This window comes from Pseudomonas sp. FSO-7 (assembly GCF_059579345.1).
In genome coordinates, this window is sequence record NZ_CM184193.1 from 4,190,517 (window position 1) to 4,247,387 (window position 56,871).

General features: G+C 60.9%; 54 protein-coding genes and 1 pseudogene (2 of these 55 running past the window's edge). 34 read left to right on the forward strand and 21 right to left on the reverse strand.

Going from position 1 to position 56,871, the window contains the following annotated elements:
- The 6 genes from AC515T_RS18080 to AC515T_RS18105 form a co-directional block, all read right to left on the reverse strand.
- Positions 1–272: the 5' portion of an autotransporter outer membrane beta-barrel domain-containing protein gene (locus tag AC515T_RS18080; protein WP_496529459.1), read on the reverse strand. The gene continues 2,017 nt to the left of window position 1, outside the view; the window shows 272 of its 2,289 coding nt (coding positions 1–272); the start codon lies at positions 270–272; its stop codon lies off the left edge, out of view.
- Positions 273–536: 264 nt separating this feature from the next.
- A complete protein-coding gene (locus tag AC515T_RS18085; RefSeq protein ID WP_496529460.1) occupies positions 537–2,570 on the reverse strand; it encodes a hypothetical protein in 2,034 nt (677 codons plus the stop codon).
- Between the two features lie 172 nt (positions 2,571–2,742).
- A complete protein-coding gene (locus AC515T_RS18090) occupies positions 2,743–3,534 on the reverse strand; it encodes a hypothetical protein (protein ID WP_496529461.1) in 792 nt (263 codons plus the stop codon).
- A 336-nt stretch (positions 3,535–3,870) separates the two neighbouring features.
- Positions 3,871–5,052, reverse strand: coding sequence for a pyridoxal phosphate-dependent aminotransferase (locus AC515T_RS18095; protein WP_496529462.1), 1,182 nt, complete (start codon positions 5,050–5,052; stop codon positions 3,871–3,873).
- A gap of 144 nt (positions 5,053–5,196) precedes the next feature.
- Positions 5,197–6,333: a glycerate kinase gene (locus AC515T_RS18100; RefSeq protein ID WP_496529463.1), complete on the reverse strand. Its 1,137-nt coding sequence runs from the start codon at positions 6,331–6,333 to the stop codon at positions 5,197–5,199.
- Positions 6,334–6,672: 339 nt separating this feature from the next.
- Positions 6,673–7,797: a sugar diacid recognition domain-containing protein gene (locus tag AC515T_RS18105; protein WP_496529464.1), complete on the reverse strand. Its 1,125-nt coding sequence runs from the start codon at positions 7,795–7,797 to the stop codon at positions 6,673–6,675.
- 194 nt (positions 7,798–7,991) lie between these two features.
- Here AC515T_RS18105 and AC515T_RS18110 point away from each other — a divergent pair, with 194 nt between their 5' ends.
- From AC515T_RS18110 to rarD, 3 genes are all read left to right on the forward strand, one after another.
- Positions 7,992–9,302: an MFS transporter gene (locus AC515T_RS18110; RefSeq protein ID WP_496529465.1), complete on the forward strand. Its 1,311-nt coding sequence runs from the start codon at positions 7,992–7,994 to the stop codon at positions 9,300–9,302.
- 194 nt (positions 9,303–9,496) lie between these two features.
- Positions 9,497–10,510 carry an aldo/keto reductase gene (locus tag AC515T_RS18115; protein ID WP_496529466.1) on the forward strand — a complete coding sequence of 338 codons (1,014 nt, stop codon included), beginning with the start codon at positions 9,497–9,499 and terminating at the stop codon, positions 10,508–10,510.
- Between the two features lie 161 nt (positions 10,511–10,671).
- On the forward strand, positions 10,672–11,556 hold the full coding sequence (rarD, locus tag AC515T_RS18120; protein WP_496529467.1) for an EamA family transporter RarD: 885 nt from the start codon (positions 10,672–10,674) through the stop codon (positions 11,554–11,556).
- Positions 11,557–11,734: 178 nt separating this feature from the next.
- Here rarD and hppD read toward each other — a convergent pair whose 3' ends face one another.
- Both hppD and AC515T_RS18130 read right to left on the reverse strand, forming a co-directional pair.
- Positions 11,735–12,811 carry a 4-hydroxyphenylpyruvate dioxygenase gene (gene hppD / locus AC515T_RS18125; RefSeq protein ID WP_496529468.1) on the reverse strand — a complete coding sequence of 359 codons (1,077 nt, stop codon included), beginning with the start codon at positions 12,809–12,811 and terminating at the stop codon, positions 11,735–11,737.
- Between the two features lie 251 nt (positions 12,812–13,062).
- On the reverse strand, positions 13,063–14,007 hold the full coding sequence (locus AC515T_RS18130) for a DMT family transporter (protein WP_496529469.1): 945 nt from the start codon (positions 14,005–14,007) through the stop codon (positions 13,063–13,065).
- 210 nt (positions 14,008–14,217) lie between these two features.
- Here AC515T_RS18130 and AC515T_RS18135 point away from each other — a divergent pair, with 210 nt between their 5' ends.
- The 3 genes from AC515T_RS18135 (at position 14,218) to AC515T_RS18145 (ending at position 17,535) form a co-directional block, all read left to right on the forward strand.
- Complete coding sequence (locus tag AC515T_RS18135) at positions 14,218–15,081, forward strand: LysR family transcriptional regulator (RefSeq protein ID WP_496529470.1); 864 nt, start codon at positions 14,218–14,220, stop codon at positions 15,079–15,081.
- Positions 15,082–15,400: 319 nt separating this feature from the next.
- A complete protein-coding gene (locus AC515T_RS18140) occupies positions 15,401–16,945 on the forward strand; it encodes an EAL domain-containing protein (RefSeq protein ID WP_496529471.1) in 1,545 nt (514 codons plus the stop codon).
- Between the two features lie 224 nt (positions 16,946–17,169).
- Positions 17,170–17,535 (forward strand): histone-like nucleoid-structuring protein, MvaT/MvaU family, encoded by a 366-nt coding sequence (locus AC515T_RS18145; RefSeq protein ID WP_305481798.1) that lies wholly within the window; start codon positions 17,170–17,172, stop codon positions 17,533–17,535.
- A 96-nt stretch (positions 17,536–17,631) separates the two neighbouring features.
- Here the strand turns inward: AC515T_RS18145 and AC515T_RS18150 are convergent, their stop codons facing one another.
- On the reverse strand, positions 17,632–18,168 hold the full coding sequence (locus AC515T_RS18150; RefSeq protein WP_496529472.1) for a DUF4946 domain-containing protein: 537 nt from the start codon (positions 18,166–18,168) through the stop codon (positions 17,632–17,634).
- A gap of 195 nt (positions 18,169–18,363) precedes the next feature.
- Between AC515T_RS18150 and gloA the strand changes: the two genes are divergently transcribed.
- Entirely contained in the window at positions 18,364–18,885 is a 522-nt protein-coding gene (gloA, locus tag AC515T_RS18155) for a lactoylglutathione lyase (protein ID WP_496529473.1), read from the forward strand.
- Between the two features lie 180 nt (positions 18,886–19,065).
- Here the strand turns inward: gloA and ahpF are convergent, their stop codons facing one another.
- The 5 genes from ahpF to galU form a co-directional block, all read right to left on the reverse strand.
- Positions 19,066–20,628, reverse strand: coding sequence for an alkyl hydroperoxide reductase subunit F (ahpF, locus tag AC515T_RS18160; RefSeq protein WP_496533159.1), 1,563 nt, complete (start codon positions 20,626–20,628; stop codon positions 19,066–19,068).
- Positions 20,629–20,750: 122 nt separating this feature from the next.
- The gene (gene ahpC / locus AC515T_RS18165; RefSeq protein ID WP_003202998.1) at positions 20,751–21,314 is read right to left on the reverse strand and encodes an alkyl hydroperoxide reductase subunit C; all 564 of its coding nucleotides are present in this window, start codon (positions 21,312–21,314) and stop codon (positions 20,751–20,753) included.
- 179 nt (positions 21,315–21,493) lie between these two features.
- Positions 21,494–22,852 carry a glutathione-disulfide reductase gene (gorA, locus tag AC515T_RS18170; RefSeq protein WP_496529474.1) on the reverse strand — a complete coding sequence of 453 codons (1,359 nt, stop codon included), beginning with the start codon at positions 22,850–22,852 and terminating at the stop codon, positions 21,494–21,496.
- Positions 22,853–23,243: 391 nt separating this feature from the next.
- Entirely contained in the window at positions 23,244–24,611 is a 1,368-nt protein-coding gene (gene ltrA, locus AC515T_RS18175) for a group II intron reverse transcriptase/maturase (protein WP_496529475.1), read from the reverse strand.
- A 437-nt stretch (positions 24,612–25,048) separates the two neighbouring features.
- The gene (gene galU, locus AC515T_RS18180) at positions 25,049–25,888 is read right to left on the reverse strand and encodes a UTP--glucose-1-phosphate uridylyltransferase GalU (RefSeq protein WP_003182953.1); all 840 of its coding nucleotides are present in this window, start codon (positions 25,886–25,888) and stop codon (positions 25,049–25,051) included.
- 234 nt (positions 25,889–26,122) lie between these two features.
- On the opposite strand from galU, the gene AC515T_RS18185 reads away from it, so the two are divergent.
- Complete coding sequence (locus tag AC515T_RS18185; RefSeq protein ID WP_496529476.1) at positions 26,123–26,335, forward strand: hypothetical protein; 213 nt, start codon at positions 26,123–26,125, stop codon at positions 26,333–26,335.
- Between the two features lie 115 nt (positions 26,336–26,450).
- The gene (locus AC515T_RS18190; protein ID WP_496529477.1) at positions 26,451–26,732 is read left to right on the forward strand and encodes a hypothetical protein; all 282 of its coding nucleotides are present in this window, start codon (positions 26,451–26,453) and stop codon (positions 26,730–26,732) included.
- Between the two features lie 163 nt (positions 26,733–26,895).
- Here AC515T_RS18190 and AC515T_RS18195 read toward each other — a convergent pair whose 3' ends face one another.
- Together AC515T_RS18195 and AC515T_RS18200 are read right to left on the reverse strand one after the other, a co-directional pair.
- Positions 26,896–27,126, reverse strand: coding sequence for a hypothetical protein (locus AC515T_RS18195; RefSeq protein WP_496529478.1), 231 nt, complete (start codon positions 27,124–27,126; stop codon positions 26,896–26,898).
- Positions 27,127–27,234: 108 nt separating this feature from the next.
- Positions 27,235–27,588, reverse strand: coding sequence for a hypothetical protein (locus AC515T_RS18200; RefSeq protein WP_109755197.1), 354 nt, complete (start codon positions 27,586–27,588; stop codon positions 27,235–27,237).
- Between the two features lie 202 nt (positions 27,589–27,790).
- Between AC515T_RS18200 and AC515T_RS18205 the strand changes: the two genes are divergently transcribed.
- The 5 genes from AC515T_RS18205 (at position 27,791) to ada (ending at position 31,119) form a co-directional block, all read left to right on the forward strand.
- Positions 27,791–28,093 carry a DUF1883 domain-containing protein gene (locus AC515T_RS18205; RefSeq protein ID WP_496529479.1) on the forward strand — a complete coding sequence of 101 codons (303 nt, stop codon included), beginning with the start codon at positions 27,791–27,793 and terminating at the stop codon, positions 28,091–28,093.
- 28 nt (positions 28,094–28,121) lie between these two features.
- Positions 28,122–28,292 (forward strand): hypothetical protein, encoded by a 171-nt coding sequence (locus tag AC515T_RS18210; protein ID WP_496529480.1) that lies wholly within the window; start codon positions 28,122–28,124, stop codon positions 28,290–28,292.
- Between the two features lie 278 nt (positions 28,293–28,570).
- Positions 28,571–29,290, forward strand: coding sequence for a 2OG-Fe(II) oxygenase (locus tag AC515T_RS18215; RefSeq protein WP_496529481.1), 720 nt, complete (start codon positions 28,571–28,573; stop codon positions 29,288–29,290).
- The gene (gene alkB / locus AC515T_RS18220; RefSeq protein WP_496529482.1) at positions 29,277–29,957 is read left to right on the forward strand and encodes a DNA oxidative demethylase AlkB; all 681 of its coding nucleotides are present in this window, start codon (positions 29,277–29,279) and stop codon (positions 29,955–29,957) included. Before AC515T_RS18215 ends, alkB begins: the two co-directional genes overlap by 14 nt.
- An 88-nt stretch (positions 29,958–30,045) precedes the next feature.
- Positions 30,046–31,119 (forward strand): bifunctional DNA-binding transcriptional regulator/O6-methylguanine-DNA methyltransferase Ada, encoded by a 1,074-nt coding sequence (ada, locus tag AC515T_RS18225; RefSeq protein ID WP_496529483.1) that lies wholly within the window; start codon positions 30,046–30,048, stop codon positions 31,117–31,119.
- Here ada and AC515T_RS18230 read toward each other — a convergent pair.
- Positions 31,083–31,571, reverse strand: coding sequence for a GyrI-like domain-containing protein (locus AC515T_RS18230; protein ID WP_496529484.1), 489 nt, complete (start codon positions 31,569–31,571; stop codon positions 31,083–31,085). The two genes, ada and AC515T_RS18230, sit on opposite strands and share 37 nt — an antisense overlap.
- 148 nt (positions 31,572–31,719) lie before the next feature.
- Between AC515T_RS18230 and AC515T_RS18235 the strand changes: the two genes are divergently transcribed.
- The 8 genes from AC515T_RS18235 (at position 31,720) to AC515T_RS18270 (ending at position 38,311) form a co-directional block, all read left to right on the forward strand.
- Positions 31,720–32,793, forward strand: coding sequence for an NAD(P)H-dependent flavin oxidoreductase (locus AC515T_RS18235; RefSeq protein ID WP_496529485.1), 1,074 nt, complete (start codon positions 31,720–31,722; stop codon positions 32,791–32,793).
- A gap of 362 nt (positions 32,794–33,155) precedes the next feature.
- Positions 33,156–33,908, forward strand: a complete 753-nt coding sequence (modA, locus tag AC515T_RS18240) for a molybdate ABC transporter substrate-binding protein (protein ID WP_496529486.1) — start codon at positions 33,156–33,158, stop codon at positions 33,906–33,908.
- Complete coding sequence (gene modB, locus AC515T_RS18245) at positions 33,909–34,589, forward strand: molybdate ABC transporter permease subunit (protein WP_003203023.1); 681 nt, start codon at positions 33,909–33,911, stop codon at positions 34,587–34,589.
- A gap of 3 nt (positions 34,590–34,592) precedes the next feature.
- Positions 34,593–35,672: a molybdenum ABC transporter ATP-binding protein gene (gene modC / locus AC515T_RS18250; protein WP_496529487.1), complete on the forward strand. Its 1,080-nt coding sequence runs from the start codon at positions 34,593–34,595 to the stop codon at positions 35,670–35,672.
- A gap of 210 nt (positions 35,673–35,882) precedes the next feature.
- Positions 35,883–36,938 carry a DNA topoisomerase IB gene (locus AC515T_RS18255; protein ID WP_496529488.1) on the forward strand — a complete coding sequence of 352 codons (1,056 nt, stop codon included), beginning with the start codon at positions 35,883–35,885 and terminating at the stop codon, positions 36,936–36,938.
- Positions 36,939–37,053: 115 nt separating this feature from the next.
- Positions 37,054–37,617 (forward strand): ATP-dependent Clp protease proteolytic subunit, encoded by a 564-nt coding sequence (locus AC515T_RS18260; RefSeq protein WP_496529489.1) that lies wholly within the window; start codon positions 37,054–37,056, stop codon positions 37,615–37,617.
- A 220-nt stretch (positions 37,618–37,837) separates the two neighbouring features.
- Complete coding sequence (locus AC515T_RS18265) at positions 37,838–38,020, forward strand: con-10 family general stress protein (RefSeq protein ID WP_122566259.1); 183 nt, start codon at positions 37,838–37,840, stop codon at positions 38,018–38,020.
- Positions 38,021–38,083: 63 nt separating this feature from the next.
- A complete protein-coding gene (locus AC515T_RS18270) occupies positions 38,084–38,311 on the forward strand; it encodes a hypothetical protein (protein ID WP_496529490.1) in 228 nt (75 codons plus the stop codon).
- A gap of 226 nt (positions 38,312–38,537) precedes the next feature.
- Here AC515T_RS18270 and AC515T_RS18275 read toward each other — a convergent pair whose 3' ends face one another.
- Both AC515T_RS18275 and AC515T_RS18280 read right to left on the reverse strand, forming a co-directional pair.
- Entirely contained in the window at positions 38,538–39,293 is a 756-nt protein-coding gene (locus tag AC515T_RS18275; RefSeq protein ID WP_496529491.1) for an OBAP family protein, read from the reverse strand.
- A gap of 108 nt (positions 39,294–39,401) precedes the next feature.
- On the reverse strand, positions 39,402–39,935 hold the full coding sequence (locus AC515T_RS18280) for a DUF3087 family protein (RefSeq protein ID WP_496529492.1): 534 nt from the start codon (positions 39,933–39,935) through the stop codon (positions 39,402–39,404).
- A gap of 217 nt (positions 39,936–40,152) precedes the next feature.
- On the opposite strand from AC515T_RS18280, the gene ppnN reads away from it, so the two are divergent.
- Entirely contained in the window at positions 40,153–41,526 is a 1,374-nt protein-coding gene (gene ppnN / locus AC515T_RS18285) for a nucleotide 5'-monophosphate nucleosidase PpnN (protein WP_122566255.1), read from the forward strand.
- A 393-nt stretch (positions 41,527–41,919) separates the two neighbouring features.
- Here ppnN and AC515T_RS18290 read toward each other — a convergent pair whose 3' ends face one another.
- Together AC515T_RS18290 and AC515T_RS18295 are read right to left on the reverse strand one after the other, a co-directional pair.
- Positions 41,920–42,579: an HAD family hydrolase gene (locus AC515T_RS18290; protein ID WP_496529493.1), complete on the reverse strand. Its 660-nt coding sequence runs from the start codon at positions 42,577–42,579 to the stop codon at positions 41,920–41,922.
- A 169-nt stretch (positions 42,580–42,748) separates the two neighbouring features.
- Positions 42,749–44,095 carry an MATE family efflux transporter gene (locus AC515T_RS18295; RefSeq protein WP_496529494.1) on the reverse strand — a complete coding sequence of 449 codons (1,347 nt, stop codon included), beginning with the start codon at positions 44,093–44,095 and terminating at the stop codon, positions 42,749–42,751.
- Positions 44,096–44,765: 670 nt separating this feature from the next.
- Here AC515T_RS18295 and AC515T_RS18300 point away from each other — a divergent pair.
- The 11 genes and pseudogenes from AC515T_RS18300 to AC515T_RS18350 all read left to right on the forward strand — a co-directional run.
- A pseudogene (locus tag AC515T_RS18300) lies at positions 44,766–45,713 on the forward strand (methyl-accepting chemotaxis protein); the annotation flags it as partial.
- Positions 45,714–45,724: 11 nt separating this feature from the next.
- Complete coding sequence (locus AC515T_RS18305; protein WP_003203044.1) at positions 45,725–46,093, forward strand: response regulator; 369 nt, start codon at positions 45,725–45,727, stop codon at positions 46,091–46,093.
- 15 nt (positions 46,094–46,108) lie between these two features.
- Positions 46,109–46,393 (forward strand): STAS domain-containing protein, encoded by a 285-nt coding sequence (locus AC515T_RS18310; RefSeq protein WP_496529495.1) that lies wholly within the window; start codon positions 46,109–46,111, stop codon positions 46,391–46,393.
- A gap of 36 nt (positions 46,394–46,429) precedes the next feature.
- The gene (locus AC515T_RS18315; RefSeq protein ID WP_496529496.1) at positions 46,430–48,532 is read left to right on the forward strand and encodes a chemotaxis protein CheA; all 2,103 of its coding nucleotides are present in this window, start codon (positions 46,430–46,432) and stop codon (positions 48,530–48,532) included.
- Between the two features lie 33 nt (positions 48,533–48,565).
- Entirely contained in the window at positions 48,566–50,224 is a 1,659-nt protein-coding gene (locus tag AC515T_RS18320) for a methyl-accepting chemotaxis protein (protein WP_496529497.1), read from the forward strand.
- 39 nt (positions 50,225–50,263) lie between these two features.
- Positions 50,264–50,800, forward strand: a complete 537-nt coding sequence (locus tag AC515T_RS18325; RefSeq protein ID WP_496529498.1) for a chemotaxis protein CheW — start codon at positions 50,264–50,266, stop codon at positions 50,798–50,800.
- Positions 50,797–51,633 (forward strand): CheR family methyltransferase, encoded by an 837-nt coding sequence (locus AC515T_RS18330; protein WP_496529499.1) that lies wholly within the window; start codon positions 50,797–50,799, stop codon positions 51,631–51,633. Before AC515T_RS18325 ends, AC515T_RS18330 begins: the two co-directional genes overlap by 4 nt.
- Positions 51,630–52,127, forward strand: a complete 498-nt coding sequence (gene cheD / locus AC515T_RS18335; protein WP_496529500.1) for a chemoreceptor glutamine deamidase CheD — start codon at positions 51,630–51,632, stop codon at positions 52,125–52,127. Before AC515T_RS18330 ends, cheD begins: the two co-directional genes overlap by 4 nt.
- 2 nt (positions 52,128–52,129) lie before the next feature.
- Positions 52,130–53,203 (forward strand): protein-glutamate methylesterase/protein-glutamine glutaminase, encoded by a 1,074-nt coding sequence (locus tag AC515T_RS18340; RefSeq protein WP_496529501.1) that lies wholly within the window; start codon positions 52,130–52,132, stop codon positions 53,201–53,203.
- Positions 53,204–53,964: 761 nt separating this feature from the next.
- Complete coding sequence (locus AC515T_RS18345) at positions 53,965–55,713, forward strand: ABC transporter permease (RefSeq protein ID WP_496529502.1); 1,749 nt, start codon at positions 53,965–53,967, stop codon at positions 55,711–55,713.
- Between the two features lie 10 nt (positions 55,714–55,723).
- Positions 55,724–56,871: the 5' portion of an ABC transporter ATP-binding protein gene (locus AC515T_RS18350; protein ID WP_496529503.1), read on the forward strand. Its footprint extends 157 nt past the window's final position; 1,148 of the gene's 1,305 nt are visible here — the first part of the coding sequence; its start codon is at positions 55,724–55,726; its stop codon lies beyond the right edge, outside the window.

Below are 56,871 nucleotides of genomic sequence, written 5' to 3' on the forward strand. Positions count from 1 at the left end.
GTACTACCGGCGACCGTCGTGTTGGAAAGGTTAACGGTTGAACCCTGCCTGCCAATAATTCGGTCGGTAGTGGCGCCGTTGGCGTTCACTGTGGATTGCGAGGCAACGATATCGAGCGTTTGCGCGCCATCGACATTCAGTTCGGCGTCCTGCGAAAGCGACCATGTTTCCACCGCATGACCGTCCACGATGGTCTGACTTTGGCCGACCAATACAGCGGCAAGCGTTGGCTCAGCCAGCAACAGCGATAAAGACAGCGATGAACTGCTCAACCATCCCGCCGTCCCCGGCCTCATTCCAACGTACTTAATTGATCGCATAATAGAACTACCCACAGTTGTCATCCCATCTAGAAATGACGAAGTTGATTTAGCGAGCGACGAACCCCTCACCCAGACGGCGGGTAAACTACAGTTCTATGTCACAGACTGATGTAGGATAAGTCCGATTATCCGGCAGGATTTCTCTTCGCTTTACCAAGCGTTCATGCCGGGAAAGCCGATGCTTTCCCGACACCCAAACACGAGGACCATCTATCAAGTCAGCGTTCCCTCACAGTATTTATGACTGGTATTAAGCAGGGAGACTTCATTAAGAAATTCCTGCGAAGGCGTTAGGACGCCGCCAATGGTGACCTCATACCAGATCTTGATATAGCCATTGGGTAGCCCAGAGGCATAAGGAGGCTGGATGGGTTTGAGTTTTGTTAAATAAGGCTCTATGTTCTTGACGAACACCCCCCCGGTTTCCGTACCCGAAATACTGTACGTACCGATGTACTCCGTACCATCGATGGGAAGAAGACCCGCCGCGTCAGTGGTGCCAACCGACCTCAGGGTAACGACCGTACCGGTGGGCATATGAGTCGGATCAATATCCACCGTAACAGGCAACTCCCAATTAGGTCTTACGCAGGAAGCACACGAAACAAAATTGCCTGAACCCGCCAACCTGACTCTCGGAGGGGGCAAGTCAACCCGAACTGCATCGATCTGAACTTCAGTAGGCCGCGATCTCATTCGGTTACGGCCACCGTCTTCTTCAATGGTCCAATAGGCAATTTTTTGACCTACCCCAACACCATCGATGAACGAAGCCGACATATCAAACGTTAATGAGGTTGGAACCGTCCCGGCAATCAACTGCTGACTGTGAACTTCCACCCCATTGAACCATAACTTGGCAAGTTCATCGCCAATTGGCACCCAGGTATTAGACGCATCAATCATCGGGGTGCTAATGGTCGCCGGTTTTCCACGGTCATCTGCAGTAATATGGTTTAGCGTGCCGGAACCATTCACCGCTACCACCGTGACCTTCAACATGTTCGGGTTCTCCAAGTTCGGAAAATCCGGGTTTTCAGGACCACGGTAGGTAAAGTCAAGGGCTGACTCTGTATCAGCGGAGGGAACCAAGCCCTCAACACCTCGTGAGAAATCATACTCGGCAAAGACAGGTAGCTCTACGGTAGAGTTCCCCCAAAGTGCGATCAACATGTTTTTTCTGACGACAAATTGAAGTCGTTTATTAGGCGTTTCCACGCCTAATGACTGTGCCGGCAAATTAAATGACGTATTGCCATTCGCATTCCGAATCCGCGGAAGAATTTGATCCGTGTCCTGGCCATTGGTGGTGTAGGGCACCTCTATGTAAACCGGACTCTCCAAGTCTTCCAGATCGATAACATCCGGCAGTACCCCTTTTGGAATAACAGGATCGTGAAGCTGAGGTCGCGGACGGCGACGAACATCGAAACGACTAGGGAGTGAGATTTCACTTTCATTTCCGACCACGTCATATAACACATACCAAATATAGTATTGGCCATCCAACTGAGGGAGATCAGCCGTCGGGATGGACACCTCACCGGGCGACGTCAGGTCTTGCGTATAAATAGGTGTCCCGGTGCCATAATTCGGCCCTGCGTAGACATCAACACGGTCGTCTTCGCGATGGAAGTCATAGGTCGTATTGACGGTAAGTTCAAGTGCCGTATTATTAGCAAGCCAATCATCGTCAATGATTTCACCAACGGCCAAATTCACAAACTCTGCCGCCTCCGGTTTTAGCCTGATACCTGAGGGTTTGTCATGCTCAGGCGCGAACCGATCAATTTCAGCAATAGTCCATGGCAACAGCGGGTCCGAATTACCATTCGGCCCCCAGATAATTTCCAGTTCGTATTCGTAGGTCGTTGACCCTTTAGTCGTGTCATCATCCAAAAGCCCAGCGGTGGGTATCGGAATATCAAGTAGCGGAGGGCGACCAACAACGGGACCGAAGGCGTCCTCGTCAATCAGGGTCATTGTTCCTCCCTTATGTTGATACACCCTCCATTCATCCCGAGCATCCGGGACTGGAATTTCAGCGGTTTTGAATCGTAAAAACATCGTTCCTGAGTCCAGCACCGTTTTGGGAATCAAGTCGTCTACGATCTGATCGACAATGACGGGAGTTTCCACCAGGAGGCCTGGGCCAAAAGTCGATGTGCGCAATGCCGACCGAGAACGGTCTGCAACTTGCCGCAGCGTCAAGACCTCACCATTTACATTTACACTTTTGCTGGTCATCTCGTTTTCTCCATGACATAAAATTGATCAAGTCATGCGAACACAGATAGATTTCACGCATCGACTCAACCACCTAATTTGAATTTGGCGGATCTGTCCAATCGTACCGATGAACCTCTTAAAGCATTTACCCTGCGTCTAACTGACTCTCCCCGTCACCCAACTACATCCCTCAGGCAAATCCCCCGCATGGCATTGTCTCCCCGGGAATCATCCGGTCTATTTTGACTAGGCCTTTCTTCGACTTGCCTTTAGGAACGCCATTTCGATAAATCGTATATTGGGCAACTCCAGAATCGTTATTCACCATGGGCTTCACATAAGGTACAAACGGGATTTCCATAACAAACCCATTCAGCGCCTCGCTATCACTTATCGTCTTACGAAATTCATAAACGGATGTGAGTGCGGGGGGGCTCCCATTCAAACTACCAAATCCCTGCCATTCAAGAACACATTCATCCTGCCCGCTGAAAATGGATTGAGGCGCTATTGCCACCCTGACCTTCTCCCAGATCGGAACTGGCGAAGTGCAATTGAGATAGCCCCAAAGATTGCTGTCAGGGAAAGTAGGCTCCGCCAAAGATGCCGCCGGTGTATGATCGATGGTGAGCTTGCGTACTGGAGAGGGGTCTTCATTACCATCATGTTTAATCAATAGGTAACGAATATATGCAACCCCATCTACACTCATATCTTGGGGTGTTATTGGAAATGTAAATTCCGGCCGGTCATCGGCAGGCGTATACCTGTTTCGGTATATCTCTCTTTCGTTAGGCTGCGCCCAAAATACAAAAAGATCGGTATATTCCCCGGGCTGATCAGGAAAATCCGCCCAGCGCGGTATTCTTCCGGTCGTTCCGTTAGTCAGCTGCTCTAACGGTATCCTGCCCTCTGGATCCTGATCACTCACTCCATCTATTCGCAAGGGTTGGGCGGTGATTTGCTCGTTAGGCTGTGACATCACGTATTCACTCCGGAAAAAGTGCTTGTGAGCACACGTTTACCTAGAGAAGTCCTCAATTCAATTAGGCACCGAACACCTACGGCTGCCTACTGTCATATCTGACAGGTCTGAATACCGTTTATCGGATTTGACGGAACGACACGTGCGCAGACACCTGCGCAATCGCCGGATGATTTGAACGAGAAGTTTATGGGAGCCGTAGTAAGCAATGGGTGGCGCGGGGCACTTGATGCTGATTCATGCTGCTTAGTCATGACGGACGTTTTTTCAACTGGAGTTGTCCGCCATGGTTGATCGTGAGAGCCAACGGGTTGGAGCCGTTTCAACCAGGCCTCAAGTACATCGAATCAGTTCTGCCGCATACAAGGCAATCCGCCGGCACGCCTCCGCCAGTTTCACCTGATCGACCACCAACCCGATCCGTATATGCCCCGCCGCGCTTGGTCCGAACGCCTCGCCAGCCAGCACCGACACACCGTAGTCATCCAACAGCCGCTCGGCAAACGCCTGGGCGTCGAGGCCGGTCTGGCGCACGTCGACCATCACGAACATGCCGCCATCAGGCCGCACCGGCTTGAGGCCCGGGCAATCATCGAGCATGGTGCAGACCAGGTCCCGGCGCTGGCGATATTCCTCATGCATCTGCGCCACTTCCAGCAAATCTCGCTCCAAAGCCACTTGGGCGGCGCGCTGGACGAAGTCCGGCAGGCCGAACAGCATGCACAACGACAGGTTCGCCAGATGCTCGGTGAGGGATTCGGGGCCAACCACCCAGCCGACGCGCCAACCGGTCATGGCGTGGGATTTGGACAGGCTGTTGATCGTCGCGGTGCGCTCGGCCATGCCCGGCAGGCTGGCCGGGCTGATGTGTTCGCCTTCGTAGACCAGGTCGCTGTAGACCTCGTCACTGATCAGCCACAGGTCATGTTCGATGCACAGCCGCGCCAATGCTTGCCAGGTGGGCATCGGCAGGCTGGCGCCGGACGGGTTGTTCGGGCTGTTGAGCAGCATCGCCCGGGTACACGGGGTCACAAGGCGGGCAACGTCCGCCGGGTCGACCCGAAAACCGTTTTCCGGGCGGACCGCCACCGGCACCACTTTTGCCCCGCAGGCACCGAACACCGCTTCGTAGGTGACATACATCGGCTCGGTGACGATGACTTCATCGCCGGGGTTGAGTAGGCATTGCGCGACCGCATACACCGCGCACTGCGCACCCGGCAGCACAATGACCTGTTCGGCTCCCACCGCCTGGCCGCAGCGCCGGCGATGACGCCGGGCAATGCTGGCCCGCAAGGTGGGCAGGCCTCGGATATCCGAATAATGGGTGTCGCCGGCCCGCAGGCTGCTCACGGCGGCGTCGACGATGGCGCGCGGCGTATCGAAATCCGGGTCGCCCACTGACAGCAACACCACATCCATGCCCTGTTCGCGCATGGCCAGCGCCCGGTCGTGAATTTGCCAGGCGGCGGCACCTTCGCCGGTGATGCGTTGGGTCAAGACTGAGAAGCGCATGTATCTCTCCTGATTGCGCGATATCCAGCCTCAACCCTATCTCAAATTCAACCGTGTGGGAGCAAAGCTTGCTCGCGATATTGGCGACTCGATTCCTGGGGGCCGCAGCGCTTGTATCGCGGGCAAGCCTTGTTCCCAAAGGATTTACCGCGCTGCCACCCGCCAAAGCCGGGCGATGTCCCGGGCACGCTCGCTCAGCAGGCGCGGGGCGTCGGCGCAGGCTTCTTGCAGGGTCATCGGCCCGCTGGCCAGGGCGAAGGCCGCGTCGATGCCGTGCTCATACAGTGCCTGGTAACCCTCCCCCAGCGTGCCGGCAATGACCACTACCGGTACGCCATGCTGGCGGGCGATGCGGGCCACGCCGAAGGGGGTCTTGCCACGCAGGGTCTGGGCGTCGAAACGGCCTTCGCCGGTGATCACCAGGTCGGCGCCGCTGACCGCCTCGGCCAGCCCGGTCAATTGGGCGACGACGTCCACGCCGGTACGAAACTGTGCCCCCAAAAACGCCTTGGCCGCGAACCCCAGGCCACCGGCGGCACCGCTGCCCGGTTCGTCGCGCACATCCTTGTGCAATGCCCGGGCGCACTGTTCGGCGAAATGCCCCAGGGCCCGGTCCAGCGCCTGCACCTGATGGGCCGAGGCGCCCTTCTGCGGACCGAAGACCACGGAAGCGCCGTGGGGCCCGCACAGTGGGTTGTCGACGTCGGCGGCGATCTCGAAACTGACGTGGGCCAGGCGTGGGTCCAGATCGCTCAGGTCGATGCGCGCCAGGTTCGCCAAGGCCAGGCCGCCGGGTGGCAGGGGCTGGCCCTGGTCATCCAGCAAGGCCACGCCCAGCGCCTGCATCGCTCCAGCACCGGCATCATTGGTGGCGCTACCGCCAATTGCCAGGATCACCCGGCCGGCGCCTTCATCCAGGGCGGCGCGAATCAACTCGCCGGTGCCGTAGGTGCTGCTGGCACAGGCATCCCGTTGCCCCGGCGGTACCAGTTGCAAGCCACTGGCCTCGGCCATCTCGATGATCGCGGTGCGGCTTTCGGCCAACCAGCCCCAACGTGCCTCGACACTCACACCCAGGGGCCCGCGAACCCGAGTGTGACGCCATTGACCGTTGCAAGCTGCCAGCACCGACTCCACCGTCCCCTCCCCGCCGTCGGCCATCGGACACTTGATCAACTGCGCATCCGGCCAGACCTGGGCCAGCCCCTGGGCGATGGCATCGGCGACGCCCTGGGCGCTGAGGCTGTCCTTGAACGAGTCGGGGGCGATGATTATTTTCATATTATTCTCCGGTTCCGATGCACAGCATGCTGCCAGTTGACCGCAGCGGTGACGCCGGTCCGCCGCACAAAAGACACCGGGCATTATTGTTCAAATTCACAAATAGCGGTTTGTCAGGGGGCATTGTCGTTGGCAGTGAGGGCCTCATCGCGAGCAGTCTTGCTCCCACCGTTACGCTGCTCACTCAAGAAGAACGCTGCACCCCGTGGCGAGGGAGCTTGCTCCCGCTGGGCTGCGAAGCGGCCCTTTCTGTGAGCGCTTCGCACTCAAGCGGGAGCAAGCTCCCTCGCCACAGGTTTGTCGACAACCTTAAGTGAGCGGCATTTCCCGCAGTAGGGGTTATAGGGATATATCGGCGGTCTGGGGTAGCAGTTGCACCCCCAGGTACAACGCCAACATCCCATCCAACCGCAACGGGTCCACACCGCTGAGTTCGGCGATGCGTTCCATGCGGTAGCGCAGGCTGTTGCGGTGGATGCCCAGGGCGTCGGCGCAGGCCTGGCTCTGGCCGTCGTGTTCGCACCAGCTGCGCAGGGTGGCGAGCAACTGGCCGTTGCTGTCCTTGGCGATGACCTTGCGCAGCGGGGTCAGCAATTCGTCCAGGGCATCGTCGCTGCGATGGCGCCAGAGCAGCACCGGCAAGCGATAACGGCTGAGGGCCAGCAAGCGCGATTGCGGCAACACATCACGTCCGTAGGCCAGCAGGTCCGCCACCCGCCGATAGCAACGCCGCAAGCCCGCCAACCCTTCAGCCTGGCCGCCCACCGCGATCCGCAGGATGTTCCAGCCCAACCCATCGAGCTTGCCCAGCAACCGCTCGTTCTCCACCGAGGCGGTGACCGGCCGGCACCAGAGCAAGGAGGATTTGGACGAGGTCAGGCACCAACTGTCCGGGTAGCGCGACATCAGCCAGGCACTCAAGGTCTCGACGGTTTGTCCGGGCCCATGCTCCAGCCCCAGTTCGAACAGATACGGCACCCGCGACAGTTGTGGCTTGAGGCCCATTTGCCGGGCTTCGTCCAACAGTCGCGGCGAATCCCCCGCATCACCCAACAGCAGCGCCAGCAAGTCATCGCAACGCTGGCGACGCCATTGCTGTTCGGCCTGCTGGTTGCGCTGGCCCACCAGCATCTCGGCGGTCATGCGCACCAGTTCGGCGTAGGTGCGCAAGTGCGCAGGCTCGCCGGTGATGCCCAGGACGCCGATCAGCCGTTGGTCGAGCATCAGCGGCAGGTTGATCCCCGGCTGCACGCCCTTGAGGTGCATCGCGGTGTGCTCGTCGATTTCCACCACCCGACCGTTGGCCAGGACCAGTTGCGCGCCCTCGTGACGGGTATTGACCCGCTCGCGCTCGCCGCTGCCAAGGATCAGTCCCTGGTTGTCCATGACATTGACGTTGTATGGCAGGATCGCCATCGCCCGGTCGACGATGTCCTGCGCCAGGTCGTGATCGAGTTCGAACATGGGCGGTGTTCCTTGCAGGCGGCGTGGATTGTTGTTTGAGGATAATGCGCCAACGGGATTGGTCAGGCGCACAGGGTCTGCCGCCAAACCCTGTGCTCCGGCACAAAGACACGGGCCCTTGGGCTGGCCGAGACTCAAGGGGCGGTCAACGTTACCCCTTGGCTTGCAAAAATCATAATAAAGAGAGACCCGCCATGTCCCAGAGCGCAACAGCCCTCCTGGCTACCCCCGACGAAAAAAATACCGTCTACAAGCGCATCACCCTGCGCTTGATCCCGTTCATTTTCATCTGCTACCTGTTCAACTACCTGGACCGGGTCAACGTTGGCTTCGCCAAGTTGCAGATGCTCGACGCCTTGAAATTCAGCGAAACCGTGTACGGCCTCGGTGCCGGGATCTTCTTCATCGGCTACGTGCTGTGCGGCGTGCCAAGCAACCTGGCCCTGACCAAATTCGGCCCTCGGCGCTGGATCGCGCTGATGATGATCACCTGGGGCACCCTCTCGACCTGCCTGCTGTTCGTCACCACCCCCACCGAGTTCTATACCTTGCGGCTGTTTACCGGCGCCGCTGAAGCCGGGTTCTTTCCGGGCGTGGTGCTGTACCTTTCGCAATGGTTCCCGACGTTCCGCCGCGGCCGGATCATGGCGTTGTTCATGTCGGCCATTCCTGTGTCCGGCCTGCTGGGCAGCCCGTTTTCCGGGTGGATCCTCAACCACTTCGCGGCGGGCCAGGGCGGCCTGGCGGGTTGGCAGTGGATGTTCCTGCTGCAAGGCATCCCGACGGTAATTCTCGGGGCGCTGGCGTTCTTCCTGCTCAGCGACACCTTCGCCAACGCCAAATGGCTGACCGCTCAGGAACGCGCCGTGCTCACCGCCGACCACGCCGAAGACCTGGTCAACAAGCCAAAAACCACCACCGACTCGCTGCTGGCGGTGTTCAAGAACCCAGCGATCTGGGCCTTCGGCCTGGTGTACTTCTGCATCCAGAGCGGCGTCTACGCGATCAACTTCTGGCTGCCGTCGATCATCAAGAGCCTGGGCTTCAGCGATAACCTGGTGATCGGCTGGCTGAGTGCGATCCCTTATCTGCTGGCAGCGGTGTTCATGTTGCTGGTGGGCCGTTCGGCGGACTTGCACAAGGAGCGTCGCTGGCACCTTGTCGTACCGATGCTGATGGGCGCCGTCGGGCTGCTGATCGCCGTCAACTTCGCCACCACCCCGGCCATCGCCATCATCGGCCTCTCCATCGCCACCATGGGCGCCCTCACCGGCCTGCCGATGTTCTGGCCGGTGCCCACCGCACTGCTCAGCGCCGGTGCGGCGGCCGGCGGGTTGGCGCTGATCAACTCCATGGGCCAGATGGCCGGTTTCCTCAGCCCGTACCTGGTGGGCTGGGTCAAGGACGCCACCGGCTCCACCGACGCGGCGCTGTACCTGCTGGCCGGCGTGATTGTGTGTGGCAGCCTGCTGGCGTTGCGCATGACCCGCACGCTACGAGCCTGACGCCCTTTTACCCTGTGGGAGCGAGCTTGTTCGCGATAGCGGTGAACCCGTCAAGGTAGAGGTTGGCTGATGTGACGCCATCGCGAGCAAGCCCGCTCCCACAGTGGATTGGGGGGTGTTTGAGAATTGTGTTTGATCCAGGCGGGGGTTCTGGGGTTTGATTGAGCCTTTCCCATGGATAAAAGGATCTTGTCATGAGCTACCACACGCTAGGCCATTCCGGGTTGCAAGTCTCGACGTTGACCCTGGGCACGATGATGTTCGGCGAACAGACCAGCACCGAGGATTCGCTGCGGATCATCGACAAGGCCTGGGACCAGGGCATCAATTTCATCGACACCGCGGACGTCTACACCAACGGTCGTTCCGAGGAAATCGTCGGCGAGGCGATCGCCCGCCACCGCCACGAATGGGTGCTGGCCACCAAGGTCGGCTTCGGCCCGCCGGACGGCGTGCCCAACCGCAGCGGCCTGAGCCGCAAGCACCTGTTCAATGGCATCGAGGCCAGCCTGACGCGCCTGGGCACCGATTACCTGGACATCTACTACCTGCACCGCGAAGACCACAACACCCCGCTGCACGTTACCGTGTCGGCCATCGGCGACTTGATTCGCCAGGGCAAGATCCGCTATTGGGGCCTGTCGAACTACCGTGGCTGGCGCATCGCCGAAGTGATCCGGATCGCCGACAGCCTGGGCATCGACCGACCGGTGATCAGCCAACCGCTGTACAACATCGTCAACCGCCAGGCGGAAACCGAGCAGATCACCGCGGCGCAGAACTACGGCCTCGGCGTCGTGCCGTTCAGCCCCCTCGCCCGCGGCGTGCTCAGCGGCAAGTACGCGCCGGATGTGGCGCCGGACGCCAACAGCCGCGCCGGTCGCCAGGACAAACGCATCCTGGAAACCGAATGGCGGATCGAGTCCCTGCGCATCGCCCAGCAGATCCTGCAGTACACCCAGGGCCGGGGCGTGGGCATCGTCGAGTTCGCCATCGCCTGGGTGCTGAACAACAGCGCCGTGACCTCGGCCATCGTCGGGCCGCGCACCGAGGAACAGTGGGATTCGTACACCAAGGCACAGGCGGTGAAGATCAGCGCGGAAGATGAAGCCTTCATCGATTCGCTGGTGACGCCGGGGCATGCTTCGACGCCGGGGTTCAATGATGTGAGTCATTTCGTGCCGGGACGAGTGCCGCGTACGTCTTAACATTCACAGACATCGTGGCGAGGGAGCTTGCTCCCGCTGGGTCGCGCAGCGGCCCTCAGAAAAAAGCGGCCGCTGCGCAGCCGAGCGGGAGCAAGCTCCCTCGCCACAGGTGTACAACTTTCCCGCACCTGTGTTGCAGTCCCAATCAATAAGAGGCCTCAGTGTCCAAAGGCATCGTTCTATCGGTCTCGGCCTCCGCGCTGTTCGCCGTCATGTACTACTACACCTCGTTGCTCGCCCCCCTGAGCGGCGTGGAGATCTTCGGTTGGCGCATGCTGCTGACGATGCCATGCATGACCGCCTTCCTGCTGGTGACGCGGGATTGGAACCTGGTCACGGCGCTGATCCAACGCCTGGTCGCCACGCCACGGCTCTTGATCGCGGCGATCGTCTCTTCGGCCCTGATGGGCGCGCAACTGTGGCTGTTCATGTGGGCGCCGCTCAATGGCTACAGCCTGGACGTCTCGCTGGGGTACTTCCTGTTGCCGCTGTCGATGGTCCTGACCGGGCGCATGGTCTACGGCGAACGCCTGTCCTACCTGCAGAAAGTCGCCGTGTTCTTCGCCACCCTCGGCGTGTTCAACGAGTTGTACCAGGTGGGTGGTTTTTCCTGGGCAACTTTGCTGGTGGTGATCGGCTATCCGATCTATTTCATCCTGCGCAAACGCATCAAGACCGACAACCTCGGCGGGCTCTGGCTGGACATGACCCTGATGCTGCCCGTGGCGCTGTGGTTCGTGCAAAGCGGTGAACAGGGTTTCAACGTGTTCGACCAATACCCGCGGCTGACATGGCTGATCCCGTTGCTCGGGTTGATCAGCGTCAGCGCGTTGGTGTCCTACATCGTCGCCAGCCGGCTGCTGCCGTTCAGCCTGTTCGGCTTGTTGAGCTATGTCGAACCCGTGTTGCTGCTGGGCGTTGCGCTGCTGTTGGGCGAGAGCATCAAGGCCAGTGAATGGCTGACCTACATCCCCATCTGGATGGCTGTAGCGGTGTTGGTGTTCGAAGGCTTCAAGCACCTGGTGCGGCAGCGGCGCCGGAATTAAGCCCATCACCGGCCCCTGTGGGAGCGAGCTTGCTCGCGATGACGGCGGCACATTCAACATGGATGTAAGCTGAACCACCGCTATCGCGAGCAAGCTCGCTCCCACAAAGGGTTCTGTATTGGCAATAAAAAAGCCCGCCCGGGATCTCTGCCGGGCGGGCTTTTTCATCGGTCAGGCTTTACTCGGTCGCCAACACGCCACGACGCACCTGGTCGCGCTCGATGGATTCGAACAGCGCCTTGAAGTTGCCTTCACCGAAGCCATCGTCGCCCTTGCGCTGGATGAATTCGAAGAACACCGGCCCCATCAGGGTTTCCGAGAAGATCTGCAGCAGCAGGCGCTTGTCATCCGGGTTGGACGAGCCGTCCAGCAGAATGCCCCGCGATTGCAGTTCATCCACCGGTTCGCCGTGGTTCGGCAAGCGGCCTTCGAGCATTTCGTAGTAGGTGTCCGGCGGCGCGGTCATGAAACGCATGCCAATGCTTTTCAAGTGGTCCCAGGTCTTGACCAGGTCATCGGTGAGGAAGGCCACGTGCTGGATGCCTTCGCCGTTGAACTGCATCAGGAACTCTTCGATCTGCCCGGCGCCCTTGGACGACTCTTCGTTCAACGGGATGCGGATCATGCCATCCGGGGCGGTCATGGCCTTGGAGGTCAGGCCGGTGTATTCGCCCTTGATGTCGAAATAACGGATCTCGCGGAAGTTGAACAGCTTCTCGTAGAAGCCGGCCCAGTAGGCCATGCGCCCGCGATACACGTTATGGGTCAGGTGGTCGATGATTTTCAGGCCCGCGCCCACTGGATTGCGGTCCACGCCCTCGAGGAACACGAAGTCGATGTCATAGATCGAGCTGCCTTCGCCAAAACGGTCGATCAAGTACAACGGCGCACCGCCGATGCCCTTGATGGCCGGCAGGTTCAGCTCCATCGGGCCGGTCTCGATGTGGATCGGCTGGGCGCCGAGTTCCAGGGCGCGCTTGTAGGCCAGTTGCGAATCCTTGACCCGGAACGCCATGCCGCACACCGACGGGCCGTGCTCGGCGGCAAAGTACGAGGCCACGCTGTGGGGTTCGTTGTTGAGGATCAGGTTGATCGCGCCCTGGCGATACAGGTGCACGTCCTTGGAGCGGTGGGTGGCCACTTTGGTGAAGCCCATGATCTCGAAGATCGGCTCCAGGGTGTTGGGGGTCGGGGATGCGAATTCAATGAATTCGAAGCCCATCAGGCCCATGGGGTTTTCGTATAGATCTGCCATGTCGGCGCCTCATCATTCTGGTCAATTAACAAAAAAACGTTAGTTGCAGTCAATGCTGGGGACACGGGGCGGCGCGCAGGAAATGCCACGAACGCTGCGGGCGAGGAAATCGCCGTAGATCAGTTGAAACCCAAGTATCTTCATTGTCGACCCAAGGCTCTTGCGGGCGAGGCTTCTGCTGCCAGAAGACGTTATTCTTATATGCGTAAATCGATTCTACACAGCGTAACCGGATTTGTCCGCCTTCTGTATCAAATCGCCTTACCCTTCGACCGCGCAAGGGGTTTGTTGCACAGGAAAATGCCCACCAGGATCACGCCCCCGCCGACGCACATCAAGGCCGTGAGCCGTTCGTCCAGCAGCAGCGCCCCCAGCAGCACCGCCGTCAGCGGGTTGAGCGCGATGAAGACGCCGGACCGGGTCGCGCCGATCCGGCGAATGCCGTCATACCAGGCGATATAGGCCAGGGCCGAGCCCAGCACGCCGAGGTAGAGCAGGCTCAGCCATTGCGCCATGTCCAGTGCGCGCAAGGCCTCGAACCGAATCTCACCCGCCGCCGCGCAAGTCAGCCACAGCATCAGCGTGCCCAGCAGAATCGACCAGGTCACGGTCTGCAAGGGGCCGAGGCTGTCATTGAGTGTTTTCGAAAACAGCGAATAGATCCCCCAGCCCAGCACGCAGCCAAAAATCAACAGGTCGCCGATCCAGCCCTGCGCCACGCCTTGCAACAAGGACGGATCACGACTGACGATCACCAACCCCGCCCCACCGATGCACAGCACGATGCCCGCCACTTTCAGGCGGTTCAGCCGCTCCTTGAACAACCACCAGGACGCCAGCCCGATCACCGCCGGATTCAAAGCCACGATCAGCGAGGCCCGCGACGCATTGATGTATTGCAAACCATAGAAGAAGCACAGGTTGTAGAAAAAGATGCCGAAGAACCCCAGCGCCGCCAATTGCAGCCCCTGCCTCACAGTGGGCCTGGCCAGCGGGATTCCGGCCAGGGCGAGAAACGCCAGCAGCGCGATACTCGCCAGCAGGAACCGCAGGCTGGCGGCAAACATCGGCGCCAGGGCATCGGCAAGGATCCGGCCGGCCACGAAGGTCCCGCCCCAGATCATGGTGACCATGGCGAGCTTCAGGTAGACCGGCAGGTCCGACGGGATTGGGACGGTTTGTTCGAGGGTTTTCATGGTTTCACCCCATTGAAATAGAACGAATACCCGTGGCGAGGGAGCTTGCTCCCGCTGGGCTGCGAAGCGGCCCTTTCTTTGAGCGCTTCGCACTCAAGCGGGAGCAAGCTCCCTCGCCACAGAAAAGCACCCTTGCACCACAGTCCGTGTGCGCTTGAGATACTGTATTGTTCACCTCATGCTTGATCATCGTAAAATGAGCAATTCCTCATGACCCTCACCCAACTCGAAATCTTCTCCCTGGTCGCCGAGCTGCGTGGTTTTACCGCCGCGGCCACGCGCTTGGGCATTGGCCAGTCAGCGGTGTCCCACGCCATCAAATCCCTGGAGCAAGAGCTGGGCGTGGAATTGCTCAGGCGCCATCAGTCGGCGGTGGAGCTCAGCGACATTGGCCAGCAGTTGCTGCTGCGGGCCCGGGCCATGCTCGGGCTGGCCAACACCTTGCGCCAGGAAGCCGCCGACGCCCGGGGCATGCGCCGAGGCACCTTGCGCATCGGCTCGTTCGGGCCAACGTCATCGATGAAACTGCTGCCCGAGATCCTGCGGCGCTATCGAGCCCTGCATCCCGGGATCGAAGTGCACATCGACGAAGGGCCCGACAGGCAGGTCATCCAATGGCTGGACGAACGGCGGATCGACGTCGGTTTCGTGGTGCTGCCCGAGGAGCGTTTCGATACGTTCGCATTGCTGGAAGATCAGATGGTGGCCCTGCTGCCCGCCTCGCATCCCCTCGCCGCCCAGGCCAGCCTGAGCCTCAAGGACCTGTGCAACGACCCCTTCGTGCACACGGAGGCGGGATCGTCGGAGCTGGTCACGCGCCTGTTCAATGCCGCCCGGCTGACACCGAACGTGCGTTTTCGTTGTTCGCAGTTGCTCAGCACCCTGGATGTGGTCAGGCGCGGCGAAGCGGTGAGCGTGGTGTCCGAAGGTTCGTTGCCGGACGACGAAAACCCCGGTTACGTTGCCCGGCCCTTGTCGCCGCGAGTGCCGCGTCAGATCGGCCTGGCGGTATTGGACAGCCGCCAGGCCTCGCCCGCCACCCTGGCGTTCATCGAGCTGGCCCGTCAATCATGAGCCCAGCACTGAACCTGTGGGGTTCACAGACTCCAAGGCCACCGCCCATACATGTGGGAGCCGAGCTTGCTCGCGATGGCGGCGAGTCAGCTTGCATCAAGGTTGAATGTCACGACGTCATCGCGAGCAAGCTCGCTCCCACAGGTAATCTGCAGCGTTCACAGAATCCAAGGCCACCTCTAATAAATGTGGGAGCGAGCTTGCTCGCGATGGCGGTGGGTCAGCTTGCATCAATTGCGGGCAAGGCAAGCGCCCGACAAGCCATCTATCATGGTCGGCATCCGACGTTTCCCCCATCCCTTTTCCCCAGGTTGTGCCGATGCCCTTGACCGCCACCCGCTCGCACACCCGGCCCCGCCGCTACCTGGTCACCCTGCTTTGCGCCCTGGTGCCGATACTGTCAGGGCTGGCCATCTTGTACATGCAGGCGGAGCGGACGCTGGCGCAACACACCCGGCAGACCGCCGAGGAGTCGGTCAGGCAGATCGAACTGATGCTCGACAATACCGCGTTGGCGGCCCGTGAACTATTGCCCCTGGCCGGCCAGCCCTGCGAAGCGGTGAAGCTGGCCCTGCGCGAACAAGTGACGCGCCGGCCCTTTGTCCGTTCGACCAACCTGATCTGGGACAACAACCTCTATTGCAGCTCGCTGTTCGGAGCTTTCGAGGAACGCGTCAACCCGAGCGACTATCACCAAGGCACCCTGTGGCTCATGGACGGCAACCCGGTCACGCCGGATACCGCGTTGCTGATCTACCGGCTCAATGAGGGCCAACAAGGCGCCTTGGCCACCCTTGACGGGTATCACCTGGCCAACGTTCTGCGCCTGATCGGCCGCCAGACCCGACTGCGCCTGCAAGTCGGGCCGAATTGGCTGGCGGCGGACGGCAAGGTCCGGCCAGCGCCCCTGCCCGGGTCGCCGGTGGCACCGACCGAACTGGGCTCAGCGCGCTACGCCTTCAATGTAGAAGCCGGATTCGACGAGGGTGAAACCTGGCGCTACATGGCCAGGGAATATCCGCCGCTGTTCAGCTTGCTGATCTTCTTCGGCGTGGTGGCCGGAACACTTGGACACTGGCTGCAGAAGCGCGCCTCGTCCCCCAGCCGTGAATTGCAACGGGCGCTGGAAGCCGGCGAGTTCGTGCCCTACCTGCAACCAGTCGTGCACAGCGACAGCAAACGCTGGGCCGGCGTCGAGGTGCTGATGCGCTGGAATCATCCCAAGGAAGGTTTGGTCCGCCCGGATCTGTTCATTCCATTCGCCGAACACAGCGGCGTGATCGTGCCGATGACCCGCGCGCTGATGCAGCAAACCATGCACCTGCTGGTGCCGCTTGCGCCTCGACTCGAAGCGCCGTTTCATGTCGGCATCAACATCACCGCCCGCCACTGCCAGGATCTGGCGCTGGTGGACGACTGCCGAGAGTTTCTCGACGCCTTCGCGCCGGGGGCGATTACCCTGGTGTTGGAGTTGACCGAACGCGAGCTGGTCGAACCAACGCCCGTGACCCGGCAACTGTTCGACCAACTACGGGAACTGGGCGTCAAGATCGCCCTCGACGATTTCGGCACCGGTCATTCCAGCCTGGCGTACTTGCGTCAGTTCAACGTGGACTTCCTGAAGATCGACCAGAGTTTTGTCGCGATGATCGGTGCCGACGCCCTGTCGCGCCACCTTCTCGATAGCATCATCGAACTGTCGGGCAAGTTGGGCCTGGACATGGTTGCCGAGGGCGTCGAAACCGTCGAACAAAGCGACTACCTGAGCGCCCATGGGGTGAACTTTCTACAGGGTTATCTATTTGGCCGACCGATTAGCGGGCAGGCATTCGTTGAGACCTTGACCGGTACTAATGGCAGTTAACCGCCGCCGTTCTATTGACGATGACTCGCCAATTGATAAAAACGTTTGCTGTTGTTACATAACGAAAAAGTTACGATTTACACTGTCCAGATTAACTACTACAATTTTTCTACCTGTGCCACATAACAGGAGAGAGTCATTAACACCGAGTCGCTTCAAGGCGCTTGGCTTATAGCTTTGTTTGCGGTTGGTATCAGCCAAATATTTTGATTGGAGTAATCATTTTGTCCAGACTCGCTGAATTTCGTGCAGCCGAAAAGGCCCTTCAAGAACAGCTTAAGCAGCTGGAATCGCTGAAGAACGATGCCGGGCTCAAGAAGGAAATCGAATTCGAGGAAAAGCTCCAGGGACTGATGAAAACCTACGGCAAAAGCCTGCGCGACATCGTCGCGATCCTCGACCCGAACCCGTCCAAGGCAAGCCTGCAATCGACCAAGCCCACCAAGACCCGCCGTGCGCGCGTGGTGAAGGTTTACCAGAACCCGCACACCGGCGAGTTGATCGAGACCAAGGGCGGCAATCACCGCGGCCTGAAAGCCTGGAAAGAACAGTACGGTGCAGTGACCGTCGATTCCTGGCTTCGTGGTTGACAGCCTCCGTGATGTAAAAAAGCCCTGAACACATTCAGGGCTTTTTTATGGGCTAGACTTTAGAACTAAACCCATTGGCGTATTACGCTGAAGGCGTCATAGTTTCAAACTGTTTCGCACCGACTGTATTTCATCCTGGCTTTCAACAAACACCTGCGCCTGCCCTGCATAGGACAGCACATAAGCCTTGCCCTCATTTAGTGCCGCCACGAGTGCCTGAGACAATACATGTCGTCCGTTTTGCGTGATCGTGCAAGTGGTTTCCAATGCAGTTACGCCGCCCAACATCGAGGCGTGGACCTTAGTGCATACACTTTGGTAACCACCTTGGAAAAAATCCTTCTGGATTGACTTGCGCATTTCCAGCAACACGCCTTGCAAGTTGACCTGGTGATCGGGTTCGACGGGGGTGGTGGTCAGTTCCATGACCATCACGGCATTGCCCGCCGGATCACTCTTGGTTGCCCGTTGGCGCAGGGTTCCGGGTGCCGCCGAGGCCGATGCGTCCGCCGGCAGCGGTTCGACAACCCAGCCTTGAGGCCATGTCACCTGCGGTTCGGCCGCCTGGACACCACCGACACTCGCAACACTGGCAAACAGCAGGACAAACAGCGAAAGGAACGGTCGAATCATTGCGTGGCCACTCAAGGACGAATCGTGAAGTCTGAAGCCCGAGGCAGAACCAGGCAATAGCCACGCGCAGTTTGGCGACGCCGCGCCCCTTGCGTATCATGGGCGTACCTGCAAGGAAGCCGTCTGACGCAAGCCCAGGAACCGTCGCAACCCCACTTGCGACGCCGTTTGCCCCACTTATTTTCCGGAGGGCCCATGAGCCTGCACGAACTCAATACTTTCCCTGGCGTCACCGCCCAACCCGATACCGCCACGGCCAAGTTCGTCTTCAACCACACCATGCTGCGGGTCAAGGACATCACTAAGTCCCTGGATTTCTACACCCGCGTGCTGGGTTTCTCGCTGGTGGAAAAACGCGACTTCCCGGAAGCCGAATTCAGCCTGTATTTCCTGGCGCTGGTGGACAAGAACCAGATCCCGGCGGACGCGGCGGCGCGGACCGAATGGATGAAGTCGATCCCTGGCATCCTGGAACTGACCCACAACCACGGCACCGAAAGCGACCCGGCGTTCGCCTACCATAACGGCAACACCGACCCACGCGGCTTCGGCCACATCTGCATCTCGGTACCGGACATCGTCGCAGCCTGCGAGCGCTTCGAAGCACTGGGCTGCGATTTCCAGAAGCGCCTGAGCGACGGCCGCATGAAAAGCCTGGCCTTCATCAAGGACCCGGACGGTTACTGGGTCGAAATCATCCAGCCCGCGCCGCTCTAACATTCACCACGGCCTTCTGTGGGAGCGAGCTTGCTCGCGATAGCGGTCTGTCTGGCACATCAATATTGAATGTGCTGCAGCTATCGCGAGCAAGCTCGCTCCCACAGGGTCGTGCGTGATCCAAAATAAAACCCCATGAGCCATTGGCTCATGGGGTTTTGTGTTTTCCGCTATCGACTATCAGGCCGGCGCGGAGGTGCGGATCAGGTGGTCGAAGGCGCTCAGCGAAGCCTTGGCGCCCTCGCCCACGGCGATCACGATCTGCTTGTACGGCACGGTGGTCACATCACCGGCGGCGAACACGCCTGGGATCGAGGTTTCACCCCGGGCATCGACGATAATCTCGCCCCGCGGCGACAGCTCGACGGTGCCTTTGAGCCAATCGGTGTTGGGCAACAGGCCGATCTGCACGAAGATCCCTTCCAGCTCCACGTCCCGCACTTCACCGCTCGGACGGTCCTTGTAGCGCAAGCCATTGACCTTCTGGCCATCCCCCGTCACTTCGGTGGTCTGGGCGTTGGTGATCACCGTCACGTTCGGCAGGCTGTGCAGTTTGCGCTGCAACACAGCGTCGGCACGTAACTGCACATCGAACTCCAGCAACGTGACGTGGGCCACGATACCGGCCAGGTCGATCGCCGCCTCGACGCCGGAGTTACCGCCACCAATCACCGCCACGCGCTTGCCTTTGAACAGCGGGCCGTCGCAGTGCGGGCAGTACGCCACGCCCTTGTTGCGATATTGCTGCTCGCCCGGCACGTTCATTTCGCGCCAGCGGGCACCGGTCGCCAGGATCACGGTCTTGGCCTTGAGGCTCGCACCGCTGGCGAACTTGATTTCATGCAGGCTGCCGTCCTTGCCCGGCAGCAAGGCGTCGGCACGTTGCAGGTTCATGATGTCCACGTCGTACTGCTTGACGTGTTCTTCCAGGGCAACGGCCAGTTTCGGCCCTTCGGTTTCCTGGACCGAGATGAAGTTCTCGATGGCCATGGTGTCGAGCACCTGGCCGCCGAAACGTTCGGCCGCCACACCGGTGCGGATGCCTTTACGGGCTGCGTAGATCGCCGCTGAAGCGCCAGCCGGGCCACCGCCAACCACCAGCACATCAAAGGCATCCTTGGCGCTGATTTTCTCGGCCTGGCGCTCGATACCGCTGGTGTCGATCTTGGCGAGAATCTCTTCCAGGCCCATGCGGCCCTGGCCGAAGTTCACACCGTTCAGGTAGATGCTGGGCACGGCCATGATCTGGCGTTCATCGACTTCGGCCTGGAACAGCGCGCCGTCGATGGCGACGTGGCGAATGTTCGGGTTCAGCACCGCCATCAGGTTCAGCGCCTGGACCACGTCCGGGCAGTTCTGGCACGACAGCGAGAAATACGTCTCGAAGTTGAACTCACCCTTCAGGGAGCGGATCTGTTCGATCACTTCGACACTGGCCTTCGAAGGGTGGCCGCCGACTTGCAGCAAAGCCAACACCAGCGAAGTGAATTCGTGGCCCATGGGAATGCCGGCAAAACGCAGGCTGATATCGGCGCCCGGGCGGTTCAACGAAAACGAAGGCTTGCGCGCATCGGTACCGTTGTCGAGCAAAGTAATCTGGTGGGAAAGACTGGCAACTTCTTGGAGTAACGCGAGCATTTCCTGGGATTTCGCACCGTCGTCGAGGGAGGCGACGATCTCGATCGGCTGGGTGACCCGTTCCAGGTATGACTTCAACTGAGCTTTAAGATTGGCGTCCAACATACGGGCGATTTCCATGTTTGAATTTCAGAAAAAACAACGCCCGAGCGAATCTCGCCCGGGCGTTTTTGGGGCGAAGCGGCTTACTTGGTTAAGAGCGGATCGCCCTCGGATGACTCACAGACTTAGATCTTGCCGACCAGGTCCAGGGACGGAGCCAGGGTGGCCTCGCCTTCTTTCCACTTGGCTGGGCAGACTTCGCCCGGGTGAGCGGCAACGTACTGAGCGGCCTTGATCTTGCGCAGCAGCTCGGAAGCGTCACGGCCTACGCCGCCGTCGTTGATTTCAACGATCTTGATCTGGCCTTCTGGGTTGATCACGAAAGTGCCGCGGTCAGCCAGGCCGACTTCTTCGATCAGCACGTCGAAGTTGCGGGAGATGACGTGGGTCGGGTCGCCGATCATGGTGTACTGGATCTTGCCGATGGCTGGCGAAGTGTTGTGCCAGGCCGCGTGGGCAAAGTGAGTGTCGGTGGAAACGCTGTAGATCTCGACACCCAGCTTCTGGAATTCAGCGTAGTTGTCAGCCAGGTCTTCCAGCTCGGTTGGGCAAACGAAGGTGAAGTCAGCCGGGTAGAAGAACACGACAGACCATTTGCCTTTCAGGTTGGCGTCCGATACTTCGACGAATTCGCCGTTTTTGAAGGCGGTAGCGTTGAACGGTTTAACTTGGCTGTTGATGATAGGCATCGATGTTTCTCCATCAGGGTTGAGAAGTTGATGGAGGGAATCTTAGCCACTCATTCCCAAGCTGGCTCATTGGCAAACCTGATGTGAATGATTGGTTTTGGCTATCAGCCGCTAAATAGATAGAAGAAAACTTAATATAGACGGCGAGCAGGCTCGCTCGCCATCTATCCGCCGGGTGATCAGGAGGCGACAGGCGTACGCATCGTCACGAATTCCTCGGCGGCGGTCGGGTGCACGCCGATGGTCTCGTCGAAGTCGCGCTTGGTGGCGCCGGCCTTGAGAGCGATGGCCAAGCCTTGGACGATTTCACCGGCATCCGGTCCGACCATGTGGCAACCCAGGACCTTGTCGGTCTGGGCATCCACCACCAGCTTCATCAGCGTGCGCTCCTGGCAGTCGGTCAAGCTCAACTTCATCGGCCGGAAGCGGCTTTCGAAAATCTCGACCTTATGCCCCTCTTCCCTGGCCTGTTCTTCGGTCAGGCCCACCGTGCCGATGTTCGGCAGGCTGAACACGGCGGTGGGGATCATCCGGTAATCCACCAGTCGATACTGCTCGGGCTTGAACAGACGCCGCGCCACCGCCATGCCTTCGGCCAGGGCAACGGGGGTGAGCTGGACGCGACCGATCACATCGCCAATGGCCAGGATCGACGGTTCCGTGGTTTCGTATTTTTCGTTGACCTTGACGAAACCCTTCTCGTCCACCGTGACAGCGGTGTGCTCCAGGCCGAGATTGTCGAGCATCGGCCGCCGGCCGGTGGCGTAGAACACACAATCGGTGATCAACGTTTTGCCATCCTTGAGCTCGACCCTCAGGCTGCCATCGTCCAGCTTTTCGATGGATTTGATGTCAGCGTTGAATTGCAGGTCCAGGCCGCGGCGGGTCAGTTCTTCGGCCAGGTGCTTGCGCACCGCACCGTCGAAGCCGCGCAGGAACAGGTCACCGCGATACAGCAACGACGTCTGCGCGCCCATGCCGTGGAAAATCCCGGCGAACTCCACCGCAATGTAGCCACCGCCCACCACGATGACACGCTTGGGCAGGTCCTTGAGAAAGAACGCCTCGTTGGAGCTGATGGCGTGCTCGCGCCCCGGAATGTCCGGGATCACCGGCCAGCCGCCGGTGGCGATCAGGATATGCCTGGCGGTGTGACGCTGGCCGTTGATCTCCACCTCATGGGGGCCGGTCAGCCTGGCGTGACCTTCGTGCAACACGACGCCGCTGTTGACCAGCAGGTTGCGGTAGATGCCGTTGAGGCGATTGATCTCCTGGTCCTTGTTGGCGATCAGCGTGGCCCAGTCGAAATTCGCCTCGCCCGCTGTCCAGCCATAGGCCGACGCCTGCTCGAAGTCCTCGGCGTAATGCGCGCCGTAGACCAGCAGTTTTTTCGGCACGCAGCCCACGTTGACGCAAGTCCCGCCCAGGTAGCGGCTTTCCGCCACGGCCACCTTGGCCCCGAAACCGGCGGCGAACCGCGCAGCCCGCACACCACCGGAACCGGCGCCAATCACATACAAGTCAAAATCGTAGGCCATTTTCTATCTCCTTCGGCAGGTCATCAGCATACCTGCTGTTTTCACCTGAGGCAGCGTTACGATGGTTATGGGGGCGGAAAACGGAAAAGCCAGCTGGACCGGCTCATGTCGATCGGTCAAGCCCAAAACCTGTGGAGCGGTGAGCACAAAATTTATGCCTGTTGAAGATACTGTGTGGGAGCGAGCTTGCTCGCGATAGCGTCGGCACATTCAGCATCGATGCAAGCTGCCCCACCGCCATCGCGAGCAAGCTCGCTCCCACAGGGGGGATTGCTTGAGTGATCTGCGAGCAACTTTTCCACAATCGGCATAGGGGACGGCCTTCATAGGCCGTTCCCCTGCCACACCACCCGGCATGCGGGTCCGCACCGGGCGGTTCGAGAGATTGAGGTCAGGAGAGACGCGGTAAACCCAAGCTGTCGAACCAGGCGATACTCAGCACACGGTTCAGCTCATACCGGCTGTTGCTCCACCAACGGCGAGCATTCCCCGCGATCTTCCTCGCGACTTCCACACTCGCCCCCAGTGCCCGCAACGCCCGGTAGGTCGTCGTTCCGCGCTTCCATTGCTTGAGCTGGATTGCTCGTAATCGGTGCCGTATCCATTCGTCCAGCTCGCGCCAGACGGCTGGGGTTTGCGACAGTCCGAAATAAGCTTTCCAACCCAGAATGTAAGGGCGCAGATCATCGACGATCTGCTGCAAACTACGGCCACATGAGCGTCGGGTGTGCCAGCGTATTCGCTGCTTGAACTGCTTTTGCGCTTTAAATGAGACGGCTCGCTTGGCTTCGCCCTGAGAGGCCCAGAAGGCGTATCCCAGAAACTTGCGACCAAACGCACTCGTCACCGCACTCTTGCTCTCGTTGACGCTCAAGTGCAGCTTTTCATACAGACACTTGAGCAAGGACATCACTCGCTGCCCGGCCTTCTGACTGCGAACGTACACATTCGCATCATCGGCATAGCGCACAAAACTATGACCTCGGCGTTCAAGCTCTCGATCCACTTCGTCCAGCAGCACGTTCGCCAGCAACGGCGACAGCGGGCCGCCTTGCGGCGTCCCCAGGCGGCTTTTCTCGACCACGCCATTGATCAGCGTTCCCGCATCCAGATACGCACGGATCAGGCGAATGACCGCCTGATCTGCTATCCGTTTGCGTAAGCGATCCATCAAGATGTCGTGGTCGACCCGGTCGAAGAACTTCTCCAGATCAACATCCACTACCACCTTGAGCCCCGCAGACACATGGCGCTGAGCCGCCAGGATGGCGTCCTGCGCACTGCGCCCCGGACGAAAGCCGTAGCTGTGTTCACTGAAGGTTGGATCGAGCAGTGGTTGCAGGACTTGCAGCAGCGCTTGTTGAATCAACCGGTCGGTGACCGTTGGAATGCCTAACTCGCGTTCACCGCCGTCAGGCTTGGGAATGACCACGCGCCGTACCGGACTGGGCCGGTAGACGCCTGAAAGAAGCTGTTCGCAGATCACAGGCCATCGGGACTGCAAAAGTTTGGCGGTCTGTTCAATGTCCAAACCGTCGACTCCAGCAGCTCCTTTGTTGGCCCTGACTCGTCTCCAAGCCCGTTTCAGGTTCGCTCTCGCAAAGGCCCGTTCCAGCAGCCCTTGCCCTGCGTTGTAGGATTCATCTTGCGGGCAATTGACCTCGTCGCTGATGGAGGCACTCACGGCTTCACCGCTCGCGTCCCTCCCATCCGCCCCGCGTTTGGCAGGCATCTGACTTCCGGTCTTTCGCATCAACATGGCCTATGACGCTTTCTCTCGTTCGGCCCTTCGTCAAAAAAAGAAAAAAAGACTACTACGGCCTCTGCTGACTTCTCGCTCCGGTTTGCACCGTCGCCCTTTCAGGCATAAGGCGAGATCTCCCCAGGTAAGAACGCAATCCTTCACCGCACAGCCGCCGGATCTACGCAGCCGCCCTTTGACCACAAGAGTTTCGCGGTTTTTGGCCCGCTCACCCTGGTCGGCTTCGCCTTATATCCGGTTCTTGTTCATCGGCTCACGGCTTCGCTCCACGCTTCCTCCCCACACTCGGTCGCCCTCATGCAGTTGCGCTTCACTTCATTCGCTGTGGTCAGCTTACGGCGGGACTTTCACCCACAAGATTGCGCCCATGCTGGGCGCACCAAAAAAAACGCCCCGAACCAGTCGGGGCGTTTTTCAAGGCGTGGCGCAGGCTATCAGTAAGCCTTGCCGGTCTTGTAGAAGTTCTCGAAGCAGAAGTTGGTCGCGTCGATGTAGCCTTCGGCGCCACCGCAGTCGAAACGCTTGCCCTTGAACTTATAGGCCATGACGCAGCCGTTCTGGGCCTGTTTCATCAGGGCGTCGGTGATCTGGATTTCGCCGCCCTTGCCTGGCTCGGTCTGTTCGATCAGGTCGAAGATGTCCGGGGTCAGGATGTAGCGACCGATGATCGCCAGGTTCGACGGTGCGTCTTCAGGCTTTGGTTTTTCAACCATGCTGTGAACGCGGTAGATGTCGTCGCGGATCATTTCGCCGGCAATCACGCCGTACTTGTTGGTTTCCTGCGGATCGACTTCCTGGATCGCCACGATGGAGCAGCGGAACTGCTTGTACAGCTTGACCATCTGGGTCAGGACGCCGTCGCCTTCGAGGTTGACGCACAGGTCATCCGCCAGGACCACGGCGAACGGTTCGTCACCGATCAGTGGGCGACCGGTCAGGATCGCGTGGCCCAGACCTTTCATTTCGGTCTGGCGGGTGTAGGAGAACGAGCACTCATCCAGCAGTTTGCGGATGCCGACCAGGTACTTTTCCTTGTCGGTGCCTTTGATCTGGTTTTCCAGCTCGTAGCTGATGTCGAAATGGTCTTCCAGCGCGCGCTTACCACGGCCAGTCACGATGGAGATTTCAGTCAAGCCCGCATCGAGGGCTTCTTCGACGCCGTACTGGATCAGTGGCTTGTTCACCACCGGCAGCATTTCTTTGGGCATGGCTTTAGTCGCTGGCAGGAAGCGAGTACCGTAACCGGCTGCTGGGAACAAGCATTTCTTGATCATATAAGTCCTTGAAAAGGCGGTGTGTACGAGTTTCGGCGCAGTCTAATCAGGCGACGGGCACCTTACAATGCCCGCACTGGCCAACCGGTGCCATCATAGAGAAATAAAAAACGGCGGATAGTTCAATCGCCTTTCGTTTCGATGGCTGCAACGGTCCACTGTACGCCAGTGAGCACTGTTTGCGAGCATTTGACGTATCATAGCGTCCTTGATCACGCCAATTGAGGCAGTTAGATGTCGGCAAGAAACGCAAACGGTTATTCGGCCAGCCAGGGCAAGGACGGCCAGTGGTGGATTATCAACTACCACGGCGAGCAGGTCGCCGGTCCTTTGCCCAGCAAGGCCATGGCGGTAGAAGTGGCTGCGGTATTCCAGGACGAACGCGCCGCCCCGGCGACGAAAGAACGCGAAACCGCCCCTGCACGCAGCCCCCGCCGCAAGAAGTAAACAGACAAGCCCCAAGTAAATGACGCCCGGCATCGAACGGGGCTTTGTTTATCTGTACCGGAATGGCCATTCGCTATATTCTCGCGCCTGCCCCTCCCTTCTTGATGACGACTCCATGAAAACACTGCTGGCGCTGTTTGCCGTCCTGGCCTTGGCGGGCTGTGCCTCTGCCGAAAAGACCACCCTGAACAATGGCGAACAAGGCCTGAGCATCGACTGCTCCGGCGAAGCCAATGACTGGGCCACTTGTTATGAAAAGGCTGATGCTTCCTGTGCCGGCACCGGCTACCGCATCGTCGGCACCGATGGCACACCGCAGGCCAAGGAAAGCGAAAAGACCCTGGGTGTCGACATCGGCAACTACACCAGCCGCAGTGTCGTGGTGGTGTGCAAATAAGAACTAGTGTCCTGTTTCGCAAATACGTTTCTTTTTTGGCGAGTGGCTGTTGTCGTCAGGCAAGGCGCCGCGACGAGTCATAGCCCGCTATGGCGAGGAGCGGCAACGCAGCATGACGACAACAGACGCCGTCAAAAAGGAACAGTATTTGTGATACAGGACACTAGATGTGGATCTCGGCGAACTTGATGCCCAGGCCGCGTATGGTCTCGATCAGTTCGTCGAGGCTGCCGAAGGACTCGACTTCGTCCTGCCCATCCACCAGGAAAAAACTGCGTCCGGCGCTTTTCTTGAAGAACACGATCCATTCGCCCGGGCTCGCCGGGTTCTGAATCACGTGGGTGGCACAGATAAGACCTTCTGCATGGCGCTCGCGCACCTGCTCGCGTTTCATCGACTGACTCCAAAAATGACAATGCCGCCAACGTTGACCGTGGCGGCATTTTTGTCGAGGGCAGCAGTTTATCCGATGCCGGGCCCGCTCGTCAGGCGCTGACTGCGATCAGCCGGAGATGCAGGCGTTGGCCGCATCCTGCACATCACCCGGACGCACCGGTACGTTGGACATGCTTTCATGCAGCTTGATGCTGCTGCCACTGGAGCGCTCGTCAATGTCGAACACCGCCGCCGGCAGGGTCGACAGTTTGCCCGGGACGATCAGTCGCACACCACCATTCTTGTGCGGCTCCACTTGCAATGGACCACGGCTGCTGGCCAGTTTGTCGGAAACACACTTGGCATATTCGTGGGGTTTCTTTCCGGAAATGACGCTCATGGTGGGCGGCGTCTGGTTGATGTCCGATACCGATGCACATCCACTCATGGCCAATGCCAACACCCACACGCTGCGCTTCATATGTTTCCTCCAATAAAGATCCTCCGACAGTGCAAACACCGTTTTGCTCCGGTGCCGCACCGCTTTTTTTTCCCGCTACCTGCGATAAATGAACAAAGCCTGGAGCGCGGGCCGGATATTAACACTCGGGGCTGATAAACTGCGCCTCATTGCCCCTTGCTATCGTTTTGATTTTGTAGAAAAAGCCCTTCTGGAGGCGCCCATGAAATTCATTCACCAGCGCGAGCACCTGAACGAAGACGACATTGTCGTCATCGAATGCTCCCAAATGTGCAACATTCGTTTGATGAACGACGCCAACTTCCGCAGCTTCAAGAACGGCGGTCGGCACACGTATCACGGTGGCGCGTTCGACACGTTCCCGGCCAGGATCACGGCGCCGAGCACCGGTTTCTGGAACATCACCATCGACACCGTCAACCGCCGTGCAATCAGCGTCGCGCGCAAGCCGACCCTGACCCACAAGATCAAAATCATCCGGCGTTCCAGCTCGAAACTGAGCTGAGCCTCGCCCTTTCAAGAAAGGCAAAATCGTGGACCAGACGACCAAATACGTCATCAAGTACAAGCTCAACGGCGAACGCCGCTTCGAATTCGCGCAACTGGAAAACGGCACCGAGAAAGAAGCCAAGGCCGCGTTGCAGAAACTGCATGGCGAAACCGACGATGTGATCAGCGAAATCGGTGTCAGCAAAGCGCTGTAACGGCTCACCCCGATTGATTTCAGCTGATGGCCCCATGGCCGGTGAACGCCATGCTCTTGTGGCGAGGGAGCTCGCTCCCGCTCGGCTGCGCAGCAGTCGTAAAACCTGCTGGCGCGGTCTGCCTGTAAAGAATACGTCAGTGAGTTTGGGTCGGCTTCGCCGCCCAGCGGGAGCAAGCTCCCTCGCCACAGGGAATGGCTGCGCACAGCAAGAACCGGAGTGCCCGACGCCGCAGCGCCGCGCAGACTGAACAGTCCTTTCCACCAAGGATTGCTATCGTGCCCCCTACGCCTACCCTGCCCCAACACCTCGCCGACCTTGACTGGCCCGCCTTGGAACAGAGCCTCGACCAGGACGGCTGTGCAATCATTCGCAACCTGCTGCCGCCAGCGCAATGCCGGCTGCTCGGTGATTTGTACGCCGATAGCGGACTTTTTCGTTCCCGAGTGATCATGGCCCGCCACGGATCCGGGCGCGGCGAGTATCAGTATTTTCGCTATCCGCTGCCGGACCTCATCCAACAGCTGCGTCAGGCGTTGTATCCGATGCTGGTGCCGCTGGCGAACCGCTGGAATGAATGCATGGACCTGGAGGTGCGGTACCCCCATGAACACGCCGACTTCATCCAGCGCTGTCACGCTGCCGGACAATCGCGTCCTACGCCGCTGTTGCTGCAATACGGGCCGCAGGACTACAACTGTCTGCATCAGGATCTGTACGGCGAGCAGGTGTTCCCGTTACAGGTCGCGATCCTGTTGTCGGAACCGGGCCGGGACTTTACCGGCGGCGAGTTTGTCCTCACCGAACAGCGCCCGCGCATGCAGTCGCGGCCCCAGGTCATTGATCTGAAACAGGGCGACGCCGTGGTATTTGCCGTGCACCAACGGCCGGTCAAAGGCGTTCGCGGTTATTATCGGGTGAACATGCGCCATGGCGTCAGCCGCGTGCACAGCGGCAGACGACACACCTTGGGAATCATTTTTCATGATGCGCAGTAATGACACCCCGATCACCTTGGACCTGTTCGCCGACCAAGCGCCCAACACGCCCGGCCAGGTCGAACAGATTGGCCAACAATCCTTCGTGCTGCGTGGCTTCGCCCTGCCCTGGCTCGAGCGCTTGCTGCCGGCGCTGGAGAGCGTCCTGCAGGCTGCGCCGTTCCGGCAGATGGTCACGCCCGGCGGCTTTACCATGTCGGTGGCCTTGAGCAGTTGCGGCGCGCTGGGCTGGACCACCGACCGCAGCGGCTATCGCTACACCGCCCATGACCCGCAAACCGGCCAGCCCTGGCCCGAGATGCCGGCGGTGTTTCGCGAACTGGCCCAGGCCGCCGCCCGGCAGGCACAGTTCGAGCATTTCGAGCCCGACAGCTGCCTGATCAACCGCTACGTGCCCGGCGCCCGGATGTCGCTGCATCAGGACAAGAACGAACGCTCCCTCGCTGCCCCCATCGTCTCGATGTCCCTGGGCTTGCCGGCGGTGTTCCAGTTCGGCGGCTTCGAGCGCAGCGACAAAAGCCTGCGCATCCCGTTGTTTCATGGCGACATCGTGGTCTGGGGCGGCGTGGACCGGTTGCGTTACCACGGCGTGCTGCCGCTCAAGGAAGGACAACACCCGCGCCTGGGCGCCCAGCGGATCAACCTGACGTTTCGCACTGCCGGGTGAAGGGGCAGAATTCAACCGCAAGACCCGGAGTGTTGCCATCTCATAGGCTCGCTACTGTAGCCAAAACGGGCCAATGGACATAACGACCATGAACAGCACTTCGAACAATCTCGCCCCTGAACTGGATCCGCGCTGGGCCGCTGTGCTCGCCCGGGATCCACGCGCCGATGGGCAATTCGTCTATGGCGTGAAAACCACCGGCATTTACTGCCACCCCAGCAGCCTGTCGCGCCTGCCCAACCCACGTAACGTCGAATTCTTCGACACGCCGGAACAGGCCCAGGCCGCCGGCTACCGGCCCAGCAAGCGCGTGGCCCGGGACCAGACCCAGATCGCCGCCCAACAAGCGGCACGGGTCGCGGCGGCCTGCCGGCAGATCGAAGCCGCCGAGGAACTGCCAGGTCTTAATGAACTGGCAGCCAGCGCCGGCTTGAGTCCCTTCCACTTTCATCGGGTCTTCAAGGCCGTCACCGGCCTGACTCCCAAGGGTTACGCCGCCGCCCACCGCTCACGCAAGGTACGCGAACGCTTGGCCGATGGCGGCACGATCACCGAAGCGCTGTACGACGCCGGTTTCAATTCCAACAGCCGTTTCTATGAGGCGGCCGACAAAGTGTTGGGCATGAAGCCCGCCGACTACCGCGCCGCCGGGCAGAACACCGACATCCGTTTCGCCGTCGGCCAATGCTCCCTCGGGGCGATTCTGGTGGCGCAAAGCGAGCGTGGCGTGTGCGCGATCCTGCTGGGAGACGACCCGGATGCGCTGGTGCGCGACCTGCAGGACAAATTCCGCCGGGCCAATCTCATCGGTGCCGACCACGAGTTCGAGCAACTGATCGCCCAGGTGGTGGGCTTCATCGAAGCGCCGGCCCTGGGCCTGGATCTGCCCTTGGACCTGCGCGGCACCGCCTTCCAGGAGCGGGTCTGGCAAGCGTTGCGGGACATTCCCGCCGGCAGTACCGCCAGCTATGCCGAGATCGCCCAGCGCATCGGCATGCCCAAGGCCGTGCGCGCCGTGGCCCAGGCCTGCGGCGCCAACAGCCTGGCGGTGGCGATCCCTTGCCACCGGGTGGTGCGCAGCGACGGCAACCTGTCGGGCTATCGCTGGGGGGTGGAGCGCAAGCGTCAGTTGCTGGCGCTGGAGCGCTCGTCCGGGGACTGAACGCCGATGTAGATCGCCACGGATTCGGGGGCGCTGTAGACCTCGAAATCGGTGGTGAAGCGGCGCAGTGTCTGCGGGTTATCCGCGAAGTACGCCCAGATCAGGCCCCAGGCCTGGATCACGCAATCAGGCATCTTCCCCTTGGCCGAAAACACCAGGTATTCCCCGCCCTCGATTTCCACGGCGGGGTAGCCTGCGCTGGTCTCATCCACCTGCACCCCGGCCGTCACGTCGAAGTGGCCGGTGGCGTCGGACTCGTAGTTGGAATACACCCCGAAGACGAACGACTCCGACTGCCTGGCCGGAATCGTGTCGAACAGCTCTTCGCTGAAGAACCGTTGCCACATCGGGCCGATCCTGGCCGTGTCGGGCTGCTGCTCGTCGGAGTTGCGGGTGCGCACCTGCAAACCGGCCACGGTGAAGGGGGCAACAGTCTTGAGTTTCACGTCCATGGGTCAGGCTCCTTGATGTATGAAGCCGCATGGTAACCCTCCTCCCGTCGGGATCAAGCGGTTGGCGCTCGATTGAAAAACTCGACTGGCCCTCGCCGGCCCACACCTGCTAAAAACGCTGTTTCCTTCTGCCGTCGGAGACCCGCACATGAGCCAGTGGCCAGACACCCGTATTCTTGACCTGCTCGGTATCGAGCTGCCCATCATCCAGGGGCCGCTGGCCGGGGTGACCGGGCCGGCCATGGTGGTGGCGACCTGCAATGCCGGCGGGCTGGGTTCGATGCCGGCGGCGATGCTCGATGTCGAGCAGTTGCGCCAGGCGCTGACGACCATCCGCGAACAGACCGACAAGCCGTTCAATGTGAATTTCTTCTGTCACCAGCCGCCGGCCTTCGACAAACAGCGGGCCGAGGCCTGGAAGCAACGGCTCAAGCCGTACTACCAGGAACTGGGCGTCGACTTCGACGCGCCGACCCCGGTGTCCAACCGCACGCCCTTCGATGATGCTGCCTGTCGGGTGCTGGAGGAGATGCGGCCCAAGGTCGTCAGTTTCCACTTCGGCCTGCCGGAGAAATCCCTGCTGGACCGGGTGAAGGCCACCGGGGCGAAAATCCTTTCGTCGGCCACCACCGTCGAGGAAGCCATCTGGCTCGAACAGCACGGTTGCGACGCGATTATCGCCATGGGCTATGAAGCCGGTGGGCATCGCGGGATGTTCCTCAGCGACGACCTCGATACCCAGGTCGGCCTGTTTCCCCTGTTGCCGCAGGTGGTGGATGCGGTGAAAGTGCCGGTGATCGCCGCCGGTGGCATTGGCGATGCGCGGGGAATCGTTGCGGCGTTCGCTTTGGGTGCCTCGGCGGTGCAACTGGGCAGCGCCTACCTGTTCACCCCCGAGGCGAAGGTCAGTGCGTCCCATCACCGGGCTTTGCGCACGGCCAAGGAAAGCCAGACCGCTGTCACCAACCTGTTCACCGGTCGCCCGGCCCGGGGCATCGTCAACCGGGTGATGCGCGAAGTGGGTCCGATGAGCCCGCTGGCGCCGGCCTTTCCCTTGGCGGGCGGTGCGTTGATGCCGCTGCGCGCCAAGGGCGAAGCGGACTTCAGCAACCTCTGGGCCGGCCAGGCCTTCCCCCTGGGTCGGGAGCTGTCGACAGCCGAGTTGACCCGGCGGTTGGCTGAAGAAGCGCAGGCTCAGCTCAATCGCCTGGGTCGAGCCTGATGGGCATCATCGGTCGTTAGCACGCCATCGCGAGCAAGCTCGCTCCCACAGGGGGATTGCTGGCAACCACGACATTGGGTGACGCCACTGTACCTGTGGGAGCGGGCTTGCTCGCGAAAGCGCTGGGTCAGTCGACAGGAATGTTGAATGTACCGCCGTCTTCGCGAGCAAGCCCGCTCCCACAGGGGTTCTGGTGTGGTAGCAAGATGTAGGTTCGCCACGGATCCAGTGTGGGAGCGAGCTTGCTCGCGATGGGGCCAGCCCTTGCACCCTCACTCCCCAGGCAAAATGCCGCGTTCCGTTTGTCGGCCATTCGCTATATATTCCAGTATATAGCGAACCTGTCCTACGGAGCCTCATCCATGCGCCTTACCCGCTTCGCGCCGTTGCTGCTGATCCCGTTCCTGACGATGGGCGCCGTCCAGGCCGCCGAGGTGCAGGTGGCGGTCGCCGCCAATTTCACCGCGCCGATCCAGGCCATTGCCGCCGATTTCGAAAAAGACACCGGGCATAAACTGGTGGCGGCGTACGGTGCCACCGGGCAGTTCTACACACAGATCAAGAACGGCGCGCCCTTCGAGGTGTTCCTCGCCGCCGACGACACCACCCCGGCCAGGCTCGAAAGCGAAGGCGACACCGTCAAGGGCTCGCGTTTCACCTACGCCGTTGGCACCCTGGCGCTGTGGTCGGCCAAAGCCGGTTATGTCGACAACCAGGGCCAAGTCCTCAAGCGCAACGACTTCCAACACCTGTCCATCGCCAACCCGAAAGCCGCCCCTTATGGCCTGGCCGCGACCCAGGTGCTGGACAAGCTGGGTTTGACCGCCCAAGTCAAAAGCAAACTCGTCGAAGGCCAGAACATCACCCAGGCCTACCAATTCGTCTCCACCGGTAACGCTGAACTGGGCTTCGTCGCCTTGTCCCAGGTGTACAAGGACGGCAAGGTGACGGGCGGCTCGGCGTGGATCGTCCCGGCCGAATTGCACGATCCGATCAAACAGGACGCGGTGATCCTCACCAAGGGTCGGGACAACCCCGCCGCCGTGGCCCTGGTGGATTACCTCAAGGGGCCGAAAGCCGCCGCCATCATCCAAGCCTACGGTTACCAACGCTAAATGCCCCTGACCAGCGCCGACTATGCCGCCATCTGGCTGACCCTGAAACTGGCGTCCCTGACCACGGTGATCCTGCTGCTCATCGGCACGCCCATCGCGTTGTGGCTGTCGCGCACCCGCTCCTGGCTGCGCGGGCCGGTAGGAGCGGTGGTGGCGCTGCCCTTGGTGCTGCCGCCCACGGTGATCGGCTTTTACCTGTTGCTGGCGTTGGGGCCGAACGGCTGGATCGGTCAGCTCACCCAAGCCCTCGGGTTAGGCACCCTCACCTTCAGCTTCACTGGGCTGGTGATCGGCTCGGTGATCTATTCCATGCCGTTTGTGGTTCAGCCGTTGCAGAACGCCTTTGCCGCCATCGGCAGTCGCCCCTTGGAAGTCGCCGCCACCCTGCGGGCCGGGCCCTGGGACACGTTTTTCAGCGTCATCCTGCCCCTGGCCCGCCCCGGCTTCATCACCGCGGCAATTCTTGGCTTCGCCCACACCGTCGGCGAATTCGGCGTGGTGCTGATGATCGGCGGTAACATCCCGGAGAAAACCCGGGTGGTGTCGGTGCAGATCTACGACCATGTCGAAGCCCTGGAATATGCCCAGGCCCACTGGCTGGCGGCGGCGATGCTGGTGTTTTCATTCCTGGTGTTGCTGGCGCTGTACTCCAGCCGCCGAACCCGTGCCGGTTGGAGCTGATCGATGATTCACGTGCGTTTTCAGCTCGATCACGGGGCTTTTTCCCTGAACCTGGATGTGCAACTGCCGGGCCGTGGCGTGACGGCCCTGTATGGCCCTTCCGGCTCCGGCAAAACCACTTGCCTGCGCTGCATTGCCGGGTTGGAACGGCCGATCCAGGGTTTTATCGAGGTCAATGGCCAAGTGTGGCAGGACAGTGAGCACGCTGTGTTCGTGCCGCCCCACAAGCGGCCGGTGGGGTATGTGTTCCAGGAGGCGAGCCTGTTCGCCCATCTGTCGGTACGGGCCAACCTGGCGTTCGGCCTCAAGCGCATTGCACCGGCACAGCGGCGGGTGGACATCGACCAGGCCACCGATCTGCTGGGCATCGGGCACTTGCTCGATCGCCAGCCCCGCAACCTCTCCGGCGGCGAACGCCAACGGGTGGGCATCGCCCGTGCCTTGCTCACCAGCCCGCGGCTACTGCTGATGGATGAGCCGCTGGCGGCCCTCGATAGCCGGCGCAAAAACGAGATCCTGCCTTACCTGCAACGGCTCCACGATGAGCTGGACATCCCGGTGCTGTATGTCAGCCATTCCCAGGACGAAGTGGCGCGCCTGGCCGATCACATCGTGCTGCTCGACGCTGGCCGCGCGCAGGCCAGCGGCCCCATCGGCGAAACCCTGGCCCGGCTCGACCTGCCGTTGGCCCTGGGGGATGACGCCGGGGTGGTGATCGAGGGCAAGGTCAGCGGCTATGACCCGGCGTATCAATTGCTGACCCTGAACCTGCCCGACAGCCAACTGAACGTACGCGTGGCCCATACATCACTGGCCCTCGGCCAGCCGCTGCGCTTCAAGGTCCAGGCCCGGGACGTCAGCCTCAGCCTGACGAACGATGCCCAGACCAGCATCCTCAACCGTCTGCCGGTCACCGTGGTCAGCGAACAGGCCGCCGACAACGCCGCCCATGTGCTGGTCCGCCTGGAAGCCGCCGGCACCCCGCTGCTGGCGCGCATCACCCGCTATTCCCGGGACCAGTTGAACCTGCAACCGGGGCAGGTGTTGTGGGCGCAGATCAAGGCGGTGGCGGTGTTGGCGTAGGATTTGAGCCGCTCAGATGGCCCTATGTGGGAGCGAGCTTGCTCGCGATAGCGGTGAGTCAGCGTGCATCAATGCTGAATGTGCCGGCGTCATCGCGAGCAAGCTCGCTCCCACAGGTTCGGTGGTGCAACCTCAGAATCTTGGCACGACCGCAACGGGCTGCGGTCAATGAATTCACAGGCCACCGGATTCGTTGCCAAGGACTCTTTCATGCCCGACACCCTGACACCGGATGCACTGCCGGCCGATCTGCATTACGTCGATGACACGGCCCCTGGCATCACCCGTAAAAAGCTGCGGGGCACGTTCTGTTATTTCGACCCGCAGGGCCAGCGCATCACCGACGTGGCCGAGATCCAGCGCATCAATGCCCTGGCGGTGCCGCCGGCCTACACCGATGTCTGGATCTGCACCGACCCCCGAGGTCATCTCCAGGCCACCGGCCGCGATGCCCGCGGGCGCAAGCAGTACCGTTACCATGCGCGTTGGCGTGAGGTGCGCGATGCGGACAAGTATTCGCGGATGCTGGAGTTCGGACGTGCCCTGCCGCGCCTGCGCAAACGCCTGGAAGAAATCCTCGCCAAACCCGGCTTCAGCCGTGACAAAGTCATGGCCACGGTCATCACCCTGCTGGACCTGACCCTGATCCGCGTCGGCAACCCCGAATACGCCCGGGCCAATCGCTCCTACGGCCTGACGACCCTGCGCAACAAACACGTCGAGATCAACGGCAGCGCCATCGCCTTCCAGTTCCGCGGCAAAAGCGGCGTCGAGCACCAGATCACCGTGAAGGACCGGCGCCTGGCGCGGATCATCAAGCGCTGCCAGGAGATTCCCGGGCAGAACCTGTTCCAGTATCTGGACGAACACGGCGAGCGCCACTCCATCAGTTCTTCGGACATCAACGCTTACCTCAAGACCCTGACCGGCGCCGACTTCACCGCCAAGGACTACCGCACCTGGGCCGGCAGCGCAGCCGCTCTGGCCGGGCTGCGGGCGCTGCGTTGGGAAACCGAGACCGAAGCCAAGAGGCACGTCACCGAGATGGTCAAGCAGGTCTCCCGACAACTGGGCAACACACCGACCGTCTGTCGTAAATGCTACATCCACCCGGCAGTGGTGGAAGGCTTCCTGCTCGGCGCCCTGAAGGCATTGCCCAAACCCCGGGCCCGTAAAGGCCTCAGCGAAGAAGAAGCCGGACTGACGCTATTCTTGCAGCGTATGACACGAGCTGCCGAGGCGTGCGAACAGGCGCAATCGGGTTGACGCGATTCACCCGCAGCGAGCCATGAAGGCGGAACATCCGCAAACCACCGGACTCCCAACTTTACGGCACGACCACTGCGTAGGCTTAAAAGGGTGAAATCGACAGGAGCTTCAGATGTCCGAACACATTGTCCATTTTCATTGCCAGATCGATCAGGGCACCACGGAACGCTTTCGCGACAACTGCCTGGAGGCCATCGAGAAAGGCGCCGACTCGCTGATGCTCAACCTCTCCACCGTCGGCGGTAGCACCAACTTCGGTTTTACGCTGTATACCTTCATCAAGTCGCTTCCGGTGCCGGTGCGTGCGGTCAATGCCGGCAACATCGAGTCGATGGGCATCATCATGTTCCTGGCTGCCAGCGACCGCACCACCACCCCGCATTCGCGTTTCCTGATTCATCCAATGAACTGGTATTTCGGCCAGAAATCCGTGGACCATTCACGCTTGCGTGAGTACCTGTCCAGCCTGGACAACGACGTGGCGCGGTACGTGGAGATCTACGTCAAGGAAACCGCCGGTGCCGCGACCCAATTGGATATCTTCAAATGCCTGTGCGCCGAGGAACGGGTGATTCCGGCAGAAAACTCCCTGGCATTTGGCATTGCCCATCGGGTCGAACAAGTCGTGTTCCCTGTGGAAGCCAAGCATTGGAAAGTCAGCGGCGGTGAAGAGTAAGCAATGGCATTAATAAATAAAATGCTTATGGGCTCCGCAATAAACCCAAACAATCCTGTACAACTTTCAAGCGAAGCGGCTGTATAACTTTTTTCCGGCCTTTATTAAGGTTGATAACCGCTCGTCGCCAACGAAACGTTTTCATTAAACTTCCCTCGGGCATTTTCTTTCATAATTAAGCGAGGCCGTTGCTCGCTTAACCAAAATGAGGATTCTCAAAATGGCTAACACCGGAAACAAGAACCCAGGTAATTTCGCAAATGATCGTGAAAAAGCATCGGAAGCCGGGAAGAAAGGCGGACAAGCTTCGGGCGGCAATAATTTTGCAAATGACCGGGAAAAAGCCTCTGAAGCCGGCAGGAAAGGTGGCGGACGCAGCCAAGGCGGCGGCAGAAAATCGTAACCTGGAAAACCGTCGGGGCGCAGTCACGCTGCGCCCTGGCGCTTAACCGCACCGAGGTCGCCCATGAGCAGCCAGGATCGATTCATCATCAGCTTCATCAGTAATGGTCAACCCGACAATCGCGTGGTCGAGGCCAACTCCGAGACATTGAGTGTCAGCGAAGCTGAAGCCTTATTGAGGGCGACGTTCGGTGAACTCAAGGACGTTGAACTCAGCGATGTGCAAGTTCAGAAGAAAACCAGGCCCAATGAAAAAGAGCATGGTGTGCCGGGGCATTTCAAACAGCCCTAATTCAAACTATCGCCGTAACCCTTACTCCTCCTTAACACTTTGACCCTTTGCTCCCACCGGGCTGCCGGGCTCTGTAGGAGCTGGCGAAGCCTGCGATCTTTTGATCTTTCACTTAAGATTCAAGTGTCAGGGGAAAGATCGCAGCCTCGTTGCACTCGACAGCTCCTACAGAGCCCTGCGGGAGCACGCTCCCTCGCCACAAAAAGCGAATTTCGATCACCGTACCTCAGTGAGCATGATCGCCAGTCGGATCCTTGATCTGCCACACCTGCCCTTTCTGCCAGGCATCGGCACCGGGATCAATTTTCGGCGTGTCGATACCCGCTCGAGCACGCTTCTTCGCCTCGCTGTCGACAGCCATCCGACCGTCCCGCTCGCGTACCAACTGCGGGTCAACCTGCCCATCGGCGGTGAACCCCATCATCAACTGAGGCACCCCGTAAGGCAGTGCATTGCCCTGTTCGGTATGCCAGGTGTGCCAGGTCTTGCCGTAAGTGCCGATCAGATTTTTCATCAACCGGGTTTCCGCTGCCTGGGGAATCCCGGGCGCAATCAACTGCCCGGATTTCACCTCATGCACATGGCTGTGCCACAGCTGTTTTTCACTGGCCGGCAGCCCTTCAAACAGGCGCTGGCTGATGATGTACTCGACGCCCATCAGCTTGGCACTGGCGGTATTGCCGTCGAAGATGGCGCACTGAAAGACTTCCTCGTTCAGCGCCGAGCAGTAGTGATGCGCTTCCATCTGCCCGGACATCCGCCCGTTATAGAAATGAAAGCCATCGAGGTAGGTGTCCAGGGCCCGCAATGGCGGTTTGTCCTGCATGATCCGCGCCCCGGCTTCCAGCGTCGCGGTCGTCGGGGTCTTCGCGGCGCCTGGCGCATCGACGGGCGAGTCACTCGTGCCGCCCGCGCAGCCGGTCAATCCAAAAACCGCTGCCCATAGCCATTTCCAGCTGCCATAAACACTTCGATCAGGCATGTCATCTCTCCTTTGCATGACTGATCATGAGAAAGACAGTGCCTGGGGCGGGTTTGATTTTCCTGACAGCCTACCGACGAACGGCGCGCATCGGCAGCCTCTGACCGATCAACCGGCGCTATAGGCTTGCTTCACCGTCTCGATCCAGCGTGGGTCCAGGCGCGACTGTTCGCTGTCCAGGCCCAGCGCCTGCATGTTCGCCAGGTGCGCGTCGGCTTCCCGCGCCAGGGAGCCCTGGGCGCTGGAGTTGGCGTCCAGCTGATGCATCTGGGCCAGTCCCAGGTGATAGAAGCGCAGCAGTTTCATGGCAGCGGGGTCCTGGGCCTGCACCCCGGCCGTCACCTGGTGCATCACGTTGGTGATTTTCATCAGGTTGCGCTTGAGCTGCCAGCCGTACACCGCGGCGGCCATCCACGGCTGCGACCAGAAATACTGGCGCATCAGCACAGCCATCGCCAACACCGCGGCAATCACCCCGCCGAGGTTGAAACGAAAGTTATCTCCTCCGGGCGTCCCCAACAGCATCACGGCCAGGCTGGACAGCAGCATCGCCAGGGCCAGGAACACCACCGCGATGATCAGGGTGCTGCGGCGGGTCTGCCTGCGGTAGGTGTCGCCATCCCACGGTTTGATCTCGAACATCGTGGTGCAATTTCCTTGTACGGCATCAAAAGAGTCACGCATTATCGCCTGCCCGGTCGATTTAGCTATGCTGGGGCTCATTTTGTAGGGCCGCCGACTCGCCGGGCCTGGATCGAAGTCCATGGCGATAGCGCAAGGATCGTGCGATCTTTCGGCGTGGACGTTTTTTTCAAGATGCCGTCGTTGTGTGCATGGCATCGTTTTCAAGGAAAGCTGAATGACTCAAAGACATGTAATCAACGCCTCGGTAAGCCCCAAGGGCAGCCTGGAGACCTTGTCCCAGCGCGAGGTCCAGCAACTGAGCGAAGCCGGCTCCGGCAGTATCTACGACCTCTTCCGCCAGTGCGCCCTGGCCATCCTCAATACCGGCGCCCATGTCGATAATGCCAAGACCATCCTGGAAGCCTACAAGGACTTCGAGATCCGCATTCACCAGCAGGACCGGGGCGTACGCCTGGAGCTGCTGAACGCACCGGCCGATGCGTTCGTCGACGGCGAAATGATCGCCAGCACCCGGGAAATGCTCTTCAGCGCCCTGCGCGACATTGTCTACACCGAGAACGAACTGGACAGCCAGCGCATCGACCTCAGCTCGTCCCAGGGCATCAGCGACTACGTGTTCCACCTGCTGCGCAACGCCCGCACCCTGCGCCCTGGCGTGGAGCCGAAAATCGTCGTGTGCTGGGGCGGTCACTCGATCAACACCGAAGAATACAAATACACCAAGAAGGTCGGCCACGAACTGGGCCTGCGCAGCCTGGATATCTGCACCGGCTGCGGCCCGGGCGTGATGAAAGGGCCGATGAAAGGCGCCACCATCGCCCACGCCAAGCAGCGCATCCATGGTGGTCGCTACCTGGGCCTGACGGAGCCGGGCATCATCGCCGCCGAGGCGCCAAACCCGATCGTCAATGAGCTGGTGATCCTGCCGGACATCGAGAAACGCCTGGAAGCCTTCGTGCGTGTCGGCCACGGCATCATCATCTTCCCGGGCGGTGCCGGTACGGCGGAAGAGTTCCTCTATCTGCTGGGCATCCTGATGCATCCGGCCAACCAGGACCTGCCCTTCCCGGTGGTGCTTACCGGGCCGAAAAGCGCCGCGCCGTACCTCGACCAGTTGCATGCGTTTGTCGGTGCAACCCTGGGCGAAGCAGCGCAGAAGCACTACCAGATCATCATCGACGACCCGGCCGAAGTGGCGCGGCAGATGACCCAGGGGCTCAAGGAGGTCAAGCAGTTCCGCCGCGAGCGCAACGACGCCTTCCACTTCAATTGGCTGCTGAAGATCGACGAGGGCTTCCAGCGCCCGTTCGACCCGACTCACGCCAACATGGCCAGCCTGGGCCTGAGCCGCGACCTGCCCGCCCACGAACTGGCGGCCAACCTGCGCCGGGCGTTCTCGGGGATCGTGGCCGGTAACGTCAAGGACAAGGGCATCCGCCTGATCGAAGAGCACGGTCCTTACGAGATCCACGGCGACGCCGCCATCATGGAACCCCTCGACCGCCTGCTCCAGGCCTTCGTCGCCCAACACCGCATGAAACTGCCGGGCGGCGCGGCGTATGTACCGTGCTATCGCGTGGTGACCTGACCTTCAAAATCTCCACTCCCCCTGTGGGAGCGCACCTGCTCGCGATGACTTCGGCACATTCAGCATTGATGCAAGCTGAACCACCGCTATCGCGAGCAAGCTCGCTCCCACAAGGGATTTGTGATTGCTGCGATGCCTGTGAGCGACTCAAAAACTGTGGGAGCGAGCCTGCTCGCGATGGCGGTGGCACATTCAGCATTGATGCAGGCTGAACCACCGCTATCGCGAGCAAGCTCGCTCCCACAAGGGATTTGTGATTGCTGCGATGCCTGTGAGCGACTCAAAAACTGTGGGAGGGAGCCTGCTCGCGATGGCGGTGGCACATTCAGCATTGATGCAGGCTGAACCACCGCTATCGCGAGCAAACTCGCTCCCACAGGGGACTTGTGGTGGCTACAGAATTCGCATCAAGCCGGCGCCATCCACCTCAAGGCCCAGTCCACGGTAATCCTTGATCTGCGGATGAAGGGTGATCACCGGGTGCGTGTGAGTTGCCGTCACCACCATCACATCGGCCCCGGCGGCCTCGCCTGCCCGAATACCTGCCTCGGCGTCTTCAAACACCAGGCAGTCCTGCGGCGCCACTTGCAGGCGCTCGGCGGCCAGGCGATAGCAGGTGGGGTTGGGTTTGCCGTCGCTCACGTCCTCGGCGGTGACCATCACACCAGGACGGGGGATCCCCGCTGCTTCCATACGCCGCAAGGCCAGCGCCATGGGCGCTGAGGTGACGATCGCCCATCGCTCTGGCGGCAGGCTTTCCAGGAACGCCAGCGCACCGGGTACTTGCACCACCCCTTCGACGTCTTCGATTTCTTCCCGGGTAATCTGCTCGGCTTGCGCCTGGGCATCCACCCCCGGCAGGTGCTGGCGGGCAATGGTGTCGATGGCGCGCACGCCATGGATGGTCGGCAGGAACGTCGCCACGTCCACGCCATGGCGCAGGGCCCAGCGAGTCCAGATCCGCTCGGCGGCGGCGATGGAATTGAGCAGGGTGCCGTCCATGTCGAACAGGAAGGCGCGGTAGGCGATGTGAGTGGGGAGACTGGCAGGCATCGGATCCTCGGTGGCGGCGTGGCGGGTGATGGCCACTGTAACATCGTCAAACCCCGAACCTGTGGGAGCGAGCTTGCTCGCGATAGCGTCGGCACATTCAGCATCAATGCAAGCTGACCCACCGCTATCGCGAGCAAGCTCGCTCCCACAGGGTTTAGTGGTGGGTCGGTTACACCAGGCGCTCGATCGGCTGATGCTGCCAGACCAGCTTGTAGTACAGCGTCTGCAGCAGCAGCATGCTCAAGTAAGCCACCGGAAACGCCATCCACACCCCTTGCAACCCGAAGTGCGCGTCCAGCAGATACGCGGCCGGCACTTGCACGGCGACGATGCAGAAAATCGAGATGACGACCGGCACCAGCACCGTGCCGCTGGCGCGCATGATGCCACCGACGATCGCCTGGAAGCCGAACACCAACAAGCTCCAGAGCATGATATGCAGCAAGTGTTCGGCCTGGATCCGGGCCGCCGGGTCGGTGATGAACAGCCCCAGCAGCCAGTGGGACAACAGATAGCCCAGCAGTACCAGCCCACCGGTGAGCCAGAGGTTGATCGCGAGCCCCGTGCGCAGGATCGGCCCCAGGCGATCCAGGCGGCCGGCACCGATGGCCTGGGCGCCAAGGATCGAGGCGGTGATGGCAATCGACAGCGCCGGAAACTGCACGTAGTTGACGATCTGTGTCACCGCGCCGTAGGCCGCCGTAGCCTCGGAGCCATGGCGATTGACCAGCGCCAGGATGACCAGCTCCGACAACGAGATCACCACCATCTGCAACCCCGTGGGCAGGCCGATGCGCAGCACTTTGCCGAGGATGTCCCGGTCCAGGCGCATCGCCGCGAACAACGCGCGGTCCGGCGCCAGGGCATGCTCGCGGCGCCTCAGGCGCCACGCCAGCATCAGCATCGCCGACGTCGTCCCCGCCAGCCCCGCCCACGCCGCGCTCTGGATGCCCATCTGCGGCAACCCCAGCCAGCCGCGAATCAACGCCGGCGTGAGCAGCAGCCCGACACTGGTGGACACCAGCAGCGCCAACATCGGAGACACCGTATCGCTCACCCCGCGCAGCAGTTGGGTGAACAGCACGAATACCAGCAACATCGGCAGGATCCACAGCATCACCCGGGCATAGGAAACGGCGTCCTCCAGCACATCGGCCGGCGTGCCGAGCCCTTGCAACGCCTGTCGCGCAAAGACACTGCCCAGCACCGCCGCCGCCAGGCCGATGATCGCCCCCAGTAACAACGTCGAGCCGGCAATCGCCTTCACCGTGCCGGTTTCGCCGGCGCCGTAGGCCTGCCCGATCAACACCCCCGCCCCCGCGCCCAGGCCGATCACCAAAGCGATAAAGAAAAACACGATGGGAAACATGCCCGACACCGACGCCAATGCCTGGGTGCCGAGCATCTGGCCGATGTAGATGCTGTTGAACGTGCCGGACATGGACTGCAGGAAGTTGGACAGGACCATGGGGATCAGGAACAGGAGATAGGTTTTCCAGAGGGGCTGGGTCGGCATGGGGACTCTGATGGCAGGTTCGAAAATCCGATGCGGGGTAATTTAGCTCAATCCATACAAATCGTTTCAGAAGATTCGGCGCAAACCGCTCTTGTGGCGAGGGAGCTTGCTCCCGCTGGGCTGCGCAGCAGCCCCAATACCTGAACACGCGATGTATCAGGCTAACCGCCCTAGCCATTTTGGGGACCGCTTCTCGCTCCAGCGGGAGCAAGCGCCCGTGCCACGGGACTTCCACAGGTCAGGCCATCTCGACAATTTCCCAATCTCGTCTATCCTTAGATAGCACTGTGCCATTATTTTTTATCGAAATCGGACGACTGGTCCTCAAGACCGCGCCGGCTTTGCAGATAACCAGTTATTCGCAAATAACCTGTTGGCAACACTGTTCAAGGACCGAACCATGACGTCGTACCCTCACGGTCATTCCCTTTCCCAACCAAAACCGCACATCCTCTGGAGTACCGTGCTGGTGGCCATTGCCGCGAGCGTTGGCGTGCTGGCGCTCAATGGTGCGAGTGGGCAAAACATCGGCTTGAGCGTGGCGATCCTGGCCTTGGGCGTCGGCGCCGGCGTATGGGGCGCGCGTTCGCAACGCCAGCAGTTCGACAGCGCCCTCGCCGCTGCCATGGCCGACCATGACCTCAAAGGCAGCGAGCACCTGGCCCATAAAACAAACGCGCAACTCAACGAAGTCATCCTCGGTGCCATGCCGATCTGGGCCAAGCAGGTCGAAAGTTCCCGGCAGCAGACCGAAACCGCGATCGTCTCCCTGACCAGCCGCTTCACCGGCATTTCGTCACGCCTGGAAGACACCGTGCAAGCCTCGCAACTGGCCGCCGGTGAACTGACCGGCAGCAGCAGTGGCGGCGCCGTGCAGGTGCTGGCCCAAAGCGAAGGTGAACTGGTCAAGGTCATCGATTCCCTGAAGGCCACCCAGGCCAGCCGCGACGAAACCCTGGCCCAGGTGCGCAACCTGACGGCCTATACCGGCGAGCTGCGGACCATGGCCGCCGACGTTGCGGCGATTGCCGCGCAAACCAACCTGCTGGCCCTCAACGCCGCCATCGAAGCCGCCCGTGCCGGCGAGGCCGGACGTGGCTTTGCGGTAGTGGCCGACGCCGTGCGCAGCCTCTCGAGCAAGTCCAGCGAAACCGGCCAGCAGATGTCGGCCAAGGTCGACATCATCAACACCGCCATCACCCAACTGGTGCATGCCGCGTCCAGCGGCGCGGACCAGGACAGCCATTCGGTCAGTGCCTCCGAGCAAAGCATCCAGCAGGTGCTGGAGCGCTTCAAGAGTGTCACTGGCCGACTGGCCGACTCGGCCGACATGCTGCAACGGGAAAGCTTCGGCATCCGCGATGAACTCACCGAGGTGCTGGTCAGCCTGCAATTCCAGGATCGGGTCAGCCAGATCCTCAGCCACGTGCGCGACAACATCGAGGACCTGCATGTGCACCTGCAGCAGGCCAGTCAGTCGCCCGACCAGGCCATTTCCATCGATGCCCGCCAATGGCTGGCGCGCATGGAAACCACTTACGCCACCGACGAGCAACGCCGCAACCACCACGGCGACTCGAGCGCGCAACAGACTTCACAGGAAATAACCTTCTTTTAGGAGAGCCGCTCATGGCTAAAAGTGTATTGGTTGTCGACGACTCCGCGAGCGTTCGGCAGGTGGTCGGCATCGCGTTGAAAAGTGCCGGCTATGACGTGATCGAAGCCAGCGATGGCAAGGACGCGCTGGGCAAGCTCAATGGCCAGAAAGTGCACCTGATCATCAGTGACGTGAACATGCCCAACATGGACGGCATCACCTTCGTCAAGGAGGTCAAGAAGCTGGCCAGCTACAAGTTCACGCCGATCATCATGCTCACCACCGAATCCCAGGAATCGAAGAAACAGGAAGGCCAGGCCGCCGGGGCCAAGGCCTGGGTGGTCAAGCCGTTCCAGCCGGCGCAGATGCTGGCGGCGGTATCCAAGCTGATTCTTCCTTGATAGCCGGAGGCTCCAATGCCGTTGCACTACGAAACACAGGATGACACCGCCCAGGTGCACATCGACGGCGAGCTGACGATCTACACCGCGGCCGAACTGGCCGCACAGTGGCTGCCGCACCTGGGAGCAACGCCGCGAATGGCCCTTGATCTGTCGCAGATCACCGAGATGGACGGCGCCGGCCTGCAACTGCTGCTGATGGTGCAGCGCGAGGCCTCCAGGGCCGGGACTCAACTGACGCTGACCGGCCAAAGCAAGGCCGTCACGGAGACACTTGCCCTGTGCAACCTGGTTGCCTAGGACCGCAATACGTCGGACACGACAAAGGAAATGAGCGTGAGCATCAATCTCGATCAGGCACAACAGACCTTCATCGTCGAGGCACGGGAACAGTTGCAGGCGATGGAAGAATCGCTGCTGCAACTGGAAACCGACCCCGGCGACGATGACGCCATCGGCGCGATCTTCCGGGCGGCCCACACGATCAAAGGTTCGGCCGGGTTGTTCGGCCTGGAACCGATCGTCAGCTTCACCCACATCGTCGAAGACGTGCTCGACCGCCTGCGCAACGGCAGCGTCGAGGTGGACGCCGGCCTGATCGCGGTGTTGCTCAAGTCCAGCGACCACATGCTGGAACTGATCAACGTGGCCGCCAACCAGGGCGGATCGCTGCCGCCGCCGGCCCTGCAACGGGAAGTGGAGCTGTGCCAGATCCTCCAGGAGTACCAGGCGCCCTCGCCAGCCGCGGCCCCAACGCCCAAGCAGGAAACCGCACCCCGCGAACCCGGCGAAACGCGCCTCTGGCACCTTTCCCTGCGCTTCGGCCAGGAAGTATTCCGCAACGGCATGGACCCGCTGTCGTTCCTGCGCTATCTGCAAACCCTGGGTGAAATCGTCGACATCACTACCCTGACCGACGCCCTGCCCGCCGCCGATGCCTGGGACGCCGAGTCCTGCTACCTGGGCTTCGACATCGCGTTTCGCTCGGCGGCCAGCCACGGGGCGATCAACGAAGTGTTCGATTTCGTCCGGGAAGACTGCGAGATCGAGATCGTTGCCCAGGATGACGACATCGCGCCTGCGGCCAGCACCGGCCTGATGACCACATCACCGGAACCGGCCGAGGAAACCACCGCGTTGGTCGCCACCGGCGAGTTGTTGTCCGACCAGCGCAAGACACCACGCATGCCCGCCCAGATCGCCACCGACAAACAAGCGGTGACCAGCGACAACAAGGGTAAGGACGGCACCTATGTGCGAGTCAATGCCGACAAGCTCGACGAGTTGATCAACCTGGTGGGTGAACTGGTCATCGCCAGCGCCGGCGCCAGCCTGCTGGCCCGCACCTGCCAGAACGACCCATTGCAGGAAGCCACCTCATCGGTCTCCGGGCTGGTGGAAGAAATTCTCGACGGCGCCCTGCGCCTGCGCATGATCCCCATCGGCGAAACCTTCAACCGCTTCCGTCGGGTGGTGCGCGATGTCAGCCAGGAACTGGGCAAGGACATCGACCTGATCATCAGCGGTGCGGAGACCGAGCTGGACAAGACCGTGGTGGAAAAAATCGGCGACCCGCTCATGCACCTGCTGCGCAACGCCATGGACCACGGCATTGAAACCGCCGAGGCCCGGCTGGCCGCCGGCAAACCGGTCAAGGGGCACTTGCACCTCAACGCGTATCACGACTCCGGCAGCATCGTGCTGGAAATCGCCGACGACGGCGCCGGCCTGAACCGTGACCGGATCCTGGAAAAAGCCCAGGAGCGTGGCCTGGTGCCGCCGGGGGCCAGCCCCACCGACCAGGAAATCTACAACTTGATTTTCGAACCCGGCTTTTCCACCGCCCAGGCCGTGACCAATCTTTCCGGGCGTGGCGTGGGCATGGACGTGGTCAAGCGCAACATCACCCTGCTGCGCGGCACCGTCGACCTGGACAGCCAGCCCGGCAAGGGCACCGTGGTGCGCATTCGCCTGCCGCTGACCCTGGCGATCATCAATGGATTCCTGGTGGGCATCGGCCAGTCGACCTATGTGATTCCGCTGGACATGGTCCAGGAATGCATCGAACTGAGCGAAGACGATGGGCTCGCCAGCCGCGAGCTAGGCTATCTCGACCTGCGCGGCGAAGTGCTGCCCCTGGTCTATCTGCGCGATCACTTCAGCCACGAAGGCCCGGCCGCGCGCCGGCAGAACGTGGTGGTGGTGCGCTACGCCGAACTCAAGGCCGGGTTGGTGGTGGATGACTTGCTGGGTGAATTCCAGACCGTGATCAAGCCGCTGGGCAAGCTGTTTGGCGCCCTGCGCGGCATCAGTGGCTCGACCATCCTGGGCAGTGGCGCCGTGGCGTTGATTCTCGACGTACCGGCACTGCTCATCCAGATCGCCCAGACAGAAAACCGCTACACCCCGACTCAATTACAACAAGCCAACGCTCGCTGACGCTTTAGCAATTCCATGGAGAGGTACTTCCCAATGAAATGGTTCTACGATCTTAGAATCGCCACCAAACTGATCACTTCATTTCTTGTGGTGCTGGCGCTGACCGCCGCCATGGGGGTGTTCGCGATCATCCAACTGGGCGAGGTGAACAGCACCACCATCGAGATCCGGGAAAACTGGATGCCGTCCATGCGTGCCGCCTCGGGCATGCGCTACTACGGGGCAAACTATCGCCTCAAGGAAAACCGCCACATCACCGCCGACTCCGAACAGGAACGCCTCGCCGTCGAGCAAGAAGCGGAAGAAGCCAAAAAGGGTTTTGAAACCCGTATGGCGACCTATGAAAAACTGCTTTCCAATGCCGAAGATCGCCAGCTGTTCGAAACCACCCGCAATGACTGGGCCGCTTACCTCGCTGTCAGCAAAGACCTGCTTGCGCTGTCTCGGCAAAACCTGACCGAGCAAGCCCATGCGCTGCTCAAGGGCGAGTCCAAGCGTCAATTCGATCTGGTGGTCGCCGATTTGCAAAAACTGGTGGAGCTCAATGACGCTGGAGCCGGCGCTGCCAGCGAGCGTGGCGCAGCGCTGTTTGAGAAATCGCGGCTGTCGATCATCGCCGTGCTGATTGCCGCCCTGCTGGTGGGCCTGGGCCTGGCGCTGTTCATTTCGCGCATCATCTCCCGTCCCTTGAAACAGGCCGCGACGGTGGCCGAGCAATTGGCCGAAGGCAACCTGAACGCGAAAATCGAAAGTGGCTCCAAGGACGAAACCGGCATGGTGCTCAACGCCATGCAGAACATGGTCGGCAAGCTCTCGCACATCATTGGTGAAGTGCGTAACGCCGCGGACAACCTGGCCAGTGCTTCCGAAGAAGTCAGCGCCACCGCGCAATCGATGAGCCAGGCCACCAGCGAACAGGCGGCCAGCGTCGAGGAGACCAGTGCGTCCATCGAGCAGATGAGCGCCAGCATCAACCAGAACACCGAGAACGCCAAGGTTACCGACGGCATGGCCAGCAAGGCCGCCAAGGAAGCCACCGATGGCGGCGAATCGGTGCAGCAGACCGTGGTGGCGATGAAGAAAATCGCCCAGCGCATCAGCATCATCGACGACATCGCCTACCAGACCAACCTGCTGGCGCTCAACGCCGCCATCGAAGCAGCCCGTGCCGGTGAACACGGCAAAGGCTTCGCCGTGGTCGCCGCCGAAGTGCGCAAACTGGCCGAACGCAGCCAGGTGGCCGCCCAGGAAATCGGCGAGCTGTCGTCCAGCAGCGTCGACATGGCGGAAAAGGCCGGGAACCTGCTCAACGAGATGGTCCCCTCGATCAACAAGACCTCGGACCTGGTGCAGGAAATCAGCGCCGCCTCCGAAGAACAGGCCGCCGGTGTGGCGCAGATCAACACCGCCATGACCCAGCTCAACCAGGTGACCCAGCAAAACGCTTCCAGCAGCGAAGAACTGGCCGCCACCGCCGAGGAAATGAGCAGCCAGGCCGAACAGCTGCAACAGGCCATGAGCTTCTTCACCCTCGACACGCCGCCCAAGTCCGCTGTGCAGGTTGCCAGGGTCGATAACACCCCAGGTTCCTCCAGCCGCAAACCGGCGCGGGCACCGGCACCGGTCATGCCCAAGGCGTTTGCCTACAACATGGCCAGCGCCCCGGACGAGTCGGAATTCACCCGGTTCTGATGGCCCGGTTCCACTGGCTTGCTTAAAGGAGAAAAAGCAATGGGCGCCATCGCGACCACACGTCAAACCACCCTCGCGGTCGAGGAAGAAGCGCAATACCTGACGTTTATGCTCGGCACGGAGATGTTTGCCATCGGCATCCTGTGCATCAAGGAAATCATCGAGTACGGCAACCTGACCGTGGTGCCGATGATGCCGGCCTTCGTGCGCGGGGTGATCAACCTGCGCGGCGCGGTCGTGCCGGTGGTGGACCTGTCGGCCCGTTTCGGCCGGCCGAATTCGGCGATCAGCCGCCGCAGCTGCGTGGTGATCATCGAGGCGGCCAGTGCCGACGGGCAGGCCCAGGACATTGGCCTGCTGGTGGACACGGTGTCGGCGGTGCTGGAAATCCCGGCCTCGCAGATCGAGCCGCCACCGAGCTTCGGCGCGAAGATCCGCGCCGATTTCATCAGTGGCATGGCCAAGGTCGATGGAAAGTTCGTCATCGTGCTGGAGGTGGACCGCGTGTTGTCCATCGACGAAATGTCCCAACTCGCCGAAGCCAGCCCGAACGCGCTGGAAGTGGATGCCCCGTGAACGCCGACACCTGCAGGGAACGCACGGCGAGCTCGCTGGCGCTCAGTGACCGAGAGTTCGGCCAGTTCCAGTCCTGGCTCTACCAGGCCGCCGGCATCAGCCTGTCCGAGGCCAAGAAAGCCCTGGTGGCCGGGCGTTTGTTCAAGCGCCTCAAGCACTATGGGCTGGACAGCTACGGCGAGTATTTCAAGCTGATCATGAACGGCCAGCGCACCGATGAGCTGCAGGTGGCGCTGGACCTGCTGACGACCAACGAGACGTACTTTTTCCGCGAGCCCAAGCATTTCGATTTCCTGCGCCAACACGTACTGCCCCACGCGACACCGGGCAAGACCTTCCGCCTGTGGAGCGCGGCCAGCTCGTCGGGGGAAGAACCCTATAGCCTGGCCATGACCCTGGCCGAAGGGCTGGGCACCACGCCTTGGGAAGTCATCGGTTCGGACATCAGCTGCCAGGTGCTGGCCAAGGCGCGCTCCGGGCACTACCCGATGGAACGCGCCCGCACCCTGCCCCAGCCGCTGCTGGTGAAATATTGCCTCAAGGGCACCGGCAGCCAGCAAGGCACGTTCCTCATCGACCGGGCCTTGCGCAACCGGGTCAACTTCATCCAGGTCAACCTCAACGACACCTTGCCGGAGCTGGGGGAGTTCGATGTGATCTTCCTGCGCAACGTCATGATCTATTTCGACCAACCCACCAAAAGCAAAGTGGTTGCCCGTTTGATCCCCCGGCTCAAGCCCGGCGGGTATTTCATCGTCAGCCACTCGGAAAGCCTCAACGGTGTGTCCGATGCGTTGAAGCTGGTGGCGCCCTCGATTTACCGCAAACCATGAACGCCGCCATCAGGGAAGTAGCCGAGGTGTACCTGGCGCCGGGGGAGTTTCGCTTCGCCACCTGCCCGACCCGCCTGCGCACGATCCTCGGCTCTTGCGTGGCGATCACACTGTGGCATCCCGAACGCCGGATCGGCGCCATGTGCCACTTCATGTTGCCCAGTCGGGTGCGCTGCTCCACCGCACTGAACGGTATCTACGCAGACGAAGCCATCGAACTGTTCATCCGCCAGGCCCGGGCCCACCGCACCGAACCCGAGGAGTATCAACTCAAGCTGTTCGGTGGCGGCGAGATGTTCCCCGAGCTGCAACGCCATGTGCCCTACGGCGATGTGGCGCGGCTGAACGTCAACGCCGCGCTGGAAATGGCCGCCCTCTATCGCCTCGACCTGATCGCCCAGGACATGGGCAGCACCGGCCACCGCAGCATCATCTTCGACCTGTGCAGTGGCGATGTGTGGGTCAGGCACCAACCCATAAGGACCCGGCACTGACCATGTCAAAAAAGATCAATGTACTGCTGGTGGATGACTCCGCCGTGGTTCGCCAGGTGTTGTTGGCGATCCTCAGCGAGACACCGGACATCCACGTCATGGGCGCGGCGTCCGACCCGATTTTCGCCATGGACAAACTGGCCAGGGAATGGCCCGACGTGATCGTGCTGGACGTGGAAATGCCGCGCATGGACGGCATCACGTTCCTGAAGAAAATCATGAGCGAGCGCCCCACGCCGGTGGTGATCTGCTCGTCCCTGACGCCCCGAGGCGCGGAAACCACGTTGCAGGCGATGGCCGCCGGCGCGGTGGAAATCATCACCAAGCCCACCACCGGGCTGAAGAATTTTCTGTTGGAGTCGGCGCCGGAACTGGTCTCGGCGATCCGCGCCGCCGCCCAGGTCAACGTGCGCAATCTGGGCAAGCGTCCTGCTCCGACCGCGCTGACCCCGGCGACCAAACTCACCGCCGACGCCATGCTGCCCGCCGCCAACGGCCATGCCATGGCGCAGACCACCGAGCGCATCGTCGCCCTGGGCACCTCCACCGGCGGCACCCAGGCCCTGGAAGCGGTACTCACCGCCCTGCCACGGGTGTGCCCGGGCATCGTCATCGTCCAGCACATGCCGGAAAAATTCACCGCCTCGTTCGCCGCGCGGCTCAACAGCCTGTGCCAGATCGAAGTGCGCGAAGCCCGTAACAACGACCGCATCCACCCGGGCCTGGCACTCATCGCCCCGGGTGGCAAACACATGATGGTGACCCGTAGCGGCGCGTTCTATCACGTGCAAGTGGTGGACGGCCCGCTGGTCAACCGCCATCGCCCTTCGGTGGATGTGCTGTTTCGCTCAGTCGCCAAATTCGCCGGCCGCAACGCCACCGGCATCATCATGACCGGCATGGGCGACGACGGCGCCCGCGGCCTGAAGGAAATGCTCGACGCCGGCGGCAGCACCGTGGCCCAGGACGAAGCCAGCTGCGTGGTCTTCGGCATGCCCAAGGAAGCGATCAAACTCAATGCGGCGCAACGGGTGATGGGGTTGCAGGAGATTGCGCAGGTGATTTTGCACAAGTAACAAGGTCAGATCACAACCCCGTGGCGAGGGAGCTTGCTCCCGCTGGGCTGCGCAGCAGCCCCCCAAAGCTTGCAGCTCATCGACTGATGGACCGAGGTGTGAGCTTTAGGGCCGCTTCGCGCCCCAGCGGGAGCAAGCTCCCTCGCCACAAAAGCCATCAAAACCACACCAGCCCCCATGTGGGAGCGAGCTTGCTCGCGATAGCGGTGGTTCAGCTTGATCCTGGTTGAATGGGCCGCCGTCATCGCGAGCAAGCTCGCTCCCACAGTGGCGTTGTCGCCAGGCCTGAGCAGCGTGTGCCTATACCGGCGAAATCGTCGCCAGCACGCCGATCAACAAGGTCAGCGCCAAAAAACCACCCAAAAAAATCGCCATCTTCGCCATAAGCACTCCTGGACCAAAAAATTGCAGTACACGGGCCGTCCGATAGATAAACCGCTTGGTTATTCTGGGGCGGGGGCGGGGTTCATTACAGAGGCACCTGACGCAGGAAAATACGGATCAGACGAACCCCGCCAGCCCTCCTCGCCCCTTTCAGTCGGCGAAAAAGATAAAGCCCTGCCGCGAAGTTCTCTCACCGAAGGGAACGGATATACCAACGTATATTTTCATGTCCCAAGTCAGCGTGGTCATCGGCCCGGGCAACACCTAACCTTGCCGGGCATTTAACGCCCCCGTTCAAGTGCACCTCAACTTCATGACTTCCGATGATCGCAAGTGTCGTCGCAGCCCTGGTTTTCAAAGCGTAATAGAGGTGTTCCATGCGCCCTTCAATCCTTGCACCTGTATTGACGTCCTTCAAAAACAGGGAACAACTACCCGCCCATTCCTGGCGGGCCGATATAGCGCTATTGGGCCTTCTGGTGCTCTTGGCTGCCTTTGTATTCCATGGCCTGGATCAAATGAACCAGCCCCTCGGCGTGCTTGATTCCTCGCCTCTGTCCCTGGATCTGGTGCACCTGCCGGAATACACCTTGCGCACGACACTGCGCATGTTCATCGCCTTGTTTGTTTCGTTGGTTTTTTCCCTGGTCGTTGCCACATTGGCAGCCAAAAGCCGCAAGGCGGCAATCGTTATCCTGCCGGCATTGGATGTTCTCCAATCCGTGCCAGTCCTTGGCTTTCTCACCTTTACCGTCGTGTTTTTCATGGGACTGTTCCCAGGCAAGGAAACCGGTGTGGAGTGCGCGGCCATCTTCGCCATCTTCACCAGCCAAGTCTGGAACATGACCTTCAGTTTTTATCAATCGCTGAGAACCGTCCCCAGCGATCTCTACGACGTCAGCCGACAGTTCTCGTTTTCGCCATGGCAACGTTTCATCAGGTTGGAGCTACCCTTCGCCACGCCAGGCCTGGTATGGAACATGATGATGTCGATGTCCGGTGGCTGGTTTTTCGTCGTCGCTTCCGAAGCCATTACCGTCGGCAACACCACCGTCAGCCTGCCAGGCATCGGTTCATGGTTGGCACTGGCGATCGAGCAACAGAATATCGCCGCGATCGCTTGGGCGGTGCTGGCCATGGTCGGGGTGATCATTGCCTATGACCTGCTGTTTTTCCGGCCAATCGTCGCCTGGGCAGACAAATTCCGCTTCGAACAGACCGCCTCCCAAAAGCGCCCACGGTCCAGGGTCTATGACCTGTTGCGCTCGACTCGCCTGGTGCCCTTGATGCTGTTGGCGCTGGGCAGCATCAAGGCGTCGTTATTCCTGGAAAAGATCCCCCGGCTGCCGTCCATCCGCTTCAAGACCAGTGCCCGCGTCAGCCGCGCAGCCGACCTGGCCTGGCTCGTCCTGGTCGCCGCCACCTGCATCGCCGGCATCCTGCATCTGTCGCGTTTCATTGGTGGCACATTGGGCTGGGAGGACGTGGCCAGTACCTTCGGCCTGGGCTTGGCCACCCTGTTGCGGGTCAGCGTGCTCATCGCGCTGGCCAGCGTGGTGTGGGTACCCATCGGCGTCTGGATCGGCTTGAACCCACGCTGGGCCGAACGCCTGCAACCCATCGCGCAATTACTCGCGGCGTTCCCCGCCAACGTGCTGTTTCCGTTCGCGGTGATCGCCATCGTCGCCCTGAAACTCAACCCCGATGTCTGGCTCTCGCCGCTGATGATCCTGGGCACCCAGTGGTACATCCTGTTCAACGTGATTGCCGGTGCCAGCGCCCTGCCGACGGATTTGCGCGAGGCGGCGCGCAGCTTCCATGTGCGCGGCTGGCAGTGGTGGCGCCAGGTCGCGCTGCCGGGTGTCTTCCCTTACTACATCACCGGCGCCCTCACGGCAGCGGGTGGCTCATGGAACGCCAGCATCGTCGCCGAGGCGGTGTCCTGGGGCGATCAACATCTGTACGCGTCCGGCTTGGGTGCCTTTATCGCCCAGGCCACCACGGCCGGGGATCTGCACCGGGTGGCGCTGGGCGTGGTGGTCATGTCGATGTTCGTGGTGGGTTTCAACCGGTTGCTCTGGCGCCCGCTGTACGGTTTCGCCGAGCGTCGGCTTCGAATTGATTGAGGGTGATCTCATGCAAGTGATAGACAAACGCTGCCTGGTGGATGTGCAGCAAGTCGGCCATGTCTACGGCACGGCGGGCGGTGCCGAGCGCCGGGTCCTGGACAATGTCTGCATGCGCCTGGACGAGGGCGAAATCGTCGGCCTGCTGGGGCGCTCGGGCTCCGGCAAGTCGACCTTGCTGCGCTCCATCGCCGGGCTGATTTCGCCCACCACGGGCGTAGTGGATTTTCCGGCCAACGCCCAAGGGCTGGCGAGCTCGGTGCGCATGGTGTTTCAGAGCTTCGCCCTGTTCCCCTGGCTGACGGTGCTGCAAAACGTCGAGGTCGGCCTCGAAGCCTTGGGCGTGGCGGCACCTGAGCGCCGTCGGCGGGCACTGGCCGCCATCGACATGATCGGCCTCGATGGCTTCGAAAGCGCCTTCCCCAAGGAACTGTCGGGCGGCATGCGCCAGCGCGTCGGCCTGGCCCGCGCACTGGTGGTCAACCCGGGTGTGTTGTTGATGGACGAGCCGTTTTCCGCATTGGACGTGTTGACCGCCGAAACGCTGCGCACCGACTTGCTGGAGTTGTGGCGTGAAGGGCGTATGCCGATCAGGTCGATCCTGATGGTCACCCATAACATCGAAGAAGCTGTGCTGATGTGTGACCGGATACTGATTTTTTCCTCCAACCCGGGGCGGGTCATGAGTGAGATCACCGTCGACCTCAGCCAGCCGCGTAATCGTGCCGACCCGGCGTTCCAAGCCTTGGTCGAACACATTTACGTGCAGATGGCCGGCGGTGCGAATGCCGGCTCCACACGCCAGGCGACCTTTGCCGGCAGCGGCGTGGGCATGGTCCTGCCGTCGATTTCCAGCAATGCCCTGGCCGGGCTGATCGAAGCGGTGCAGGACCAGCCGTTTGCCGGCCAAGCGGATTTGCGCGAGCTCGCCGACGCATTGCGCTATACCGCCAGTGACCTTTTGCCGGTCGCCGAGGTGCTGCAGCTCCTGCGCCTGGCCGACCTGCAGGACGGTCACATCACCCTGCTGCCGGCCGGGCAGCGCTACGCCGAGTCAGCGGTGGATGAACGCAAGCACCTGTTTGCCAAACACCTGCTTAAATACGTGCCACTGGTGGGGCATGTACGCCGGGTGCTGGATGACCGCCCTACCCGCAC

What these genes read in the sequence shown, in the direction of transcription:
- AC515T_RS18085 (WP_496529460.1), bottom strand. Translation starts at nt 2,570, where the DNA reads ATGACCAGCAAAAGTGTAAATGTAAATGGTGAGGTCTTGACGCTGCGG.
- AC515T_RS18090 (WP_496529461.1), bottom strand. Translation starts at nt 3,534, where the DNA reads ATGTCACAGCCTAACGAGCAAATCACCGCCCAACCCTTGCGAATAGAT.
- AC515T_RS18095 (WP_496529462.1), bottom strand. Translation starts at nt 5,052, where the DNA reads ATGCGCTTCTCAGTCTTGACCCAACGCATCACCGGCGAAGGTGCCGCC.
- AC515T_RS18100 (WP_496529463.1), bottom strand. Translation starts at nt 6,333, where the DNA reads ATGAAAATAATCATCGCCCCCGACTCGTTCAAGGACAGCCTCAGCGCC.
- AC515T_RS18105 (WP_496529464.1), bottom strand. Translation starts at nt 7,797, where the DNA reads ATGTTCGAACTCGATCACGACCTGGCGCAGGACATCGTCGACCGGGCG.
- AC515T_RS18110 (WP_496529465.1), top strand. Translation starts at nt 7,992, where the DNA reads ATGTCCCAGAGCGCAACAGCCCTCCTGGCTACCCCCGACGAAAAAAAT.
- AC515T_RS18115 (WP_496529466.1), top strand. Translation starts at nt 9,497, where the DNA reads ATGAGCTACCACACGCTAGGCCATTCCGGGTTGCAAGTCTCGACGTTG.
- hppD (WP_496529468.1), bottom strand. Translation starts at nt 12,811, where the DNA reads ATGGCAGATCTATACGAAAACCCCATGGGCCTGATGGGCTTCGAATTC.
- AC515T_RS18130 (WP_496529469.1), bottom strand. Translation starts at nt 14,007, where the DNA reads ATGAAAACCCTCGAACAAACCGTCCCAATCCCGTCGGACCTGCCGGTC.
- AC515T_RS18135 (WP_496529470.1), top strand. Translation starts at nt 14,218, where the DNA reads ATGACCCTCACCCAACTCGAAATCTTCTCCCTGGTCGCCGAGCTGCGT.
- AC515T_RS18140 (WP_496529471.1), top strand. Translation starts at nt 15,401, where the DNA reads ATGCCCTTGACCGCCACCCGCTCGCACACCCGGCCCCGCCGCTACCTG.
- AC515T_RS18150 (WP_496529472.1), bottom strand. Translation starts at nt 18,168, where the DNA reads ATGATTCGACCGTTCCTTTCGCTGTTTGTCCTGCTGTTTGCCAGTGTT.
- gloA (WP_496529473.1), top strand. Translation starts at nt 18,364, where the DNA reads ATGAGCCTGCACGAACTCAATACTTTCCCTGGCGTCACCGCCCAACCC.
- ahpF (WP_496533159.1), bottom strand. Translation starts at nt 20,628, where the DNA reads ATGTTGGACGCCAATCTTAAAGCTCAGTTGAAGTCATACCTGGAACGG.
- ahpC (WP_003202998.1), bottom strand. Translation starts at nt 21,314, where the DNA reads ATGCCTATCATCAACAGCCAAGTTAAACCGTTCAACGCTACCGCCTTC.
- gorA (WP_496529474.1), bottom strand. Translation starts at nt 22,852, where the DNA reads ATGGCCTACGATTTTGACTTGTATGTGATTGGCGCCGGTTCCGGTGGT.
- ltrA (WP_496529475.1), bottom strand. Translation starts at nt 24,611, where the DNA reads ATGTTGATGCGAAAGACCGGAAGTCAGATGCCTGCCAAACGCGGGGCG.
- galU (WP_003182953.1), bottom strand. Translation starts at nt 25,888, where the DNA reads ATGATCAAGAAATGCTTGTTCCCAGCAGCCGGTTACGGTACTCGCTTC.
- AC515T_RS18185 (WP_496529476.1), top strand. Translation starts at nt 26,123, where the DNA reads ATGTCGGCAAGAAACGCAAACGGTTATTCGGCCAGCCAGGGCAAGGAC.
- AC515T_RS18190 (WP_496529477.1), top strand. Translation starts at nt 26,451, where the DNA reads ATGAAAACACTGCTGGCGCTGTTTGCCGTCCTGGCCTTGGCGGGCTGT.
- AC515T_RS18195 (WP_496529478.1), bottom strand. Translation starts at nt 27,126, where the DNA reads ATGAAACGCGAGCAGGTGCGCGAGCGCCATGCAGAAGGTCTTATCTGT.
- AC515T_RS18200 (WP_109755197.1), bottom strand. Translation starts at nt 27,588, where the DNA reads ATGAAGCGCAGCGTGTGGGTGTTGGCATTGGCCATGAGTGGATGTGCA.
- AC515T_RS18205 (WP_496529479.1), top strand. Translation starts at nt 27,791, where the DNA reads ATGAAATTCATTCACCAGCGCGAGCACCTGAACGAAGACGACATTGTC.
- alkB (WP_496529482.1), top strand. Translation starts at nt 29,277, where the DNA reads ATGATGCGCAGTAATGACACCCCGATCACCTTGGACCTGTTCGCCGAC.
- ada (WP_496529483.1), top strand. Translation starts at nt 30,046, where the DNA reads ATGAACAGCACTTCGAACAATCTCGCCCCTGAACTGGATCCGCGCTGG.
- AC515T_RS18230 (WP_496529484.1), bottom strand. Translation starts at nt 31,571, where the DNA reads ATGGACGTGAAACTCAAGACTGTTGCCCCCTTCACCGTGGCCGGTTTG.
- AC515T_RS18235 (WP_496529485.1), top strand. Translation starts at nt 31,720, where the DNA reads ATGAGCCAGTGGCCAGACACCCGTATTCTTGACCTGCTCGGTATCGAG.
- modA (WP_496529486.1), top strand. Translation starts at nt 33,156, where the DNA reads ATGCGCCTTACCCGCTTCGCGCCGTTGCTGCTGATCCCGTTCCTGACG.
- modB (WP_003203023.1), top strand. Translation starts at nt 33,909, where the DNA reads ATGCCCCTGACCAGCGCCGACTATGCCGCCATCTGGCTGACCCTGAAA.
- modC (WP_496529487.1), top strand. Translation starts at nt 34,593, where the DNA reads ATGATTCACGTGCGTTTTCAGCTCGATCACGGGGCTTTTTCCCTGAAC.
- AC515T_RS18255 (WP_496529488.1), top strand. Translation starts at nt 35,883, where the DNA reads ATGCCCGACACCCTGACACCGGATGCACTGCCGGCCGATCTGCATTAC.
- AC515T_RS18260 (WP_496529489.1), top strand. Translation starts at nt 37,054, where the DNA reads ATGTCCGAACACATTGTCCATTTTCATTGCCAGATCGATCAGGGCACC.
- AC515T_RS18265 (WP_122566259.1), top strand. Translation starts at nt 37,838, where the DNA reads ATGGCTAACACCGGAAACAAGAACCCAGGTAATTTCGCAAATGATCGT.
- AC515T_RS18270 (WP_496529490.1), top strand. Translation starts at nt 38,084, where the DNA reads ATGAGCAGCCAGGATCGATTCATCATCAGCTTCATCAGTAATGGTCAA.
- AC515T_RS18275 (WP_496529491.1), bottom strand. Translation starts at nt 39,293, where the DNA reads ATGCCTGATCGAAGTGTTTATGGCAGCTGGAAATGGCTATGGGCAGCG.
- AC515T_RS18280 (WP_496529492.1), bottom strand. Translation starts at nt 39,935, where the DNA reads ATGTTCGAGATCAAACCGTGGGATGGCGACACCTACCGCAGGCAGACC.
- ppnN (WP_122566255.1), top strand. Translation starts at nt 40,153, where the DNA reads ATGACTCAAAGACATGTAATCAACGCCTCGGTAAGCCCCAAGGGCAGC.
- AC515T_RS18290 (WP_496529493.1), bottom strand. Translation starts at nt 42,579, where the DNA reads ATGCCTGCCAGTCTCCCCACTCACATCGCCTACCGCGCCTTCCTGTTC.
- AC515T_RS18295 (WP_496529494.1), bottom strand. Translation starts at nt 44,095, where the DNA reads ATGCCGACCCAGCCCCTCTGGAAAACCTATCTCCTGTTCCTGATCCCC.
- AC515T_RS18305 (WP_003203044.1), top strand. Translation starts at nt 45,725, where the DNA reads ATGGCTAAAAGTGTATTGGTTGTCGACGACTCCGCGAGCGTTCGGCAG.
- AC515T_RS18310 (WP_496529495.1), top strand. Translation starts at nt 46,109, where the DNA reads ATGCCGTTGCACTACGAAACACAGGATGACACCGCCCAGGTGCACATC.
- AC515T_RS18320 (WP_496529497.1), top strand. Translation starts at nt 48,566, where the DNA reads ATGAAATGGTTCTACGATCTTAGAATCGCCACCAAACTGATCACTTCA.
- AC515T_RS18325 (WP_496529498.1), top strand. Translation starts at nt 50,264, where the DNA reads ATGGGCGCCATCGCGACCACACGTCAAACCACCCTCGCGGTCGAGGAA.
- cheD (WP_496529500.1), top strand. Translation starts at nt 51,630, where the DNA reads ATGAACGCCGCCATCAGGGAAGTAGCCGAGGTGTACCTGGCGCCGGGG.
- AC515T_RS18340 (WP_496529501.1), top strand. Translation starts at nt 52,130, where the DNA reads ATGTCAAAAAAGATCAATGTACTGCTGGTGGATGACTCCGCCGTGGTT.
- AC515T_RS18345 (WP_496529502.1), top strand. Translation starts at nt 53,965, where the DNA reads ATGCGCCCTTCAATCCTTGCACCTGTATTGACGTCCTTCAAAAACAGG.